The sequence below is a fragment of the Blautia sp. OM07-19 genome (assembly GCF_003481595.1).
Classification (GTDB): domain Bacteria; phylum Bacillota; class Clostridia; order Lachnospirales; family Lachnospiraceae; genus Blautia_A; species Blautia_A intestinihominis.
On record NZ_QULA01000029.1, the window covers coordinates 1 to 42,941 of the forward strand.

The following is a 42,941-nucleotide window of genomic DNA, read 5'->3' on the forward strand; positions in this document are numbered from 1 at the left end:
GAAGACACGATCACTTTTTATGTTGCGGAGTGTATGGAATTTCCTGTTATGGGTGAGTACCACGAAAATCTTACTTTGGAAGAAGCCTTACACATTTATGAAACCATTCCCGCTGAACGTATGAATGGGATAAAAGGTGTTGGATTTGAACTGCATGATGGAAGCGATTATGACGGACCGTATGATCTTATGCGACTGGGAAAAGTAGACCGGGAAGGTGTGGAGATGATTAAACACTATAAGGAAAGTCCATTAGTTCAGAAAGCAATGGATGATGTGGAAAAATATTTTGCCAGGAAGCAGGAACTTACAAAAAGAACAGAACAGGTAGTTGGAGATAAGCCTATACAGAAAGAAAATGTTTCACATCCAAAGAGCAGAAAAGAATCTGTTCTTCAGGCACTCCGGGAACGTCAGGCAAAAATAAAAGAGCAGGAACAGACTGCAACGAAAGAAAAATCCAGAACACATAAGAAGGGAGAGGTGTCATTATGATGGTAAGATTTGAGGAAGATGAATATATTGCTGTTGCGATTTTTGATGCGGGTGACAGGATTCAGACAATGAATGCTATGGATGAAATTTTTTCCTATCTGGATGAAGATATGAAGTATCTGATATTTACAACAATTCAGAAGCTGTATTATCTTAGCGATGAAGGATACAAAGAGCTGGAAAGAACCGTAGAGATTTATAAAGCAGACTTGGAGGTGGATGGAGAATGAGTAGAAGTCAGTTTGCAGTTTATCAGTTAAAAAAGAAGCCGGAATTGAGAAACCTTCTTTTCCGTACCTATGAAGAACTTGCACAGGATCAGATTCCTGTGCAGGTGAAAAATTATGAACAGGTGTATCTTGGAACAATGAAACCGGGAGAAACGCCAGAGCAGATAAAAAAGGAGCTGGAGAAGAAACAACCACATAATTATAAAGGTCATGCAATCAGTACCAGTGACGTGATGATCTTGAATGATAATGGTATCACGACTGTTTACTATGTAAATAAAGATGCTTTTATAGAGATTTCTGATTTTATGAAAGTTGCATCTTCGGAAAACGGTGGACTTACGAAGGATACGGTTGGCTATGAAATAGAGGGAAAAGACGGATCATGGGAAGTAATAGATTATCTGCTGGTAGAAGGCAAGAATTATTTCCTTATGGAACATGAGCAGTATGGGAAAGATGTTGCGTATGTAGTTTTGAACCAGGACGGCAAAGTGATTGTAGATAGCACATATAATGGATTTGATGATGCGGTAAAACAGAAAATTCTTGATTCTCTGCATCCGCCAGTGCAGGAACAGACAGAAAATAGTAAACCGAAACTGGATAACTGGCAGAAGTATCTGGAAAATGGGGAATACCTGAGAAGTGCGGAAATTACAGAGGAAGCAAATTATAATATGATTGACGGACTTAGAAATAATTCTGCACCGAAAGATAAAAAGAAGCGTCCAAAAGAATCCGTTCTTGCGAAGCTGAATGAGAAAAAGGAAGAAGTTGCCAAGCGTAGTGGACAGAAAGCAATGCAGCAGATAATGGGACAAGACGTGGAGCGTACAAAAAAATAAAAATGAGAGGCTGGTCACAGTTGTGGCTGGCTTCTTTTTTGCATAGAAAAAGACTGGCCAGTGCCGAATAATCAGTTAGGGCTAGTCTTTATAGTGTGTTGCAATATCTTCAATTTTACAATCCAGAATATTACAGAGAGTGTTGATGGTGTTCATACTGACACCTTCATTATTCTGCAAACGATGTATCAGGGACTTACTGAAATGATATTCTTTGTGAAGAGTGTATTTTGTGATACCTCTTTCCTGCATGGTAAGCCACAATTTATCATATTTAATCAACGGCTATCTCCACCTTTTTCTTGTCTTTCCCTCATTATAGGGTTAAGATAGAAAGTAACAAAGGTTCTGTTTTCGGAACCCATATCAATGAGGAGGAGATGGATTGAAAAAGCAGAGGATAAAAGGAATTGTACTGGTAGTTGTTTGTTTCATATGTGTATTGTGTATATGTAGTGGGTTTTATAGAGTGCAGTCGAAGGAACTTTCGGAAATTCCTGATGCAGTCAATAGTACGAGATTTAACACTACGGAACATTTAACAGTTGTAGCAAATCAGGAGGAAATTGCTGATAAAAAGGAACTGGCAAAACAGATTATAAAAATGTGCAGGGAAAATTCTTTTCAGTCTATAAAGTTTTCTTATGATATGGTATGCCCGACAGAATTACAGATCAATGTATATAAGACGGAAAACGACTTTAACGATAATAAGCAATTCTGTGAGATAGCGTATTTATCAGATGAAGAAAATGGGGAATATGATATTATCCACAACCCTGAAAAATTTATATTGTATGTAGATGGAGAAAAGGTAGAATAGAGAAATAGAGGTTTGCTTCCCTGGATTTAAGGAAGAACCTCTATTTTTATGAAAAAAAGTCGGTTATGATTTTTCTTGTGTATGTTCATGCTGGCGATTTTGAACTTGTGAGGTTCCAAGAATAATATCTACATTGGAACACACTGTACGGAGTTCCCGTTCATGTTCCCGTCGGGCATTAAAGTCTTCACGTTGCATCGTCTGTAATTCTGTTAAGCGATTCTTTTCCTCACGCAGCATTTTTAATGTAGGAAGTTTATTGCCCTGTGATTTTTCTTTGAGTATTCGGAGGGCAGATTCATAGAGTGTAAGTTCTGCCCGGTGATCGTCATAAAATTTTTCTTTGTGCCGACTTTTGCGGTAATCAGAATATATAGATTTATTGGCAAGATACTGTCCGGTATAATGAATCTGTTCATTGACATTCTTCAAAGTATTCTCTGTGGATTTTAGTGTATTTCTTGCATCAGTGCTTTGAGCAGAGGCATCGGAAAGAGCTGCATCTAAATCTGCCTTGGATTGAAAGCCATGTTCCTGTACATAGGCAACTGTCTGAGCCATCATTTTCAGGTTAGACAGTTTTACTTTTTGAGCATACGCCTGACTTTGCTGTGCTTTAATACAATGCTGCAAATCTGTTACCAACCGTAAATCAGATTTTATAAAGAGGAAAGTATGTGGAGCTTCTGTAGTTGTAACAGTGTAGGCAGAAACTGTTGGAGTTGAAGAATTAACAACTTGAGAAATATCAGGAACCGGATTTTCAGTAATCTGTGAGGTAGAATTTTCTTGAAATATTTGCAGAAGATGTTTTTCCTCATAAAGCGTACCAAGGCTTCTTCCAGTAATGTATTTACTGCGATTGGGATGCAGGTAGCTGTATCTGCCACGCCTGACTTTGAATGTAATATTATATTTTTCAGACAGCAATCTGGAAAAATCTTCTTGTGATATTGCCTGTGAAGCAACTGTATCAATCGCATCACGAAGATATTGCTTCTCGGTTTGAAAAGTAGTCTGCCTTGGAGTCAGCCCTTTCTTTTCAAGCTGTGCATTGTGTTTATCAAGTTTTTTTTGTCCTCTGCGTTTTGCCCAGTACTCTTTTTCAGATATTTTCCTTTCAGCAGGTGTTAGAAGGTCTACCTGGTTCAACCCATTGGCGGTACACATATCCATGACTTTTTGCTTTAAATAGATTCGGTATCTATCGGAAAGATGATGTTTATATCCAGCTTTTGAATCCCGGTCAAATTCCATATAGGGCTGAGGCTTAGTGTCATATTTGCGGATACTGTTGATTACAATATGCACATGAATATTGCCACTACCATTGTGACCGTCAGTGTGAGTACAGACAAGTGCCTGGTGTCCGGGAAAATTCTCTTTGGCATATTCTACGCCAAGTTGCTGCGCCAGTTCTCCAGTCAATCCATGTTCCTCCCGGTCTTTAGGATCGAAGCTGATGATATAGTGGTGTGACTTGATATCATTGTAAGATTGGTTCTTATGAAAATAAGCATTTGTTTCCTGACATTCCGCTGCAAAGGTAAATGGGTCGCAGTTTATTCCATCAAGATAGTATTCCTCACGAATAAGCATATGACCGTTTTCATCAAGGATAGGTTTCTGTGTATATTCGTCATGTTGAAAGATCAGATAACGTTCAGCTTCTCCATAATCTGCATTTTTACTTGCTATATGTTTCAGTATTGCCATGAAAGTCACCTGCCATTTCCATTACCTTATATTTCATTTCGTATAAATCTCGAAGTCGCTTATTTATTTCTCCTCGCATTTCCTGAGAAAGAATCCCACCCTGATTAAAATATTTTGCAATCTGATTGAGGTTGCTGCCTATCTTTCCAAACTCTGCGAGCAGTTTCTTTATTTCTGGAACATCAGCAACTATTTCAATTTTGGTCTGTACTTTTCCTTTTAAAACTTGTGTTCGCACATAAGAAGCCAATGACATATTAGCTTGTTTGGCGGCAGTTTCGATAATTGAAAATTCTGTCTCAGTGAAACGAACGGTAATACGATGGTTACGATACATTTCTTCTTTTTTAGGTCTTGTCATAACTTTAATCCTCCAGTTTTTTTTGTAAGTAAAATTCACAGTCTGCTGTGAAAGTTAAGTAATAAAAAATTATTACGCTGTGACCATGCAAATGGGAACCAATGAAACAATCATTGATTGTGCTTGAGGGTATGGGGAGCAAAATCCCCATCAAGTTGCCTGCTGTCAAAATCCGGAAACCGGGTTTCTGGCAGCCAGGGCGAAACTTGCTCTAAGAAAGAAATCCCTCTACTAATAAGGCTTTGGAAAGCCTGTTTACCAACCCTCAAAATGAAAAAAATAAAAAAACAGGAAATGCAGGTTGGTAAATAGCCTCTGCCGAGCTTTATAGGTAGAAGTAGTTTTTTACGGGAGGTGTAAAAATGGCAGAGAAAGAATTACCAACACCAGAAGAAATGCAGGAGATGGCAGAGATAGATATTAGAACGGTAGACACAAGCAGTCTGGTAGATATAGAGCAGGTGCAGATACAAACAGAACTGCCACAGGAAGAACGGATTGCAGATTATATCAGGCAGATTAAAAATCCGTATTGCTATATCTCTCATGGAGTAGCGGTAAAAATAAGTTTTACTGGAAAATGTACACTGGAAGAAAGCCTGAACAGGTGTATCTCGTTGTGAAAATGAAGAAAAACAGGATGGAAAGAAATTTAAAAAGAATGAAAAAAGGTATAGCAGTGAGCCAGAAGTTATGTTAATATGGTGTTGGGTCAAAATTTAAAAGCATTCAAGAAGCCATGAATTTCTTGGTTTACACTGCCGGACGGCATAGTAAATTAGGAGGTTGATGGCTTTATGTATTTCAATCAAAAGTCTATATTAGCAGCGGACTATCTCAGACTCTCCAGAGAAGACGGAGATAAATTGGAAAGTGATAGTATCCGCAATCAAAGAAGTCTGATTAACGATTTTGTAAAACAGCACCCAGAGATCACATTGGTCGATGAATATGTTGACGATGGTTACAGTGGAACAAATTTTGAACGTCCTGCATTTAAGCGATTGATTGAGGATGTGAAGAAAAAGAAAATCAACTGTATTATCGTCAAGGACTTATCCAGACTGGGAAGAAACTATATTGAAACAGGAAGATACCTGGAAAAGATATTCCCGTTTCTTGGAGTAAGGTTTATTGCAGTTACAGACCATTATGACAGTGCAGCAGAATCGGATGATGCAGACCAGATCATTGTTCCTTTTAAGAATCTGATAAATGATGCTTATTGCAGGGACATCTCAATTAAAATCCGAAGTCAGTTAGATGTAAAAAGAAAAAATGGACAGTTTATTGGCAGCTTTGCTGGGTATGGCTATCAGAAAGATCCAGAGAATAAAAATCATCTCATTATAGATGAATATGCAGCAGATATAGTCCGATATATTTTCAATCTGAAAATGGACGGTTACAGTTCTCAAAGGATTGCAGAGAAGCTGAATGAAATGGGAGTGCTTCCACCAATGGAATATAAACGAAGCTGTGGTATGAATTATAATAGTGGATTTCGTTCAGGAGCCAAGCCTAAATGGGCGGTCACAACTGTAAATCGCATTTTGACAAATGAGTTATATACAGGAACAATGGTTCAGGGAAAGAATCGTAAAATCAACTATAAAGTAAAAGAGTGCAGACCAGTAGCAGAAGAAAACTGGATTCGTGTAGAGAAAACGCATGAAGCGATTATTGCAGAGGAAATATTTCAGTATGTACAGTCATTGATGGAACTGGATACCCGCACAGCACCAGAGGAAGAATCCGTATATATTTTTTCGGGATTTTTGCGATGTGGAGATTGCGGGCAGAACATGGTGAAGAGAAGCACAACAAAAAATGGAAAGCGGTATTATTACTACCATTGTTCTACATATAAAAACGGAGATGGATGTAGTTCACATCTGATTAGTGAAAAGACGGTTCATAAAGTTGTTTTGGATGCTATACAAAGGCAGATTGCCTTATTGGTAAATGCGGAGAATATCATTCAGAACAGTGGAATGAAAAATTATAAAAAAACAGAACTGGATTCACTGGAAAAGCAGTTGGTGGTTCTGCATGAGGAAGTAGAGAAGTATAAAGATTTAAAAACCCGGTTGTATCAGGATATGTTAGATAACATTGTGACGAGAGAAGAATACCATGAGTATAACCGGAGATTTACAGACAAGCTACATAATGCGGAAAAGGCAGAACGTGAATTAGAGCAGAGGAAAGAAAAGGCATCTGCGGAGGGAAAACGGGAACACCCTTGGATTGAGGATTTCAAGTGCTATCAGAATATTACACAGCTTGATCGTAAAGCGGTAGTTACTCTAATTGATAAAGTCATTGTGTATGGAAAAGACCGTCTGGAAATTTGCTTTAAGTATGCAGACGAAATACAGGAAATGACAGAAGCAGCTCAGAATATTCGGGAAATGGAAGAAAGGGAAGGTAGATTTAAATGCGGTGCGTAAGTTATACAAGGACTACATCGTGCAAAAATACAAAGAAAATTCCATCAGATATTATCCAACAGCAGAATGAACATATTCAGAACTATATACAATCACATGGTTGGAAGCTGGTAGCAAAATACAGTGACCGGAAAAAGGACGAAAATGAAAATACAGCTTTTGAAGAAATGACGGCAGATGGGATTAACCGTAAATTTGATATGGTGGTAGTAGATAGTGTTGACCGTTGCGGAAAATATATTTCCTGTGCGGAAGATGTACTGGTTAAAACATTCTTTCCGGCGGGACTTCACTTTGCGATAGTACAGAGCGATTTTTGCAGTATTGGAAAAAGCAGGGAAGAAATAGACGAGTATTTCAGAAAAGAGAAAATTGCGGTACAGGTAAAGAGTATGCGTGAATATGCGATTCGTGAACAGGTAGAGGGATATTATACAGTTCACGATGAAAAATATGGATACATACTTTCAGAAGATAGAAAAGAATTAATTGTCGAGGAAGAGGCTGCGAAGATTGTACGGGAGATATTTCAAATGACATTGGCAGAAATCTCTATAAAAAAGATAGTAGCCATTCTGAATGAGCGAGGAGAAGAATCTCCAATGGTACATAATGCGAGAGTGGGGCATAAGCACTGGCCGCATTATGAAAATAGGTGGAGCGAGGGCGCTTTGCGGAGGATTTTAGAATGTACAGCATATGATGGCTATTGGCAGAAAACAATCAACGGAGAAGTTTGTACGCTTTCAATAACACCAATACTAGATGAAGGAGTTTTTGATCAGGCTAGAAGACTTATTAAAAGTCGAACAACTACAGATAATATCATAGGTGGGAAGCCGGGGCCATATGTAAGAAAAATCTATGATGAAGCAACTGGAAAGCCGTTGTACCTGAGAAATTTCCGAAGTGGTGACGTTGCTTTTGTGTTCAATCCGCAGATGGGTGAATTACCAAAGAAAAGAAAAATTTATATAGAAGAAGCTAAGGTTACAGAGGCAGTAAAAAATGCAATTTCTCTGGAAATGGATATGGCTGAAAAAATGAAAGCATATTTGCAGACAGAAAAAATGCAACAGCTATTACAGAAAGAGACTCAACAATATTCAGAAAAGGCATGGATGATATTTCAGGAAATGGAGCAGGTAGAGAAAGACCGTATTCCTTTATATGAAAAATTCCGGGACTATGAGATTGGTCAGACAGAATATCAGGAGAAAAAAGAAGAAATACAGGCGCAGTTGCAAATGTATGAAAACGATTTTGAAGGACTGATGGACAGGCTTGCAAATATGAAAAAGGCTTATAGCGAGGAAAATGAATGGATAAAAACATTTCAAAGGGAAGAGTTACCGGAGAAGTTGGAAAGTCAACATGTTAAAAAATGGGTAGATAAAATAATTGTTTCAGATTTAAGAGATGTGCATGTATACCTGACAATGCAGAACTGGAAGAATTATTTCCCAGAAGAATGGATGGAGGAATAGCAATGGCAAGGAAAAGCAGAAGAAATAAAAATGTTGAGGCTGTTAGTAATCAGATTATAGAAAACTGTGAGAATCTGATAGATACCGGAGCGTATATTCGATTATCTGTTGAAAATGGTGGAAATGAAACGGACGAAACTTTAGTTGTACAACAAATGCTGGTTGAAAAGTTCATAGAGGAGCATCCGGATTTAAAATTGGCAGGTACATATATAGACAATGGATTTAGCGGAACTAATTTTGAACGACCAGGCTTCTTGAAACTCATGGAAGATGTCCGGTCAGGAAAGATTCAGTGTATTGTTGTAAAAGACTTATCACGTTTTGGCAGGGACTATCTGGAAACAGGATATTATCTGGAAACGATTTTACCAAGGTTAAATGTAAGGTTTATCGCAATTACAGATGATTATGACAGTTCCAGAAAAGAGGACAGGGAAAACATCAGTGTTCCATTAAAAAATATGGTTAATGCCATGTATGCAAAAGATATGTCAAAAAAGATTCTGGCTGCAAAAGATGCACAGCGAAAAAAGGGAAATATTACTTTATCAAAAGTAGCATTTGGATATGTCCGTTCAGAGGATAGGCACAGACAGATTGTTGATGAAGAGGTTGCACCATTTGTAAGGATGATATTTCAGTGGTATATGATGGGAGTCAGCAAAAAGAAAATTGCAGATAGATTAAATCTCATGGGAATTGCAACACCTGGACAAAGAGAAAAAACTGGTGTATTGACTGTTCCGTTAGAACAGACAAAGTGGAGAACGGATACAGTAGATAAGATTGTGAATAACCCTACATATGTTGGAGATATTGTAACCGGAAAGTTGAAGCAGTCATTGTATAAAGGGATAAAGCAGTATAGAACTTCGCCGGAGGACTGGAATGTTCAGAGAGATATGCATACGCCGATGATCGCAAGGGATGATTATGAAGAACTGCAGGAAAGGTCAAATAAAATAAAAAAGGTCACAAGAAACTGGCATTTAAAATATATGGAGGACAGAGAAAAATACAAAGACTGTTTTCCCGGTATGGTTCGATGTGGAGATTGTGGACGTCCAATGTATTGTGTCCGCTATACCCATAATTATAAGACAATGGAGAAAGTAGGAATTTATTATACCTGTTCTGCTCAAAATTATGCGAATAATTATTGCGGTCAGAAGATAGAAGAAAATCTGCTGAAGATACTTGTGATGGATCAAATTCAGATTCTTATAAGAAGTATGTGTGACAGAAAAAAGCTGTTACAAAAATTGAAAAGTGATTCCAGTGAGAAAAATGCTTTTTATGAAGCAGCTGCAAAAGTGCGGATGTTGGAAAGAAAAATAGCGCAGGCAGAAGAAAAGAACACTGTATTGTATGAGGACTATGTAGGTGGGATTGTAGAAAAAGAGGACTTCGATATGATGAAAGAGCGTTATATCCGGGAGTTACAAAATCTGAGGGATGATTTGCAAATTGCAAAACAGAATCAAAGAATGTTGGAGAAAAAAACTGACAGATATATGAATATGGTCAGCAACTTGGAGCAGTATCTTTCTGACAGGAGCTTCAATGAAGCACTGGTACAGGAACTTGTAGAATATGTGGAGATATATAAAAACGGAAGCATTCATGTGCGCTTCAAGTGTGATGATAAATTTAAACAGATAACAGAATTGATAGAGGGTGTTAAAAGTGCGTAAGAATGGATTGTATCTGAGGTTATCTATTGCAGATGGAGATTTGGGAAAAGACAATAAGGATGAAAGTAACAGTATTGATAACCAGAGAACGCTTCTTGTAAATTTTGTTCAGGACAGGGATGACCTGTCAGATGAATATATAGAGTATGTGGATGACGGTTATTCAGGAACTAATTTTGAGCGTCCGGCGTTTAAACGCATGATAGAGGATGCGAAAACTGGGAAAATAGATACGATTATTGTAAAAGATTTTTCACGATTTGGCAGAGATTATATTGGTGTAGGAGATTACCTGGAGCAAGTACTTCCAATACTGGAAATCCGTTTTATCTCATTAAACAATAATTATGACAGCAATGATTATTTAGGAAAAACTATGGGAATGGATATGGCAATTCATAACTTGGTCAACAACCTTTATAGCAAAGACATTTCTAAAAAGCTGAAAAGTGCATTAAGAGTGAAATGGAAAAATGGTCAATGGACTGGGGGAAAACCGCCTTTTGGTTATTTACGAGATAGTAAAACAGGGGAATGGTTGATAGATCCGGTAGCAGGGAAATATGTGCGAACGATTTTTGATAAGGCAATCGAGGGGTGCAGTACTTCTCAGATTTCTTATTATATGAATGAACAGAGAATACCTACACCGGGAAGATATAATAAAGAGAATGGTCTTACGCATTATGGATATAATCAAAAAATGCCAGAGTCGGAAATTCTGTGGGATTGTGGCATGGTTCGAGCCATTCTTGGAAGATATGAATATACAGGAGCTTTAGTGCAGGGAAAACGACAAAGTATTGCGGTTGGCAGTAAAGTAACCAGAAAATCGAGGGATAAAGATGTGGTTATTACAAAAAATGTTCATCCGGCAATCGTGTCAGAGGAAGAATATGAAATAGCAAAGGCAACTATCGCATTTATGAAAAAACCAGATTACCGGGGTACAAGAAAGTTTGCATTGAAAGGAAAAGTCAGATGTGGGAATTGCAGACGATCAATGGTATTGATGGAATCCGGTGCTAATGACAGGGTATATTGTCCACATAAAAAGATGACAGGAAAATTTGCCAAGTGTTCAGACGAAATGGTTTCTGTTTCAATTATAGAAGGGCATGTATGGTATGCTTTAAAACGTGTCCTTTATGTATTGGATGCTATACAGTTGGATTTTGAGGAAAAGACAACTAATTTGGATAGTGTCAGAAGAAAAAAGATAAAACAGCTAGAGGCTGAGAGTAATGTGTTAAAAAGTGAGAGAATACGTCAGTATGAATCGTATGCGGAAGGTATTATAACGAAAGAAAAGTATATGATGAAAAAAATGCAGATTACGGATCGAATGAATGGCATACAGGCAGAGATAGAAACACTCACACGTTTATCGACGGAGGAAGAAGCATATAAAAGTAAAGTGGCATCTGCTGTTGAATTACTGGAAGGGGAAATGCAGCATGAGAAGATTACAAAAGAACTTGTAAATGCCACGATTGATACAGTTTATGTATATGATAAAAAGAGGATAGAGATAGTATTCAGTTTTGATGATGTTCTGATGAAAGCAATAGAAAAATACCAGAAAGGGGTAAAGGAAGCATGACATTTAAAAATTTTGTATGTAAAGGAATCTTAGTATTTGCAGGGTTGCTTCTGCTTGGATGGATTGGAAAATATATTTATATGGTGGATGGGGAAATTGACTGGTTCAGATTTATGCTGGTTTACGGAGTGCCAGTGGGAATCCCACATATGTTTATTATAATTCCCTGGCATTGGGATTTATCCGGTATCCTTGGAATGGCTGCTCTGTGCGTAATTGTAGGCGGGATATTTGGTTGTGTGATTGCAGCATGGCTTGGAATCCGGGCGGTATGGTATATGGTGGGATTTCCAATTAGCAAGATTGTGGCGATACATAAAAGGACTTGCTAAAAATAATAGTATGAAATATGACCACAGGTGTAAAGTGATATGCCTGTGGTTTTATTTTGCCATTTATATGATGCGGAAGATGTGATAAAATATCAATCAATAAATCAATGGGAGAAATGAGATATGTTAGATGATGAAAAATGCCTGTGTGGTTCAGGACGCTTGTATTCCATGTGTTGTAAACCGTTTAGTGGACAGGGAATAGAGAATTATAAAAAAGAAATCGACAGCAAAAATTATATTAAAGCGTATTATGTAGCTGTGGCGATGCTTTCTGATTATCTGGAAGATGTAAGAAAGCATACGAACAGAATATTGAAGGATAACCCTGTAATTGGAAGATTTGTGTTACATAAAGATGTAAATGCACTATCGGAGTTGGCAGATCGTATTTTTCACTGCATACCAAAAGGAAATACAGATAACTGGGGAGAACGATTTGAATTTATAAAAGGATTGGTGGATGCAGAGGACTGGAAGAATGAATGTGAATATTATCAGCTATTGTATTATGAACTGAATAATGATAAGGGAAAATTCTCAGAGCAGATTGAGGCTATTGTAAAAAATACAAAAGTGGATGTACATACAGACCAGAGAATGTTGGAACTGTTGCGGTCTGTCATTTTACCGTCAGGACAATTAACGGAGCTGCTTAAATTGGATGATATTTTGATTGAAAAGACGGATAGTTCCTTAATGAAATTGAAATATAAATTTGATAAGGCAATACAGCTTGCATTGGTTTCTGATAATACAAGTGCGAAAAAGATTGCAGATGAAGTGATGGCAGAACTGGAAAAAGAAGATTTATATACAGAAGATGAAGTGTATTCGCAGGATGTTATTGCAATGATGTATGAAATGTATCATAACTTTGATCCAGACGTAAAGTGGCTGGAAAAAGCATTGCATGTGCGTGAAAAAATGAACATTAAAAAGTTTACTGAAGCCGGAAAGGTAAAATATTATTCTGACATTGCCTATACATACTGGAAAATGGGAAATTATGAAGTTGCAGAACAGGATTTTTGCACAAGTCTTGAGTATGCAAAAACAGCATTTGCACAGATATATTTGTTGGATTGTTTGGTAGAACAAAAGAAAATCAAAAATCTGAAAGAGTATCTGGAGAGTGTGGAATTTGAAGATATGGGAGCCGATAGCATAGACTTTCTTATAATTGTAGGCAATGCAGCTATACAGCTTAAGGATAACGACAGTATAGAACTGATCAAGCGTTATATCGAGGAAACAAATATAGAAGTTCCATATTACAAGTTTTACTTGAAGGAATTAGAGTTAGAATTAGAAAAGAAAAGTGGTAAAATCATGCGACTGCTTAATAAGCTAAGTCCATTGAAAAAGTATCTGATCCTGCAACCACAATTAAACGGAATTGGAATTAATGTAGAAAAAATACTGGAAGATCTAAAAAAATAGACTATACATGATGAGTGAGGGAAACGTTTTGTGACGCTTCCCTCAAATTTTTTTCTATAATCATTTTCTGTAATAGTGATAAGGAATCCTCCGAAAATTATTTAGTGTCACGCAGACAGTCTTTTATGAGTTGAACAGATTTTAAGATCCATTCCATTTCTTGCGGTGTGCAATCAGATAACAGGTTTTGTATTTTCTGATAAGACGGATCTGAAAAAGTGGAATCCGGTATGTTATTAGTGGAATTACTCGCAGGAGCAGTCTTGTGAATTTCTGTATTGTCGTTAAGAAGCTGATTCTCTAATTCCTGAAGCGTTTGAGTATATTGTTCCCTTTCAGAGCCGGTCATTTTGTTTAAGAAAGAAACGTAAGTGCTGAGCTTCTGATTGATTATTGGATTTTTGAATGAAAGAGTAAGGGTGTCAGGAATGATATTTCCGTTTGTATCTTTCTGAGAATCAAAGTTTAAATCCAGTTGCTCGTTCATTTTAAATATAAGTGAGAGCAGATCGGAAACTGTATGAATATCAAAATCCATAAAAATATTGATACTAATGCCCAGGGCCTGTGATATTTTCAAGAGTTGCTCCGGCTTGGGCTTGCGTTCATCAGACTCGTATTTTTGCAAAGTGCTTATGCTTAAACCAGTAGCCTGTACAAGTTGTTCCTGAGTGAACCCATGCATAGTTCTAAAGTATTTGATTTTTTCGCCAACGGTCATTATCGCTACCTCCATAAAGGGATTATAACATATTTTTTACTGTTAAATACACAAAAATATATAAAAATGTATTGACACATACAAATGTATGGTATATATTAAAAACACATACAAAAGTAATATTTAAGTAGAACAAGACATACAAAAGTGATAGCAAGAATGAGTTAAGTGATACTTAAATAGAAGCAATTTTGGAACAAAAGTATATGTTAGTGCAACTTAAAGTACAGTTAAAAAACAGGAGGAAAAAGCGATGGCAGAAATCATTTTTGGAATTGATCATGGAAATGGAAATATGAAGGGAGAGAATGTATGCTTCCCATGTGGACTTGTCAGATATGTGTCTGAACCGGGACGCTTTATGAATGAAGATATTTTGGAGTATCAGGGAACATATTATACCCTGTCAGATACAAAAATGCCGTTTAAAGCTGATAAGACAGTAGATGATGATTACTTTATTCTCACATTATATGCTCTTGCAATGGAAGCTCGTAATAAAGGAATTACATTAACGGGAAAAGATGTAGTGCTTGGCGTGGGATTGCCACCCGCAGATTACGGTCAGCAGGCAACTTCATTTAAGAAATATTTCTTAGATCATGCAAAACATGGAATCAGTTTTAAGATGAATGGAAAATCCGTTAATTTCTATTTAAAAGATGTATTTGTCAGCCCACAGAATTTTGCAGCAGTCATGTGTTTTAAGGCAAGTCTTTTGAAGAAATATAGAACGGTAAACTGTATTGATATTGGGGATGGAACAGTTGACCTTTTGGTAATCAGAAATGGAAAACCGGATTTATCAGTTCGTGTCAGTGATCGTTCCGGTATGGCTGTTCTACGGTCTGAAATATCCAATGCGATTCAACAGAACTATGGCATTCATTTGGATTCGTCAGATGTAGAACAGGTTTTAATGCAGGAAGAAACCATATTAGATGAAAAAATCATACTGGAAATTCAGCGAATGGCAGAAAACTGGTTACAGAGAATTATCAATAAACTACATACCCATGTAACCGACTTTAGAACAAATCCGGCGGTCTTTCTTGGTGGAGGAAGTCTTTTACTCAGAAAACAGATTGAAAATTCCCTGGAATTTAAATATGTGGAATTTATTGATGACGTCCGGGCGAATGCGATTGGATATGAAAAACTGACAACAGCACGTCTGCGGAGAGGGTAGGAGGTGCTGGTCATGGGACAGATTAAGGTTGTATTGATATTTAATGAAGATGATGAACGTCAGAGAGAAGCAGGAGAATACTTAAAAACCAAGAAAAGATGCAAGACAGCACTTGTGACAGAATTGGTTCAGGCGTGGATGAAGAATGGAGAAGCAGGAACAGGAACATACACAGGAGCAGTGAGCATAGACGCTATCAAAAAACAGTTACTTCAAGACAAGGAGTTTTTGTTAGAAATAGAAAAATCAATGGGCGGAACGAGTTGTCGAGAAGTCGAGGAAACAGAGCCAGAAGATAGTGATAATCTGGATATGGACGAGGATATGATGCTTGCAGGAATGTCAATATTTGAAAACGAAATTTAAAATGTATCGAAGTACCGCTGAACATAGAATAAGTCTGTTTGGCGGTATTTTTATGCTTTTTTGTTATAGTGGGATATGATAGAATAAGTTTAAATCCTTTGTAACTAAGGGGACCTTGGAATTATAGAAAGAGGAAGTTGCATATGAGAGAAGCTGATTTTTCAGAACGTATTAAGACAATTCTTTGTGAACGTGTTGGGGGCAGATGTTCAAATCCAAATTGTAGAAGGGAAACATTAGGTCCTCATAGAGAGGGAGATAAACGATTATCAATGGGTGAAGCCGCCCACATTTTAGGAGCATCACCAAAGGGCGCAAGATATGATGCGAGAATGACAAAAGAAGAAAGAGAATCTATAAATAATGGAATATGGTTATGTAGTGCTTGTCACACATTAATTGATAAAAATCCAGACGAATATCCAGTAGAAGAATTGCTAAAGTGGAAGATGATAGCGGAATATGAACAAGAACGACGTCTGAAGGGAGAAGATATAGTTTCTTTTCAAAGCCAGCAGATGGAAAGGAAAAAGGAAGCATTAAAGCAGGTCAAGTATGCAACTGATTGCTTCCATGATTTGTTGGAATATTCATATAAATATTGGAAAATGAATTTTGCACAATCCTTTTCTAATCCGATTGATTTACAAAATGAAATAGATGATCATCATTTTATGTATGAAGAAGAATTGCTTCACATAAATAAATATCTTGAAAAAAGGGATGATCTTTATGAGGCGCTAAATCAACATTCTCTTGACTTGGGGAAACAAGTAGTAGAATTGTTGAATGAATATATAAATTTGACAACATTCCAATATTATGATGATGGTATAGGAATGGCTAATAATTATTGGTCTTCATTTTTTAATATGATTTCTAAGAATATAGATAATTTAAGAAAGATTAAAAAGGAAACAGATGATATACTATACTCTATGTATTCAGCTTAAACTGACGGAATAAACTACAATATAAAATCGTAATGGACAACATCGCAAGGAAGCAAGACCGCAAAAGTATAAAAGAAGGGTGCAGAAATAACAAAGTTTCTGCGCCCTTAAATTATTTGCCTGGTTTGTAGTTGCGTAATGCAGTTTTGGTTGATTTTATAATTTCCAGTAAAAATTCTTTTTCCTGATTGCTACAATCAGAAGTAAGCTCTTTTATATCGGCATCAAATTTTGAAACCAGTACAGGCGTATTGTCATATAAAAGTTGATCTACAGTAGTATCAAGGCTTTGAGCAATGCCGAGCAATGTTGCAAGGCTTAATTTGGTATGTCCGTTTTCGATACTGCTGACATAGGTAGGGGCAACGTCGATCATATTTGAAAGTGTTTCCTGAGTCATTTTTTTTGACAGACGTGCAGTGCGGATCCTTTTACCGATAGCAAGATAATCAATTTCTACTTCCAAACCTGTCACCTCCTAGACTTTGACTATTAGTTAAGATTTATTGCGAAACTCCACACACATTTGATATTCCTTATTGTATTCCCAAAAAAGATATATTATAATGAAACATAAGTAGAAGTTTAATGCAATTATTCACATGTAGTAGAAAAAAGAGCAAAAGACACCGGGGGCATCAAATTTGGAAAGTATAAATACGGGTGTTGAATTTTATTCAAATGTGAAAGCCTCGGAGGTGGAATGGGTATGGTACCCATATATTCCCTGTGGGAAGATTACAATGTTGCAGGGAGATCCGGGAGAGGGTAAGTCAACACTGATTATTCATGTTGCAGCGATACTAACAAAAGGCGGATATTTGCCAGATGGACAGAAGATAAAAAAGCCAGAGATGGTAATATATCAGTGTTCAGAAGATGGAAAAGGAGATACGATAAAACCAAGGCTGGAACAGGCTGGGGCTGATTGTAGTAAGGTTGCATTCATAAAGGAAGATAATGATGAATTGACACTGGAAGATGAACGTATAAGAAATGCTATTATACAGATCAGTGCGAAAATGGTTGTGCTTGATCCGATACAGGCATTTATCGGTCACAATGGCAATATGACAAATGCAGTAAAAATGCGAGAAATCTTATCAAAGTTATCCAAGGTGGCAGCAGAAACTAATTGTGCAATAGTATTAGTTGGACACATGAACAAAAGTGGTGGTGGAAACCAATTATACAGAGGATTAGGCAGTATTGACATTGCGGCAGCAGCGAGAAGCATTCTTATGGTATCCAGAGATAAAGAAGAACCTTGGAAACGGTATATGTTTCCGGTAAAATCAAGCCTTGCACCAGAAGGAGAACCGATAGGGTTTGAACTGGATAAGAAAAAAGGGTTTCGATGGATTGGAAAATGCCAGATAAATGTGGAAGAATTGCTTAATGTTGAGAAAAGCACAGGAAAGAAAGATATTGCTGTAGAATATCTGCAAAAACTGTTATCAGTAGAAGATTTAGCAAGTACCTATATTTATGAAAAAATGAAAGAGTATGGTATTGCAAAAAGAACGGTACAGGAAGCAAAGAAAATTGCTGAAATAAAAGCATATAAAAAAGGTAAAATCTGGTACTGGCATATGGAAGTGGGGGACAGCATATGAACGAACAGGAAAAACATGCTGCAAGCCAGGAAGAACGGAAAGAAAAGATTCGTGCAAGGTATAAGGGCGTGGATCGCAGCGAATTAGAGTTCATTCCTGCGAAACAGAAAGAAAAATTATTTGAAGATGCAGGCACCAAAAGGGTGTGTGCTTATTGCCGTGTGTCTACAGATGATGCCAATCAGACATCTTCATATGAACTGCAGAAAAATCATTATGAAGATATGATAAAGGAACATGCAGGGTGGACACTGGTTGGGATATATGCGGATGAGGGAATTTCCGGCACATCTTTACAGCATAGGGATGAATTTAATCGTATGATCGAGGATTGCAAAGTAGGGAAAATAGATTTAATAGTTACCAAAAGTGTATCACGATTTGCCAGAAATATCGTGGATTGTATTGCTAAAGTTCGTGAATTAGCAAATATGAAACCGCAGGTAGGCGTATTTTTTGAAACAGAACATATTTACACACTTGATAATACGAGCGAAATGATGCTTGCAGTGTTATCGGCAGCAGCACAGGAAGAATCACATACGAAAAGTGAAATTATGAATATTTCTATTGAACAACGGTTTTCAAGAGGAATATTTCTGACACCCAAACTCTTAGGTTATGATAAGGACGAGGACGGGAATTTAGTTATTAATGAGTCGGAAGCAGATACGGTTCGCTTGTGTTATTATCTGTTCCTGAGTGGCTTTCCTACTTCTGAAATTGCTGAAATTTTGATGGATTTAGGACGTAAAACTAAATTAGGAAATACAAAGTGGACAGGAAGTACAGTTGTAAATGTTCTACGCAATGAAAGGCATTGTGGGGATGTTTTATCAAGAAAAACTTTTACACCTAATTACCTGGATCATAAATCAAAGAAAAATAACCATGATCGGAACCAATATAGACAGACCGATCACCATGAAGCTATTGTGAGCCGGGAGATTTATGATGCAGCGCAAAAAATGCTGGATGCAAGCAAATATATGAAAAAAGGGTATCCATTGCCAACTTTACAGGTAGTAGATCAGGGAGCCTTAAAAGGCTTTGTACCTGTAAATCGTGCATGGAATGGATTTTCGTCAGCAGATTATAAAAAGGCATCATTAAGTGCTTATTCTGAAAACAATAATGAAATTTGTGTAGAGAAAACGGAAAACCGAGGATTTGATTTAAGCGGTTATGAAATTGTGAGGGCGCAGTTTTTTTCAACAAGATTCGATCCGGCAGTAACGATTTCTTCAGGAAAAATTGTATTTAATACAGCTTGTTTGAAAAAATTTGAAGATGTAGAGTATGTAGAATTACTTTTCAATTCTGTAGAAAAGTGCATTGCAGTTCGTCCATGCGAAAAAAGCAGCATAAATGCTATTAAATGGGGAACTATACGAGATGGACGTTGGGCGGTGCTCCCAAAAAGCTGTAAAGGATTTTCAGGGCCATTATATGAGCTTATGGGATGGAATAAAGACTGCAAGTATAAATTGCGAGGACAGTTTTGCGGTACTGCAGATGAACAGGTAATGATTTTTGAATTAGAAGAACCAGAAGTGCTTGTACAGGAAAAGGCAGAAGAACAATTTGCGGAAGAAACGGAGAAAAAGCCAGAAGAAGCTCAGAAGCCAGTAAAGAAAATACTTTATCCGGAAGCTTGGGCATATAATTTTGGAGAGTCTACAAATAGAATGGTGTTTTTACAGAGAGTGTCATATAAAGGAAACTGGGACATACTGCGTCCTGCAAGAACTGTTGAAGGGATGGAGATTATAACCAGAGAAGTTCTCAATGCTCTGCTGGAGTCAGCAGAGAAATTGATAGATAAAATGAGGTGTGCTAATTATGCATGATACAGCGGAGTATACGGATGAAAAAGAAATTATTGATCAGAAAGCAATCGAGTTGGCGGAGGATTTTAGTTATGATGGGTATCAGGTTGTCAGACGAGAACTGTTTGCTCATCTAAGGGAACCGGCTGTCGTGATTCGTAGAGATAGTGTGACATTTAATACAGCCTGCATTGCTGGTTTAGAGGATGCAGTTTACATACAGATACTTGTGAACCAGGATAGTAAGAGAATGGTTGTCCGAAAATGTGAGGAAAATGATAAAGATGCACTTCGTTGGTGTGTGGCAAAACCAGATAAGCGTAAAAGCAGAAAAATGACAAATAAAATCTTTTCTGCAATGATGTATGAAATGATGGGATGGAATCTGGATTGCCGATATAAGATTTTGGGACACAAGATTACTTTTGAAGATGAAACAATTTATGTGTTTGACTTGATGGAAACGGAGATATTTCTTGACATTAAAGGAAAAAGAGCGAAAAAAGACACAGAAAGTCAGTTTACTACTGAAAAGGCTAATAGTATAGAAGAAACAGCATCAAATTCTACAGATAATGAGCGTTCAGTGGAAGAAATAAAAAGGAAAAATCGAATACCATTTTATCCAAAGGAATGGAAAGATTCTTTTGGTTTGCCAGTGGAAGAACATAGGAAAGCACTGGAAATAAATATGCTGGATGGTTATGCAGAATTTACAACAGGAAAATAGTTAAAGGGGAAAGTCTGCCCTAAAGATGGGAGGTATCAGTGTGCAGGAACATAATATTGTGATACCGGGGATTTCTCTATGCCAAAAATGGGGGAAGATACGGATTTTTCATTCAACGATAGTGGCATTGGGTGAGCCAAAGTATATAAGATTTTTGTTTAATCCTGAAAAGCGGGGATTGGTGGTGCAGGCATGTGCCAGAAAAGATGCAGAGTGTTTTCGTGTGCCTAAATATAACCCGGAGAATTGGGAATTTAAGATCAGTAGTGTGCCAATGCTGCGAATGATATGGAAAACGTGCGAATGGGATGCGGAAAAGACGTATCGTTTGACGGGAATATGCCATTCGGAGTACAATCTGGTGGAATTTGATATGAAGCAGGCAACGATGCTGACAGTGGAAGAATTTTAAGAAAACAGCGTAAAATAGGAACTTCTGAGAGATCAGAGGTTCTTTTTTTGTGCTGTTTTTGAGGGTAATTGCATGGTATGGTGCTGAAAAAATTTCTCTGAAAAAAAGTTGTTTCTATCTTTACATCAGGAGGCGATATGAGTCTGGTAGGAACCCGCCCGCCGACAGTAGATGAGTGGGAGCAGTACGAACTTCATCATAGAAGCCGTATGTCCACCAAGCCGGGAATCACCGGTATGTGGCAGGTAAGCGGTCGAAGTGATATTACAGACTTTGAGGAAGTTGTACGTCTGGATACTGAATACATAGAAAACTGGACAATTGGTCTGGATATTAAAATTCTGATGAAAACAGTCCTTGCTGTTGTCAAGCATGAAGGGTCTGTATAACTTGACAGCGTAGATTCGACAGGTTATGATAAAATATATGTCATTGTAAATAAGATGATGCTTTGAAACCTCAGCATAATGCTTTTTCCTTACAGATTTGTGTTTTCTACAAATAAATCAGGACAACACATTGTGCAGAGGTTTTTCTGGGTATTGACAGATGAAAGTTTATGACAAACAAAAACAGAACTTAATAAAATTCAGGAGAAATAAAATGAGTGTAATAGGATTGGAAAATAAAACAATTTTAGTAACAGGTGCAGCAGGCTTTATAGGCTCAAATCTGGTTAAGAGAATATATAAAGAAGTGCCATCAGCTAAAGTCGTAGGTATTGATAACATGAATTCCTACTATGATGTGTCATTAAAGGAATTCCGACTGAAAGAGTTAGAGGAATATTCGGATTTTACATTTGTAAAGGGCAACATTGCAGATAAAGAACTGATAAACAATCTGTTTGATGAATATAAACCGGCAATTGTAGTAAATCTTGCAGCACAGGCAGGAGTGCGCTATTCTATCACAAATCCGGATGCTTATGTGGAATCCAATCTGGTTGGATTTTTTAATATTCTGGAGGCCTGCCGCCATTCTTATGATAATGGACAAAGTGGTGTAGAACATCTGGTGTATGCATCTTCTTCCAGTGTTTATGGCTCTAATAAGAAAGTTCCATACAGTACTGATGATAAGGTAGATAATCCGGTTTCTCTTTATGCGGCAACCAAAAAGTCGAATGAGTTAATGGCACATGCTTATTCCAAGCTGTACAATATCCCATCTACAGGCCTTCGTTTCTTTACAGTGTACGGTCCTGCCGGCCGTCCTGATATGGCTTACTTTGGTTTTACTAATAAACTTGTAAAGGGCGAGACTATCAAGATCTTCAATTATGGTAATTGCAAGCGTGATTTTACCTATGTGGATGATATCGTGGAAGGTGTTGTTCGCGTGATGAAGAAAGCTCCGGATAAGAAAAACGGCGAGGACGGTCTGCCGGTTCCACCGTATGCAGTGTACAACATTGGCAATCAGAATCCGGAGAATCTGCTGGATTTTGTACAGATTCTGAGTGTGGAACTGGTACGGGCGAAAGTACTGCCTGAGGATTACGACTTTGAAGCTCACAAAGAACTGGTTCCGATGCAGCCGGGTGATGTGCCGGTGACTTATGCAGATACGAGTGCTCTGGAACGTGACTTTGGGTATAAACCAAGCACCAGTTTGCGTGAAGGATTAAGAAATTTTGCTGAATGGTATGCAAAGTTTTATAATAAATAAGAATGTTTTTATGTTGGCATTTTGCTGATTATAAATAAAGAGGAGATAAACATCGTGAGAGAATTTAAGGATTTGAGAATTGCAGTTGCAGGTACAGGTTATGTTGGGCTTTCTATTGCTACATTGCTGAGTCAGCATCATCATGTTACAGCTGTAGATATTATCCCGGAGAAAGTGGAACTGATTAATAACAAAAAGTCTCCGATTCAGGATGATTACATTGAGAAATATCTGGCTGAAAAGGAACTTGACTTAACTGCAACTCTGGATGCAAAGGAGGCATACAGTGATGCTGATTTTGTAGTAATTGCTGCACCTACGAATTATGATTCCAAGAAGAACTTTTTTGACACATCTGCAGTCGAAGCTGTAATCAAATTGGTCATTGAGTATAATCCGGAAGCTATCATGGTTATCAAGAGTACGATTCCGGTTGGCTATACTGCGTCTGTACGCGAGAAGTTCCACTGTGACAATATCATCTTCAGTCCGGAATTTCTGCGTGAGAGCAAAGCTCTCTATGATAACCTGTATCCTTCTCGTATCATTGTTGGTACTGATGTGGAGAATGTCCGACTGGTAAAAGCAGCACATACTTTTGCGGAACTTCTGCAGGAGGGTGCTATCAAGGAAGATATTGATACTCTGTTTATGGGATTTACGGAAGCAGAGGCAGTTAAACTGTTTGCAAATACCTATCTTGCACTGCGTGTATCCTATTTCAATGAGCTGGACACTTATGCAGAGATGAAGGGATTGAACACACAGCAGATCATCAACGGAGTCTGCCTTGATCCTCGTATCGGTACCCATTATAACAATCCATCTTTCGGTTATGGTGGATATTGTCTGCCGAAAGATACGAAACAGCTTCTGGCAAACTATGCAGATGTGCCGGAAAATCTGATTGAGGCTATCGTTGAAAGCAATAGAACCAGAAAAGACTTTATTGCTGATCGTGTACTGGAGATTGCCGGTGCTTACGAAGCAAATGACAGCTGGGATGAGAGTAAGGAAAAAGAAGTTGTTGTTGGAGTGTATCGTCTGACAATGAAGTCCAATTCTGATAACTTCCGCCAGAGTTCTATTCAGGGTGTTATGAAACGTATTAAGGCAAAAGGTGCAACAGTGATTATTTATGAGCCGACTCTGAAAAATGGAGAAAAATTCTTTGGTTCTGTTGTTGTAAATGATCTGGATGAGTTCAAGAAGCAGAGTCAGGCTATCATTGCAAACCGTTATGACCAGTGTCTTGATGATGTAAAAGAAAAAGTCTACACAAGAGATATTTTTCAGAGAGATTAAAGGTAAAAATAATGATTATAAAAATATATCGCCTTGAAAATTGGTTATACAATCACCATTTGAAAGTATTTGCATTAATTATAAAGATGATTATTAGAGTGATGTTCAGTGCTGTTATCCCACCGTCAGTTTCAATTGGCCAAGGCACATTTATTACCTATCATGGGCTGGGAGTGGTAATACATAAAAATGCAGTAATAGGTAAGAATTGTTGTATCCGTCAGCATGTTACAATTGCTGGTGGCCGGGGGGGGATTCCTACGATAGGAGATAATGTTGAGATTAATGCTGGTGCAGTAATTGTTGGTCCAGTGCATATAGGAAATTATGTGAGAATAGGAGCGAATGCGGTTGTAATTCAAGATATTCCGGATAACTGTACCGTAGTAGGGGTTCCAGCAAAAGTAGTAAGAGTGTATAAACCGGGTGAAAATACGTTTTCAATTTAAATTTATATATTTGGAGGAAATTAAAATGAAAAGCATTATGGTAACTGGTGGCTGTGGTATGATTGGTTCTAATTTGGTAAAGCGTCTTGTGAAAGAAGGATGGGATGTCTATGTGGCTGATAATCTGTGGCGTGGTAAGATTGAGAATTTGAATGATGAGAATGGTAAGCCAGTAATTGATCTTGATACACATTTCTTTAAAAAAGATCTTTCTATATACGAAGAAGCTGAGTCTGTAGTTGGAATTACAGACTATGTAGTTCATTTGGCTGATATTGTTGCGGGTATTGATTATGTATTTAGCAATCAAGGAGAACTGTTCCGTGTAAATAATCTAATAAATTCAAATTTGTTTGCTGCGTGTCGCAAGGCTGGCAAAGAGAAAATTAAAGGATTGCTTTATGTTGGTACCGTATGCAGTTTCCCTCTTACTCGTCAGAATATGCTGAATCCAGAGCCACTCCATGAAGATGAATTGTTCCCGGCAATGCCAGAATCTGCATATGGTTGGAGTAAATTGATGGGACAGTTAGAAATTGGTTACTTGGAAAAAGAAACAGGTATTCCTTGCTGCACCTTAATGTTCCATAATGTATACGGAACGCCGACCGATTTCGGTGAGCGTAGTCAGGTTATTCCGGCATTAATTCGTAAGGCGGTTAACTATCCGAAAGAAGAATTTGTTGTTTGGGGCTCTGGCGAACAGGGACGTGCATTTATTCACGTTAATGATATCGTGAATGCACTTGTTCTAGCTTTGGATAAAGGTTGGGGACATGGCTGGATTCAGATAGGACCTTCTTATTGTACCAGCATAAAAGAGATTGCGTATAAAGTTGCTGAAATTAGCGGAAAAGGAATTGAGCCAAGGTTTGATACTACAAAACCGGAAGGTGATAAGGCTCGTTGTGCTGATTATACGAAAGCAAAAGAAATTCTTGGATGGGAGCCATCTGTTTCCTTGGAAGAAGGTTTGAGAGAATCCTATCACTGGATTGAAAAACAAATTAAGGGCTAATAAGTAGATACACTTAGACTTCAGCTTTTAATGACTGGAGTCTAAGTCTGTTTATTTTGGAAGAATATGAGGGTTGATGATGAGGACAGATAAGATATATCAGCGCAAAAGAGATTTTGATGTGTGCGGAATTGTAGGAGTTTGTGCAACAACGAAAAAAGAATTTGTAAAAGAAGTGTTTTCAATGCCTACGACACCAGTGAGTGCTACAGTAGATCTCGTGGGTGTTCCTGCAATTATTTCTGCGAAGGAGAACCCGAAAATAGCGGAGATGTACAATAGATCTACTATGGCCGCAATAGATGGTATGCCAATTGTGAAAATCGGAAGACGAAAGGGATTTTCTTGTGAGCGTTGTGCAGCTCCGGATATTATGGGTGATGTATTTAAAGAAAGTGTAAAGCAGGGAAAAAGCCACTATTTCTATGGCGGAAAGGATAATGAAGTTCTTAAGAAGTTGAGAACTAATTTGGAAAAAGATTATCCAGGAATTCAGATTGTCGGAATGTATTCTCCACCGTTTAGAGCGTTGACTGAGGAAGAAGACAAGAAAATTTGTGATGAAATTAATGCATTGAAGCCAGATTTTCTTTGGGTTGGAATTGGGGCACCGAAACAAGAGATGTGGATGTGGCAGCACCAAGAAAAAATAAATAATACAGTGATGTTTGGGGTTGGAGCAGGATTTAATTTCTTTGCTGGAACATTGGATAAAGCACCGGAATGGATGGAAAAAGCAAGCTTAGAATGGTTATTTAGACTTTCTAAGGAGCCAAAAAGATTATGGAGAAGATACATATTGGGTGGATTTAAATATTTGTATTATACAGCAGAATATAAATTAAAGAAAAAAAATGAGGACTGTCATGAAAGAAAAAATAAGCACTCCAAAAGTTCTAATGGTAGGTCCGGGGCGAAATGTAATGGGTGGAATTTCTACAGTAGTAAACTCTTATTACGAATTAGGATTAGATAAAAAAATAGGACTTCGTTATATTTCATCTATGGAGGATGGAAGCAAAATAAAAAAATTAGCGATTGCCTTTAGTTCATATATAGAATTTTCAAGACACATCAAAGAATGTGATATTGTTCACGTTCATATGGCGGCTCAGGCGAGTTTTACAAGAAAAAGTATTTTTATAAAAAAAGCAAAGAAAGCAGGAAAAAAAATAATCATTCATCAGCATTCAGCTGATTTTGATGATTTTTATTTTAAACAATGTGATGCAAAAAAACGGAAACAAATTAAGAAAATTTTTGCAATGGCAGATATTATTATTGTACTCTCAGAAGAATGGGCTAAGTTTTTTGGCGAAAATATTTGTGATTTAGAAAAAATAGTCATCTTATATAATGGCGTAATTATTCCAAAGTATTGTAAAAAAGATTATACAGATACAAATGTTCTTTTTTTAGGACGCTTGGGAGAAAGAAAGGGTTCGTATGATCTCTTAAAAGCAATACCTGACATACTGAAAGTGATACCGGACGCACATTTCTATTTGGGCGGTGATGGTGATATTGTCAAAAGTCAAAAACTAATTGATGAAAATGGTATACAAAATCACGTTAAATTGCTTGGATGGGTAAGAAATGAAGAAAAGGAAATATATTTAAAAAAATGTAGTATATTTATTCTTCCATCTTATCACGAGGGAATGCCAATGGCATTATTGGAAGCAATGAGTTATGGATTGGCTGCAATCTCCACTAATGCTGGTGGAATTTCAAGAATTATTGATAATGGTTGTAATGGTTTTCGAATTGAGGCGGGAGATATAGAAGCAATAAAAAGCAAGTTAAAGTGTTTGTTGTGCGATCCCCAATTAAAGAAGAAACTGGGGATAAATGGATATAATACTGTGAAAAATGGTTTTAATGTAGAAAAAAACATAAAAAAATTAGAACAAATATATAGTGAGTTGATTAATAAAAATGGAGTGACGAGATGAAAAAAATACTGTTTGTGATGTTTTCTTTGAATAGTGGAGGTGCTGAACGTGCACTTATAAATCTATTGAGTATAATTGATAAAGATAGATATGAAATAGATTTACTTCTTTTTTCAAAGGAGGGTGCATTTTTGAAATTAGTTCCTGAATATGTGAATATAATTGAAACACCAACAGTATTACAGTATTTCTACGAATCACACCATTGCTTTTCAGCTAATAGAATACTGGCGTATGGTTACAAATGTATGGCTACACTTTTATCCTATGCTAGGGACAGAAGAGTTTATTACATGAAAGACTATAGATGGTTGACTTTTTACAATCGTTTTATTCCAAAACTCCAATCTCAATATGATGTGGCTGTTTCTTTCATATCATCTGAAACTATGTTCTATATTCAAGATAAGGTTGAGGCCAAAAAGAAAATAGTTTTTGTTCATAATGATTATAAAGGAATGGAATATCCTGAAATCTATGAAAAGAAATATTTTGTTGAAATGGATGTGATTGTAACGATATCAGATACTTGTGCTGATATACTTTGCCAAGTATTTCCTGAATGCTGTAATAAAATATGCTCAATTCCGAATTTAGTATCATCTGATGCAATAAGACAGTATGCTATATTAGAAGAACCAGAAGAATTTGTTCATGAGTCTTGTATAAAATTGTTATCAGTAGGGAGATTAACAGAACAGAAAGGGTTTGATATGGCCATTGAAGCTGCATCTTTACTTAAAAAGCATAATAGAAATTTCAAGTGGATTATTATTGGAAATGGTGAAAAGGAAGAAGATCTGAAGAAATTAGCTTTGAAGAAAAATGTAGAGGATTGTATGTTATTTATCGGATTAAAAGATAATCCGTATATTTATATGAAGTGTGCAGATATTATTGTGCAAACATCAAGGTGGGAGGGAAAATCAGTAGTATTAGATGAAGCAAAAATAATAGGAACGCCAATTGTAACAACAGATTATCCGACAGCCAAGGATCAAATAAAAGATGGTAAAGAGGGAATTCTTGTTGAAATGACGCCGAATGGAATTGCAAGTGGAATAGAAAGACTTATAGACAATGTTGCACTGAAAGAGAATATTCATAAATATTTAATATCACATGAATATGGGAATTCAAAAGAAATAGGTAGATATTATTCAATGTTTGATAATTAAATGGAGAAAGGACATGCAAAAAATAAAAAAAATTACATTTGTCGCTCCTAAAATAGCTTGGGGTGGGGCAGAAAGAGTTGTTTCTGTTTTGAGCAGTTCATTAGCAGATTTGGGATATTGTGTGGATTTGGTGCTGTATGAAAGAGAAACAAATGAATATCCGATATCAAAAAAAGTAAACATCATTTTGTTACCCAAAAATGAAAAGAATCAAAATAAACTAATATATTTAGGAAAGAAACTGTTAGCATTTAGAAAAATAATAAAAGATGGTAAGCCAGACATCTTAATTCCATTTCTTCCATATCAAGTTGAGCATACTTATATTGCTTCACGAGGATTACATATACCAATGGTTGTTACGGTGCGTAATAATCCGATGTTTGATACAGATAGTGAAAAGCAGCGGAAGCATCGAGACTGGATTGCTAAACGCGTGGAAGGCGTTTTTCTCCAAACAGAAGCTCAAAAAGATTATTTTCCAGAATCTATAAAAAATAAGTGTTTTATTGTACCTAATCCTATAAATCAGAGCATCATTGAAACAGATTGCATGGTTGAAAATAATATAAAACGATTGATTTCGGTAGGAAGGCTTGAAGAGCAAAAAAATTTTTCACTACTGATAGATGCTTTTGCGGAAATAAAGAGAATTTACAAAGATGTAACTCTGGATATTTATGGTGAGGGGAATTTTAGAGGACAATTACAACAAAAAATTAATATGATGGGATTACATGATTCAGTTCAACTTTGTGGAAGGACAAATGACATTGCAGTTACCTTGAGTAAATATGACTTGTTTATTATGTCATCAAATTATGAGGGAATGCCGAATGCCTTGATGGAAGCAATGGGCGTTGGGTTGCCGTGTATTTCAACAGATTGTCCAACGGGACCAAAAGAATTGCTTGGAGCCAATGAAAGAGGAATCTTAGTGAAGCCTGGGGACAAAGAAGATTTAGCTGTAGCAATTAAGTACTCTTTGGAAAATGTAGAAGAAATGAAACAAAAAGCAGATTTAGCGAAGTCTTATATTGTAAAAAGATTTTCCCCAAGTAAAATATCGGAAATGCTTGTGAGTGAATTAGAAAAAATAATTTTTTGAAGGTGATGAAGGATAGATAAGAAAATTGATTCTGGGTTTGAAGTTATGCGATGAATTGATATATGAAAAAATAGGGGATTTTGCTAAAGTAGTTAATAAGAGGAGAAAAAAAGATAAATGGAAGAAAAAAACTTAAAAAAACGATTTGTTTCAAATGCTAGTTGGCAGATGGCTCAACAGATATATTCTATGATCTTGTCCCTGATTATAGGATCAATTTCAGCTAGATATTTAGGCCCTAATAATTATGGACTCCTTAATTATGGAGAATCTCTTATATCCCTTATGGCTACTTTAACAGGTTTAGGATTAGATGAAGTTATTATGAATGAACTTGTTATGAAAAAAGATAAGACAGGTACTTTGCTTGGAACTGCATTGGTTATGAGATTATTGGCATCTATTGTTGGGGTATTTGCAGTGGCAGCAATAATCATAACATTAGAGCCTGGTAATAAACTTTTGTGGGTTATTACAATATTGCAAACATTTCAGTTATTTGGTAATCTCTATTATGTTTTTAATTACTGGTTTCAAGTGGAATTAAAATCAAAGTATGTTTCCATAGCATATATTATTGGACTTACAGTTTCTGGTGTTTGGCGTGTTGTTATTTTAATGAAGAATGCCTCTGTTGAATTTTTTGCTATGACTGCAAGTATTCAAGGTATTGTGGTTTTGCTTATTGTTGCTGCGTGTTTTTTTTCGATATCTCATGAAAAGTTACATTTTGAAAAAAATGTTGCAAAACAATTAATTCGAAAAAGCTATCATTTTATAATTTCAGGTATAGCAATTATGATATATATGCAAATGGACAAAGTTATGATTGGTAAAATGCTTGGTGAAGAACAATTGGGATATTATAGTGCAGCGAGCAAAGTGGCTAATTTATGGATATTTGTGCCAAGAGCGTTGATTAATTCTGCCCGTCCGTTAATTATTGAAGGAAAAAAAATAGATGAAGAGAAGAATTCTAATAGTGAGTATAAGAACAGATTAGTTAAATCTGTTTTTGGTATAAGTATGTTAGGTTTATTTGTCGGATTGTGCTTTACATTTTTGGGATGGATTCCTGTCAGAGTTCTTTACGGTACTGCATATAGCAGTGCAGTTCCAGTGTTGGCAATTTTGATTTGGTCAACAAGTCTTTCACAGTTGGGAACAATTAATGGTATCTGGATAGTAACAGAAGGATATAACAGATTGTTAAAATATACAGTTTGGATGGGAGCTTTTGTGAATTTGGCATTAAATTATATTTTAATAAGAATTTATGGAATTACTGGAGCGGCTATTGCAACATTCATGGCACAATTTACAGTTCAATTTATTGGACCGGCTTGTATTCCAAGTCTTAGAAAGTATTTTGAAGTATACACGTCAGCCTTTAGGGAAATCTTTAATATAAAATATTACATTAATGCGGTAAGAAAAAAGTTTCAATTGGGAGAAAAAAATGATTAGTATTGTTACACCTACATATAATTCTGAACAGTATTTAGAGGACTGTATTCAATCTATTATGAAACAGCGATATAAAGATTACGAACATATAGTTGTTGATGGGGGTTCATCTGATGGCACGATAGATATTTTAAAAAAGTACGAAAATCAGTATCCACTAAGGTGGATATCAGAAAAAGATAGAGGTATGTATGATGCAATCCGAAAGGGTTTCAAAATGGCGAGAGGAGATATTTTTTGCTGGCTAAATTCGGATGATATGTTTATGCCATGGACTCTCCAAGTTGTTGGAAAAGTAATGAAGAATTCTAGAGTGCAATGGATAACAGGACTTCCGAGTCACTTTAATGAAGATGGCATAAATTATATGCCTATTTTGTCTAATCCGATATTTGATTCATGGTTTATCAAGCATGGATGGATGGAAGGGAGAAAGTTATGGGCAATTCAACAGGAATCCTGTTTTTGGACGAAAGATTTATATGAAAAAGTTGGTGGCATAGATAAGAACTGTCGCTTGGCGGGAGATTTTCATTTATGGGTGAAATTTGCACATTGTACAGATTTGTATACAGTAAATAGTGTTTTGGCTGGCTTTAGAATACATGAGGGACAATTATCAGGAGATAGAAATGCTTATTATGCCGAGATAGGAAGTTTAAATAGTATTCAAAATTTTGCCTCTAAACATGGATATTATAAAAAAGCCTATAATCTTTATCTGAAAATAAAGAAAAATTCTAGTAAGCGATGCTCACTATGGATTCAAGTAAATAAGTAGTTTCTGGAGGTATAAGCGAGATGAAAGCCTTAATAATTACATCAAACAGATACCCACGAAGTGGTGCTGCGTCAAATTACATCCAATATTTTGCGTCTATGCTGAAGCTTGGTGGATGCGATGTTACTGTTGCTGGGGTTAGGAATGAGAGCGTATTATGCGGTAATAAAAGGGATGATAACGATATCATAGTTATAGATGTAATCCCGCAAGGAAATGACTTTATAAAAAGAGTCTTAAATAAGTGTTTTTATAAAATGATGTTGGACAGAATAATTAGATATTTGAATATTGGTAAAGAGGATCTAGTGATAGATTATTCATATGATTATCGTATCTATGAAACAATATTAAAATTGAGAAAAAAAAAGAATTTTTTAGTTGCCTGTTGCCCTACAGAGTGGTTCCCTAAAGACAAGTATGAGATGGATTTTGAAAAGTATACATATCTCAATGAAGTTTTGCGTCCTAAGTGTGATTTGATTTTTCCAATTAGTGATAAAATTGAGGAACATTTTAAAGAGAAGGGATGTGTAACATTTAAATTGCCAATTATGTGCGATTCTGAAGAATATTCTTATATTCCTAAGAAAAAAGAAAGATATAAGATTGTTCTTCCGGCAAACGGAAAAATGAAAGATGCATTAAAAGAAATGCTAATAGCAATATCTGAAATATTATCAGATGATTTAGAGGCTTTTGAATTTCACATAACGGGGGTTACAAGAGAGCAAATAGTGGAAATAATAGGCGATGAAATATTCAATAAAATTTCGAAGTCATTCGTAATACATTCTTGGATGAAGTATGAAGAACTTGTAAAACTATACCAAAATATGCATTATCTTTTTTTAGCTAGAGAAGATAATCAGATGACACAATCCAATTTCCCGAGTAAAATTCCTGAATGTATGTGTTACGGAATTGTTCCGATAATGTCGAATGTAGGAGATGCTCCTAAATATTATTTGAAAAATCAGGTGAATAGTATTGTATTTGATGGATGTACGGTATCTTCATGCAAGCAGGCTATTTATAGTGCTTTATCAGTAGAATGGAGCAAATATAAACTATTGTCAGAATCAGCTAGAAGAACAGCCGAAAAACAGTTTGATTATCGTCAATGGAGTGAAAAAGTTTCTGGTATGATAATGAAAGTAAGAGGTTGTAAAAATGAACATTAAAATATCAACAATAAGAGAGGGATGTCAATATCTTTTACTATATTTGTTATTATTATGCCAGGATGCGGGATTGTATCGTAATAATAGCACTATAATAAGAAATATTATTTTCTTTGTTTGTATTATATTTTTGATGATATGGAAAGCCAAGATGAAAAAAAAGGAAATTGTCTATTTTTCTCTTGTCGCATTAATCATGGTTGCACTGAGATTTTATCATCATGATGCTCAATTTATAGATGAATTAATGAAAGTGCTCGAACATCTGCTAGTAGCCTATACCATATTTAAAATCGATTCAAATAAATGTGCAACACGTTTTGTTAGAATTGTAACTTTTTTTTCAATGATAAGTTTAATTGCGTATGCTATTGCAAATTTTGTACCAGAAATATATGATTTGCCCATTTTTACAAGTTACAAAGTGGCTTGGGCTGGAAGTGATTTCATATTTAAAGGAGTTCTGTTTTATGTATATAGAGCCTTCGAACCATTTAGAAATAATGGAATATTTACAGAACCGGGTGTTTATCAGATTGTATTAAGTGCTGCAATATTTGTATTGCTTTTTAATGGTAAATCACTTGATATTAGTAAAAAGAAAAAAGTAAAATATTTGACTATTTTATGTATTACGATGATAACGACAACATCAACAACAGGTTATATTTCACTAGTTGCTTTAATACTTTTGGGAGCAATGCAGCGAAAAACTGTATTTCCAGAAAATCGTATTGCGAGAAGAATACTTATTGTGGGTATCTTTATAATTCTTATTGATTATTGTGTCCAGGGAACTGATAGTTTTATCAGTGTTTATTTGTTTGATAAGTTAAATTCCCTAACATTGGATGGCTCGCAGATAACAGGTCAAAGTATGTGGACTAGTTCAGGAAATGCAAGGATGGCGGTATACTATCAAATGATTAAGGTTATTACTTCGAAGCCTCTAGGATGTGGTTTTACTAATTTTTATAATTTACTTGATGTATTGTATGGTGGGAATGCTGCCGGTGCAAGATTATTAATTTATTTTGCTGCAATGGGTGTGATACCGATGTTGTTAATTCTTTTTCCTATATTTAACATTATGTGGAAAAATAAGACATCAGTCTACCAATTCATTGCGTATATTTTTATTTTCATTAATACTGGAATTGCTCAATCTAAAGGAATATATGCGGCATTAGCAATATTACCATTAATAGCGGTTGCTGAGAAAATGAAAAGTGGGACGAAGGGGACGCCTAGAAGGGAACACAGATTAATGAGTGGAGATCTCATCCAGTAAGATGTAACTGCATCATTGGGGTAGCGAGTTTTGGGGATACAGAGGTGACGATGTGTTTTAAGTGCAAACAGTTAGGAAATAGGGCTGAAAGTGATTGAGATCCGAACTCTACATAATTCGTAGGTCAATGTTTTATTTCGGACGGAAGACAATATGTCTGTTTTTGCTTGGGCTAGGAAACATATGCCACGGCGGAGTCGGAGTGCTAGCTATGTTTTACAATGTCTGTGTGTTACCTAGGGAGAACCTATACTCTCCTATGTTAGCAGGTATGATGTATGTGTGAAGAGAAAACCAAATGGAGTATAGGTAGTAGGTAAATTCTTAAACGGTTCTTTCCAATGTTTATTGATATTAAAGTAAACTTATCCTTGAAAACGTTCCTCGGTCTTGGCTAATCTAACAATCTAGTAGAGGTTATATTATTTTAACACTGTTATTTCAACAAAGTCTGGAAAGAACCGTTCTACCGTTTACAAATTTTCAATAAAAAGCACTTGATTGTATGAGGAGGTTGAGATGCTTTATTTCCAATTTAATACTGATAATTTTATAGCTTTAAAGAAAAGGCAAACTGAAGATAATCAATCAAGTTCAGAAATTGCATAGAGAACTTGGCTTGAACGGAATTGGAAATGCTCCTGCTTGTCATGAGGCTTTGGATATCCCAATTTCATCATTTAGTGTAAATGATGAAATTGTTGGAAATTGTGATGGAGTATTGAAATATGTTTTTTCAGAATATGCAAAATTGCCCATCGAAGAATTGAAAAATAAGTCACTACAAGATTTAGGCATATCGATAGAATTTTGCAAAAGGCTTGGAAACGATGATAATAACGCATGCATTAAGCATTATATGCAGCAAAATAATTTGTCTTATATTATAGAAGATGTTCTATGGAAAGAAATGACCGATGAACAAAAAATAGTAAAATTTTCTATGTACTTTGAGAAGATTTCATCAGAGGGCAAAGAGTTGCTTATTATAGACCCGTATTTCTTTAAGGACGATAGCGATGAGTATTGTAATATACTGACATCAGTAATTAAAAATTCTAAAGCACAGTCGGTTATTATCGTGACCGAACGAAAAAATTATAAGCAATTAAGCTATGATAAAATTTTTAGTAATTTCAATGTATCGGTAACAGTTGAATACAATAGAGATTTTCATGATAGATTTTGGATCGCTGATCGAAAAAAAGGGTTTTACACGGGAACATCGTTTAATGGTATCGGAAAAAGAATTTCTTTAATTAATTTATCATCTACGAATGATGTGACAGAGATTATAGAAGAACTGCACCAAAGATTTATAATAGAGTGATGGTTTGCGGAATGATATTCAGATATAATAGTAGATAAAACTTTAAAGCCTAAACAAGGTAGAAACAATATGAGAGCAGATAATATAAAGAATATAATCAGCAATATAAATGAATTGCCATATAAAGCGATCTTGTTTGATGGTGTATGGGGAATTGGGAAATCTTATGCGATAAATGAAGCTCTGGAAGATAACCCCAATGTTTGTAAAATATCAATGTTTGGTTTAAAAGATCCGAGACAAATATATCATGAAGTTTTATTTCTATTGATCTTAAAAAATAATACCGCCGGGAAAATAGCTGAAACTGCCAATAATATTTTTTCAGGAATCTCAAAGCTCTGTAGCAAGTTTGGAAAGGCGAAGGATGCATTGCAGAGTATCTATAATGAAAGAGATGTATTTTTCTTATTAGCGAGAGAGTTTACTTCGGTTCATATTATTGTTATAGATGATCTGGAAAGAACAAGTGCTGGTATAAATCTGGAGGAAGTTTTTGGAATTGTAGAAGAACTGAAAAAATGTTCGTATGTAAAGGTTATTTTGGTTGCAAATACGAAAGAACTGCAGGATAAAAAGGCAATATTCGATAAATATAACGAAAAAGTAATTGAACGGATATATCATATCACAGAGCGGTCGGAAATGGTTGCCTGGAGTAAATTGAATATTCATGCCGGCTTTATTGAAAAATTTTTGAGTATTCATAAAGTTAAAAATCTGAGAACGCTCGAAAAGGCTCAGAGATTTTTTGAGGATGTAAGATTATACTGTAAAGACGATGAGCCGTTTTTGGATGAAGTACGGTTAATATGTTTTGCTGTTGTTGTGGAGAGTACGGATAAGTTGTATTACAAAGAGGCAGATTCGAATGCTACAGATTCCATGCGAAAAACAGTGAGCGATATTGGGAATATGCTTGAACATAGACTGGAAAGATATCTTTTTGGAATAAAATGTAGGAATAACCTGGCGAAAATAGTATTGAGTTATTATGAAGATGGAGTAATCAATAAAGAGCAGTTAAATGTAGAATATGAGATGTTTCTGAAATCGGGAGATAAAGCCAATTACTATAAGTCAGATGAGGAAATAAAGAGATTACTACCTGATTTGAGAAAAGATATGACAGAGAGTAGTACTATTACAGAATTAAATCAATTTGCAGATTCCTACATTATCTGGAGTGATATTCTGGAAGAAAATAACGAAAGTGTTTTACTGGAATACAGAAATATCTTAAATAAAATGCTGAAAGAAGCAGTCCGGGACGGAAAGAAAGCAGACGTAAGTTACTTGTATGAGTTATCTCATATGTCCTCAGATAAAACGAAAAAGATATATCAAGAAGAAATTGAAAGTATGAAAAAATTTCTGATTGAGACATATGTGGAATATTTGCAGAATACAACGCATGGAAAAAAGGCGTATGAGTATTCGAGAAAACTTCGGAATTATTATGGGGATTCTTCTTATCATGATGTTATTGTATCAGAAAGCAAAAAGCTGTATAATGAGAATTCTTTCCCGATAAGTGAAGTAGATGAGGAGCAATATTTCACCTGTCGCAATATAATGGATATATTGTACCGTTCAGACGGAGAAAAATTTTTACAGTATTGTGATGCTCTAAAAGAGAAATGTGACAATATGTCTAAACACAGAATAGAGACTTTGTTAGGACAGCTTGTTAAAAAATAACTTTGATAAAGATTAATTAAGCGAAGGAGAGAGAATACACATGAGAAATTTATATTCACTTTTTTTATCTCAGGCATATCAGGATTGCTGGGACGATTATAATCGTTCTCTGAGGCTCAGAAACTTTCCGAAATGGGACTATGTGATTCTGACTGCATCTAATGAGCAGCAGGCAGAGGGATTTCGGAAGCAGATCGAGGAGCGTAAGGATTTTCTGCCAAAGGAGACAACCTTTGTTGCGATTCCGGATCGTGATGGAAAGCGTGTGGGATCTGGCGGAGCAACGCTGGAGGTATTGAAATATCTGCATGAGCAGGAAGAGACGTTTGATAATCTTTGTGTACTGGTCATCCATTCTGGTGGGGACAGCAAGCGAGTGCCGCAGTATTCTGCACTGGGTAAGCTTTTTTCACCGGTGCCGCATGCCCTGCCGAACGGACGTAATTCTACATTGTTTGATGAATTTATGATCTGCATGAGTTCTGTACCGTCACGTATCCGTGAGGGTATGGTGTTATTATCTGGAGATGTTTTACTTCTATTTAATCCGCTTCAGATTGATTATAATAATGTCGGAGCTGCTGCGATTTCTTTCAAGGAGCATGTGGAGACCGGCAAAAACCACGGAGTTTATTTGAATGGTGAGAATGGAAATGTAAAGTGCTGTCTGCAGAAAAAATCAGTAGAAGTACTGCGAGAAGTCGGGGCTGTGAATGAGTCTGACTGTGTGGATATTGATACAGGTGCGCTTATTTTCAGCACAGAGATGATGAAGTCATTATATTCTCTGATCGCAACGGAGGAAGACTATGACAGACATGTAAATGAGAAGACAAGGCTTTCTCTGTATGCGGACTTTCTGTATCCGCTGGCAGAAGATTCTACTCTGGAAGCTTTTTATCAGGAGAAACCGGAGGGAGAATTTTGTCAGAAGTTAACGGAGGCAAGGGAGCGTGTATGGAAGGTATTGCGTCCATACAGAATGAAGCTGCTTCGTCTGGCACCGGCGAAATTTATCCATTTTGGTACGACCCGAGAGATTCTGGAACTGATGAGCGGCGGTGTGGACGAGTACCGTGAGCTTGGCTGGAGTCGTCTGATCGGAAGTAGTATTAAAGACAGTGACACTGCGGGATATAACAGTGTTCTGAGCAGCAGAGCGGATATCAGCAAAGACTGTTATCTGGAAGTTTCTTATGTGCATGGAGAGGCAAAAGTAGGAGAGCACTGTGTATTATCTTATATTGATATTCACGATGAAGTGATACCGGACAATGTTGTCATGCATGGTCTGAAACAGCGTGATGGAAAGTTTATTGTCCGTATCTTTGGCGTAAACGACAATCCGAAGGAAAACAGGCTGTTTGACATGGATCTGGAGCAGATTGAAAAAGACCTGGACGTGAAGCTGTGGCTGGATGATTCTCATACATTATGGTCTGCTGCCCTGTATCCGGAGGCAGACACGATTGAAGAGGCGGTAAGTGCGGCATTAAATCTGTATGCGGTTGTGCATGGAGAAGAGCAGGCAGACCTTTCTGCATGGAAAGCTGCACCAAAGAAATCTCTCTGTTCCGGATTTAATGATGCAGATCCGGATGCGATCATTGCATGGAACAGGAGAATGGCAGATCTGGTGACAATGGATGAGATTGCAAAAGCGATCAGAAACAAAATACCGGCGGCAAAGCTGAGAAAGATGAAATCTCTGACAAAGATCCAGAAGGAATGGCTGGAGCGGAGAATCAAAAAGGCTGATTTCAGTGAAAAGATGCGTCTTCATTATTATCTCGGAGTGATCCTGGACGATGAAGATGAAGTTCAGGAGTGTTTCCGCACGATTCAGTCAGAAGTCCTGGCTTCTACGATCAAAAACCTGTCTTACAACGAGAATGCCAGAATTGTTACAGAGAAGCACACAGTAAAACTTCCGCTTCGTGTCAACTGGGGAGGCGGCTGGAGTGACACACCTCCGTATTGTAATGAGAATGGTGGAACTGTATTAAATGTAGCGATTCTTCTGAATGGGCAGAAGCCGGTAGAAGTCACACTGGAAAAAATTTCAGAAAAGAAGATTGTTTTTGACAGCCGTGATATGGATGTCCATGGAGAATTTGATACCATCGAACCACTTCAGGCAACAGGTGATCCGTTTGATCCGTTTGCGCTGCAGAAAGCGTGTCTTCTCGCCTGCGGGATCATTCCGAAAGAAGGAAGCAGTCTGGAAGAGATTCTGGATCGACTTGGCGGTGGATTTGAAATGCATTCCGAAGTAACGAATGTTCCAAAAGGCTCGGGTCTTGGTACTTCATCGATTCTTTCCGCAGCCTGTGTAAAGGCAGTATTTGAGTTTATGGGAATCGCTTACACAGAAGAAGATCTTTATGCACATGTACTTGCAATGGAACAGATCATGTCCACCGGCGGTGGCTGGCAGGATCAGGTCGGAGGGATCACTCCGGGACTGAAATATATCACTTCCATGCCGGGAATTGACCAGAAGCTCAAAGTAACTCACGTGGAGATTCCGGAAGCTGCAAAGCAGGAGTTAAGTGACAGATTTGTTCTAATCTATACAGGTCAGAGAAGACTTGCCCGTAACCTGCTCCGTGATGTTGTCGGACGCTATGTCGGAAACGAGCCGGAGAGCCTTTTTGCCCTGGAAGAGATCCAGAAGACAGCAGCGCTGATGCGTTTTGAACTGGAACGTGGCAATGTAGACGGCTTCGCCAGCCTTTTGGATTACCACTGGGAACTGAGCAAAAAAGTCGATGCCGGAAGCAGCAATACACTGATCGAGCAGATTTTCAGCAGTATCGAAGAACTGATCGTCGGAAAACTCGTCTGCGGTGCCGGCGGCGGTGGCTTCCTTCAGGTCATTCTGAAAAAAGGCGTCACCAGACAGCAGGTAGAAGAACGCCTGAACGAGGTGTTCATGGACAGCCTGGTTGGAGTAGCGGACTGCAGGCTTGTGTGGGAATGAGATTTTAATGAATCAAATTTCTTTTGAGAAAGTAATGAGCCTTTTTGGCTGGAAGTGAGGTGGATGATGAGCAATCAATATTCGATGAAGATATATCCGGCTGGCAGAGGACGTGAGGTTTATAGAAATATTGAAATCTGTGGCAGCAGCACATTAAATCAGTTATGTCAGGTTATCCTGGAGTCTTTTGATTTCATAGATGAGCATCTGTATGAGTTTTGCATGGATAACCGAATGTATAGTGAACATGCATATCAGTCAGATCCGGAAGGAGATGAACCCTCCGCAGATATAACTCTTGACGAAGTCGGACTTTGCAAAGGGCAGAAATTTGCACTTCATTATGATTTTGGAGATGACTGGATGTTTACAATTACGGTATCAAAGATCAGTGAAGTTCAGGAGGATTTTGAGCCTCGCGTAATTAAGTCAAAAGGAACTATTCAACAGTACCCGGATTGGGATGAAGAGGACTTTGACGAAGAATAATGCAGTATTTGTGCAGGGATACCGACGAGAATTCCTGATTTTCAAGGGAAATTAAAAATTAAGCAGGATTTTTACCAGAGCTGGTATTCAGCGAAGCTAAGAACTAAGCAGGATTTTCCAAGAACTGGCGCTCAATTGAAAATAGCGCCAGTTCTGAATAAACTATGATTGGATTAACACGAAATGGGAAGAGCAAAGAAGAATCCGGAATACGATCCGGAGAAAGCAATGGAGCAGTTAACGAACTGCATTGTCGATGCCTACGGAACTGGGACAGATAACAATTCATTAAGGAAGATTTCAGAGCAGTTCGGAATTACCCTGATGAAGACACGCAAAATATTGATTACGGCAGGAGTCTACCATACCGAGATCAGTGATCAGATCAATTCGCTGTGGGAAGACAACTGGAGCATTTCGGATATCATGAAGGAGACCGGTCTGAGCAGATCTTCGGTACATTCTTATTTACCATATACGAAGGTCATATATAATGCAGAGGAACTGAGTCTATATGCTTGGCGATGCAGAACATACCGTAAAAGAAAACTGGCAGTCCAGAAGCTGAAGTCTTGCATGGGAGAATCGATAGAGATACTGGAAGAAACATTATGGAATACGATAAAGGTATTTAGCGGATATTTTTTCGAAACGGCAGATGGGGAAAGATTCTGTTACAGTGTAAGTGGAGATGAGATGCTGATTGCACAGAGTGAGGAATTAATAAGCAAGGCCAGTGTGAACCTTGCCTTGGAAGAAATATTGGAATTGAATGGAAAAGTGAGTAGTCTTAAAAAGCTGAAAGTGCCTGGGGCTGGCTATTTGTATCCTGTTTTTTTGCGATTTGGATTGATTAGAAGGGAAGCGGATGGATAGCTGCCAGTATGAGCTGGATGGTCGCATGATCCTGGAGAGCAATCATCCGATGCATAACGGGCTCACTGTTAAAAAATCTGCTGTTTGGAGCGTTGCTACCAGTAGTAATAGAAACCATCCAATTCGTCTTTAGATGGAAACGTATGATTGAAGAATGAGATATAACAAAGTTGGTATGTTAAAAGAACGAAAGGGTATTTTCGTTATACAGAATCATAGATAGTGGTTCATGTATGGTATAATGGAGTTGTTGAAATTTATCAGTATATCTATGAGATTTTTTGTTGAATATGAACTGAAAAGCATAGGAGATATGAGAGGTTGAAAAACCTTGAATTTTCAATAAAAAATACTCGATTATATGAGGAGGATTTATGGATAGTTATTCTAATGATGATAAAAATATAAGAATTAATAGATTTATAACAGCTGAATTTTTACCTGCTGTTAAAAAATATAAAATGGCAAGAAAGCTTTTGGAAAATTGGACAATAGAAACAGATGCTACGATTTACCAATTTTGTGCAGAGTGTTCCGATAAACTTTATGAGGCTGTAGAGCATTTTTTACGAGAAGCTATTGCTACGGATACAAATAATATCATAAGCCTGATTGGTTTGTGTGATAAAGTAAAAGATGATAGTAGGTTTTATGATATTGAGCTTTCGGTATTTGTTACTAAGAAAGAACCTAGAAATGCCTCAACTCATCATGGAAGATTACAAGAATTGGGGGATTACCAAAGAGTTATTGATAATTTAACCTATTGTGCTACTTCAAATAAATTATATAAAAACCTGTAAATGCGCAAAGAATCCCTGTAATTATTGGAAAACTAAAATTTTTAGAAT

Annotated in this window: 41 protein-coding genes and 2 pseudogenes; 38 read left to right on the forward strand and 5 right to left on the reverse strand. The window is 36.8% G+C overall.

Annotation, left to right across the window (positions count from 1 at the left end; translation table 11 throughout):
- The 3 genes and pseudogenes from DXC01_RS15675 to DXC01_RS15685 form a co-directional block, all read left to right on the forward strand.
- Positions 1 to 495: pseudogene (locus DXC01_RS15675) on the forward strand (DUF3849 domain-containing protein); the annotation flags it as partial.
- A complete protein-coding gene (locus DXC01_RS15680; RefSeq protein WP_029730849.1) occupies positions 492 to 725 on the forward strand; it encodes a transposon-transfer assisting family protein in 234 nt (77 codons plus the stop codon). The pseudogene DXC01_RS15675 and the gene DXC01_RS15680, both read left to right, overlap by 4 nt.
- Positions 722 to 1,573 (forward strand): YodL domain-containing protein, encoded by an 852-nt coding sequence (locus DXC01_RS15685; RefSeq protein WP_117650084.1) that lies wholly within the window; start codon positions 722 to 724, stop codon positions 1,571 to 1,573. The genes DXC01_RS15680 and DXC01_RS15685 overlap by 4 nt, the downstream gene beginning before the upstream one ends.
- Before the next feature lie 81 nt (positions 1,574 to 1,654).
- Here the strand turns inward: DXC01_RS15685 and DXC01_RS15690 are convergent, their stop codons facing one another.
- Positions 1,655 to 1,855, reverse strand: coding sequence for a helix-turn-helix domain-containing protein (locus DXC01_RS15690; RefSeq protein ID WP_029730851.1), 201 nt, complete (start codon positions 1,853 to 1,855; stop codon positions 1,655 to 1,657).
- Between the two features lie 103 nt (positions 1,856 to 1,958).
- Between DXC01_RS15690 and DXC01_RS15695 the strand changes: the two genes are divergently transcribed.
- Positions 1,959 to 2,396 (forward strand): hypothetical protein, encoded by a 438-nt coding sequence (locus DXC01_RS15695; protein WP_055282517.1) that lies wholly within the window; start codon positions 1,959 to 1,961, stop codon positions 2,394 to 2,396.
- A 63-nt stretch (positions 2,397 to 2,459) separates the two neighbouring features.
- Here DXC01_RS15695 and DXC01_RS15700 read toward each other — a convergent pair whose 3' ends face one another.
- Positions 2,460 to 4,112: a relaxase/mobilization nuclease domain-containing protein gene (locus DXC01_RS15700; RefSeq protein ID WP_118699270.1), complete on the reverse strand. Its 1,653-nt coding sequence runs from the start codon at positions 4,110 to 4,112 to the stop codon at positions 2,460 to 2,462.
- Positions 4,084 to 4,473 (reverse strand): plasmid mobilization protein, encoded by a 390-nt coding sequence (locus DXC01_RS15705; protein WP_055282513.1) that lies wholly within the window; start codon positions 4,471 to 4,473, stop codon positions 4,084 to 4,086. The genes DXC01_RS15700 and DXC01_RS15705 overlap by 29 nt, the downstream gene beginning before the upstream one ends.
- 362 nt (positions 4,474 to 4,835) lie before the next feature.
- Between DXC01_RS15705 and DXC01_RS15710 the strand changes: the two genes are divergently transcribed.
- The 7 genes from DXC01_RS15710 (at position 4,836) to DXC01_RS15740 (ending at position 13,488) form a co-directional block, all read left to right on the forward strand.
- On the forward strand, positions 4,836 to 5,096 hold the full coding sequence (locus tag DXC01_RS15710; RefSeq protein WP_055282511.1) for a DUF6870 family protein: 261 nt from the start codon (positions 4,836 to 4,838) through the stop codon (positions 5,094 to 5,096).
- 174 nt (positions 5,097 to 5,270) lie between these two features.
- On the forward strand, positions 5,271 to 6,926 hold the full coding sequence (locus DXC01_RS15715) for a recombinase family protein (protein WP_055282509.1): 1,656 nt from the start codon (positions 5,271 to 5,273) through the stop codon (positions 6,924 to 6,926).
- Complete coding sequence (locus tag DXC01_RS15720) at positions 6,914 to 8,413, forward strand: recombinase family protein (protein WP_055282507.1); 1,500 nt, start codon at positions 6,914 to 6,916, stop codon at positions 8,411 to 8,413. Before DXC01_RS15715 ends, DXC01_RS15720 begins: the two co-directional genes overlap by 13 nt.
- 2 nt (positions 8,414 to 8,415) lie before the next feature.
- Entirely contained in the window at positions 8,416 to 10,110 is a 1,695-nt protein-coding gene (locus DXC01_RS15725) for a recombinase family protein (protein WP_158583639.1), read from the forward strand.
- The gene (locus tag DXC01_RS15730; protein WP_158583640.1) at positions 10,103 to 11,713 is read left to right on the forward strand and encodes a recombinase family protein; all 1,611 of its coding nucleotides are present in this window, start codon (positions 10,103 to 10,105) and stop codon (positions 11,711 to 11,713) included. Before DXC01_RS15725 ends, DXC01_RS15730 begins: the two co-directional genes overlap by 8 nt.
- Positions 11,710 to 12,045 carry a DUF6050 family protein gene (locus tag DXC01_RS15735; protein WP_021860386.1) on the forward strand — a complete coding sequence of 112 codons (336 nt, stop codon included), beginning with the start codon at positions 11,710 to 11,712 and terminating at the stop codon, positions 12,043 to 12,045. Before DXC01_RS15730 ends, DXC01_RS15735 begins: the two co-directional genes overlap by 4 nt.
- A 123-nt stretch (positions 12,046 to 12,168) precedes the next feature.
- Complete coding sequence (locus DXC01_RS15740; RefSeq protein WP_021860387.1) at positions 12,169 to 13,488, forward strand: hypothetical protein; 1,320 nt, start codon at positions 12,169 to 12,171, stop codon at positions 13,486 to 13,488.
- Between the two features lie 97 nt (positions 13,489 to 13,585).
- Here the strand turns inward: DXC01_RS15740 and DXC01_RS15745 are convergent, their stop codons facing one another.
- Entirely contained in the window at positions 13,586 to 14,209 is a 624-nt protein-coding gene (locus DXC01_RS15745) for a helix-turn-helix domain-containing protein (RefSeq protein ID WP_021860388.1), read from the reverse strand.
- Between the two features lie 253 nt (positions 14,210 to 14,462).
- Between DXC01_RS15745 and DXC01_RS15750 the strand changes: the two genes are divergently transcribed.
- From DXC01_RS15750 to DXC01_RS15760, 3 genes are all read left to right on the forward strand, one after another.
- Positions 14,463 to 15,398, forward strand: a complete 936-nt coding sequence (locus DXC01_RS15750; RefSeq protein ID WP_118699272.1) for a ParM/StbA family protein — start codon at positions 14,463 to 14,465, stop codon at positions 15,396 to 15,398.
- A 12-nt stretch (positions 15,399 to 15,410) separates the two neighbouring features.
- A complete protein-coding gene (locus DXC01_RS15755) occupies positions 15,411 to 15,764 on the forward strand; it encodes a hypothetical protein (RefSeq protein ID WP_021860390.1) in 354 nt (117 codons plus the stop codon).
- Positions 15,765 to 15,907: 143 nt separating this feature from the next.
- A complete protein-coding gene (locus DXC01_RS15760; RefSeq protein ID WP_118031531.1) occupies positions 15,908 to 16,717 on the forward strand; it encodes an HNH endonuclease in 810 nt (269 codons plus the stop codon).
- A 112-nt stretch (positions 16,718 to 16,829) separates the two neighbouring features.
- Here the strand turns inward: DXC01_RS15760 and DXC01_RS15765 are convergent, their stop codons facing one another.
- Entirely contained in the window at positions 16,830 to 17,183 is a 354-nt protein-coding gene (locus DXC01_RS15765; protein ID WP_021860392.1) for a helix-turn-helix domain-containing protein, read from the reverse strand.
- A 178-nt stretch (positions 17,184 to 17,361) separates the two neighbouring features.
- Between DXC01_RS15765 and DXC01_RS15770 the strand changes: the two genes are divergently transcribed.
- The 24 genes and pseudogenes from DXC01_RS15770 to DXC01_RS15880 all read left to right on the forward strand — a co-directional run bounded on the left by DXC01_RS15770 (position 17,362) and on the right by DXC01_RS15880 (position 42,893).
- Positions 17,362 to 18,333, forward strand: coding sequence for an AAA family ATPase (locus DXC01_RS15770; RefSeq protein ID WP_021860393.1), 972 nt, complete (start codon positions 17,362 to 17,364; stop codon positions 18,331 to 18,333).
- Positions 18,330 to 20,183, forward strand: coding sequence for a recombinase family protein (locus DXC01_RS15775; protein WP_021860394.1), 1,854 nt, complete (start codon positions 18,330 to 18,332; stop codon positions 20,181 to 20,183). The genes DXC01_RS15770 and DXC01_RS15775 overlap by 4 nt, the downstream gene beginning before the upstream one ends.
- On the forward strand, positions 20,176 to 20,892 hold the full coding sequence (locus DXC01_RS15780) for a hypothetical protein (RefSeq protein WP_021860395.1): 717 nt from the start codon (positions 20,176 to 20,178) through the stop codon (positions 20,890 to 20,892). Before DXC01_RS15775 ends, DXC01_RS15780 begins: the two co-directional genes overlap by 8 nt.
- A 40-nt stretch (positions 20,893 to 20,932) precedes the next feature.
- Complete coding sequence (locus DXC01_RS15785) at positions 20,933 to 21,304, forward strand: hypothetical protein (protein ID WP_117650070.1); 372 nt, start codon at positions 20,933 to 20,935, stop codon at positions 21,302 to 21,304.
- Positions 21,305 to 21,435: 131 nt separating this feature from the next.
- Positions 21,436 to 21,693 (forward strand): annotated as a pseudogene (locus tag DXC01_RS15790) (sugar transferase); the annotation flags it as partial.
- A gap of 214 nt (positions 21,694 to 21,907) precedes the next feature.
- Positions 21,908 to 22,975 (forward strand): NAD-dependent epimerase/dehydratase family protein, encoded by a 1,068-nt coding sequence (locus DXC01_RS15795; protein WP_118699274.1) that lies wholly within the window; start codon positions 21,908 to 21,910, stop codon positions 22,973 to 22,975.
- A gap of 54 nt (positions 22,976 to 23,029) precedes the next feature.
- A complete protein-coding gene (locus tag DXC01_RS15800) occupies positions 23,030 to 24,280 on the forward strand; it encodes a nucleotide sugar dehydrogenase (RefSeq protein WP_334295381.1) in 1,251 nt (416 codons plus the stop codon).
- 11 nt (positions 24,281 to 24,291) lie between these two features.
- Entirely contained in the window at positions 24,292 to 24,729 is a 438-nt protein-coding gene (locus tag DXC01_RS15805) for a serine O-acetyltransferase (protein WP_118699275.1), read from the forward strand.
- Positions 24,730 to 24,754: 25 nt separating this feature from the next.
- Positions 24,755 to 25,747, forward strand: a complete 993-nt coding sequence (locus tag DXC01_RS15810) for an NAD-dependent epimerase/dehydratase family protein (RefSeq protein ID WP_118699276.1) — start codon at positions 24,755 to 24,757, stop codon at positions 25,745 to 25,747.
- A 76-nt stretch (positions 25,748 to 25,823) separates the two neighbouring features.
- Positions 25,824 to 26,723 (forward strand): WecB/TagA/CpsF family glycosyltransferase, encoded by a 900-nt coding sequence (locus DXC01_RS15815; protein WP_199705028.1) that lies wholly within the window; start codon positions 25,824 to 25,826, stop codon positions 26,721 to 26,723.
- Positions 26,614 to 27,702, forward strand: a complete 1,089-nt coding sequence (locus tag DXC01_RS15820; RefSeq protein WP_055059389.1) for a glycosyltransferase family 4 protein — start codon at positions 26,614 to 26,616, stop codon at positions 27,700 to 27,702. The genes DXC01_RS15815 and DXC01_RS15820 overlap by 110 nt, the downstream gene beginning before the upstream one ends.
- The gene (locus DXC01_RS15825) at positions 27,699 to 28,880 is read left to right on the forward strand and encodes a glycosyltransferase (RefSeq protein WP_118699278.1); all 1,182 of its coding nucleotides are present in this window, start codon (positions 27,699 to 27,701) and stop codon (positions 28,878 to 28,880) included. Before DXC01_RS15820 ends, DXC01_RS15825 begins: the two co-directional genes overlap by 4 nt.
- Positions 28,881 to 28,893: 13 nt before the next feature.
- Positions 28,894 to 29,988: a glycosyltransferase gene (locus DXC01_RS15830; protein WP_118699279.1), complete on the forward strand. Its 1,095-nt coding sequence runs from the start codon at positions 28,894 to 28,896 to the stop codon at positions 29,986 to 29,988.
- Positions 29,989 to 30,105: 117 nt separating this feature from the next.
- Positions 30,106 to 31,455 carry a flippase gene (locus tag DXC01_RS15835; protein ID WP_118699280.1) on the forward strand — a complete coding sequence of 450 codons (1,350 nt, stop codon included), beginning with the start codon at positions 30,106 to 30,108 and terminating at the stop codon, positions 31,453 to 31,455.
- A complete protein-coding gene (locus DXC01_RS15840) occupies positions 31,448 to 32,236 on the forward strand; it encodes a glycosyltransferase family 2 protein (RefSeq protein WP_055059385.1) in 789 nt (262 codons plus the stop codon). The genes DXC01_RS15835 and DXC01_RS15840 overlap by 8 nt, the downstream gene beginning before the upstream one ends.
- A 20-nt stretch (positions 32,237 to 32,256) precedes the next feature.
- Positions 32,257 to 33,420, forward strand: coding sequence for a hypothetical protein (locus DXC01_RS15845; RefSeq protein WP_118699281.1), 1,164 nt, complete (start codon positions 32,257 to 32,259; stop codon positions 33,418 to 33,420).
- Positions 33,410 to 34,711 (forward strand): hypothetical protein, encoded by a 1,302-nt coding sequence (locus tag DXC01_RS15850; protein WP_118699282.1) that lies wholly within the window; start codon positions 33,410 to 33,412, stop codon positions 34,709 to 34,711. The genes DXC01_RS15845 and DXC01_RS15850 overlap by 11 nt, the downstream gene beginning before the upstream one ends.
- Positions 34,712 to 35,330: 619 nt before the next feature.
- On the forward strand, positions 35,331 to 36,041 hold the full coding sequence (locus DXC01_RS15855) for a hypothetical protein (protein WP_118699283.1): 711 nt from the start codon (positions 35,331 to 35,333) through the stop codon (positions 36,039 to 36,041).
- Between the two features lie 69 nt (positions 36,042 to 36,110).
- Entirely contained in the window at positions 36,111 to 37,742 is a 1,632-nt protein-coding gene (locus DXC01_RS15860; protein WP_118699284.1) for a P-loop NTPase fold protein, read from the forward strand.
- 40 nt (positions 37,743 to 37,782) lie between these two features.
- Entirely contained in the window at positions 37,783 to 40,725 is a 2,943-nt protein-coding gene (locus tag DXC01_RS15865; protein ID WP_118699285.1) for a fucose pyrophosphorylase domain-containing protein, read from the forward strand.
- Positions 40,726 to 40,788: 63 nt separating this feature from the next.
- Positions 40,789 to 41,214 (forward strand): plasmid pRiA4b ORF-3 family protein, encoded by a 426-nt coding sequence (locus tag DXC01_RS15870; protein ID WP_243111636.1) that lies wholly within the window; start codon positions 40,789 to 40,791, stop codon positions 41,212 to 41,214.
- Positions 41,215 to 41,397: 183 nt separating this feature from the next.
- Complete coding sequence (locus tag DXC01_RS15875) at positions 41,398 to 42,090, forward strand: hypothetical protein (protein WP_118699286.1); 693 nt, start codon at positions 41,398 to 41,400, stop codon at positions 42,088 to 42,090.
- Positions 42,083 to 42,223: a hypothetical protein gene (locus DXC01_RS20160; RefSeq protein ID WP_158583641.1), complete on the forward strand. Its 141-nt coding sequence runs from the start codon at positions 42,083 to 42,085 to the stop codon at positions 42,221 to 42,223. Before DXC01_RS15875 ends, DXC01_RS20160 begins: the two co-directional genes overlap by 8 nt.
- 241 nt (positions 42,224 to 42,464) lie before the next feature.
- Positions 42,465 to 42,893 carry a hypothetical protein gene (locus tag DXC01_RS15880; RefSeq protein WP_118699287.1) on the forward strand — a complete coding sequence of 143 codons (429 nt, stop codon included), beginning with the start codon at positions 42,465 to 42,467 and terminating at the stop codon, positions 42,891 to 42,893.
- Positions 42,894 to 42,941: the final 48 nt, after the last annotated feature.

Coding starts and splice junctions, on each gene's coding strand:
- DXC01_RS15775 (WP_021860394.1), top strand. CDS start 18,330: ATGAACGAACAGGAAAAACATGCTGCAAGCCAGGAAGAACGGAAAGAA.
- DXC01_RS15865 (WP_118699285.1), top strand. CDS start 37,783: ATGAGAAATTTATATTCACTTTTTTTATCTCAGGCATATCAGGATTGC.
- DXC01_RS15840 (WP_055059385.1), top strand. CDS start 31,448: ATGATTAGTATTGTTACACCTACATATAATTCTGAACAGTATTTAGAG.
- DXC01_RS15700 (WP_118699270.1), bottom strand. CDS start 4,112: ATGGCAATACTGAAACATATAGCAAGTAAAAATGCAGATTATGGAGAA.
- DXC01_RS15780 (WP_021860395.1), top strand. CDS start 20,176: ATGCATGATACAGCGGAGTATACGGATGAAAAAGAAATTATTGATCAG.
- DXC01_RS15820 (WP_055059389.1), top strand. CDS start 26,614: ATGAAAGAAAAAATAAGCACTCCAAAAGTTCTAATGGTAGGTCCGGGG.
- DXC01_RS15740 (WP_021860387.1), top strand. CDS start 12,169: ATGTTAGATGATGAAAAATGCCTGTGTGGTTCAGGACGCTTGTATTCC.
- DXC01_RS15825 (WP_118699278.1), top strand. CDS start 27,699: ATGAAAAAAATACTGTTTGTGATGTTTTCTTTGAATAGTGGAGGTGCT.
- DXC01_RS15850 (WP_118699282.1), top strand. CDS start 33,410: ATGAACATTAAAATATCAACAATAAGAGAGGGATGTCAATATCTTTTA.
- DXC01_RS15870 (WP_243111636.1), top strand. CDS start 40,789: ATGATGAGCAATCAATATTCGATGAAGATATATCCGGCTGGCAGAGGA.
- DXC01_RS15795 (WP_118699274.1), top strand. CDS start 21,908: ATGAGTGTAATAGGATTGGAAAATAAAACAATTTTAGTAACAGGTGCA.
- DXC01_RS15725 (WP_158583639.1), top strand. CDS start 8,416: ATGGCAAGGAAAAGCAGAAGAAATAAAAATGTTGAGGCTGTTAGTAAT.
- DXC01_RS15880 (WP_118699287.1), top strand. CDS start 42,465: ATGGATAGTTATTCTAATGATGATAAAAATATAAGAATTAATAGATTT.
- DXC01_RS15835 (WP_118699280.1), top strand. CDS start 30,106: ATGGAAGAAAAAAACTTAAAAAAACGATTTGTTTCAAATGCTAGTTGG.
- DXC01_RS15715 (WP_055282509.1), top strand. CDS start 5,271: ATGTATTTCAATCAAAAGTCTATATTAGCAGCGGACTATCTCAGACTC.
- DXC01_RS15845 (WP_118699281.1), top strand. CDS start 32,257: ATGAAAGCCTTAATAATTACATCAAACAGATACCCACGAAGTGGTGCT.
- DXC01_RS15860 (WP_118699284.1), top strand. CDS start 36,111: ATGAGAGCAGATAATATAAAGAATATAATCAGCAATATAAATGAATTG.
- DXC01_RS15805 (WP_118699275.1), top strand. CDS start 24,292: ATGATTATAAAAATATATCGCCTTGAAAATTGGTTATACAATCACCAT.
- DXC01_RS15830 (WP_118699279.1), top strand. CDS start 28,894: ATGCAAAAAATAAAAAAAATTACATTTGTCGCTCCTAAAATAGCTTGG.
- DXC01_RS20160 (WP_158583641.1), top strand. CDS start 42,083: ATGGATAGCTGCCAGTATGAGCTGGATGGTCGCATGATCCTGGAGAGC.
- DXC01_RS15745 (WP_021860388.1), bottom strand. CDS start 14,209: ATGACCGTTGGCGAAAAAATCAAATACTTTAGAACTATGCATGGGTTC.
- DXC01_RS15685 (WP_117650084.1), top strand. CDS start 722: ATGAGTAGAAGTCAGTTTGCAGTTTATCAGTTAAAAAAGAAGCCGGAA.
- DXC01_RS15755 (WP_021860390.1), top strand. CDS start 15,411: ATGGGACAGATTAAGGTTGTATTGATATTTAATGAAGATGATGAACGT.
- DXC01_RS15815 (WP_199705028.1), top strand. CDS start 25,824: ATGATGAGGACAGATAAGATATATCAGCGCAAAAGAGATTTTGATGTG.
- DXC01_RS15710 (WP_055282511.1), top strand. CDS start 4,836: ATGGCAGAGAAAGAATTACCAACACCAGAAGAAATGCAGGAGATGGCA.
- DXC01_RS15875 (WP_118699286.1), top strand. CDS start 41,398: ATGGGAAGAGCAAAGAAGAATCCGGAATACGATCCGGAGAAAGCAATG.
- DXC01_RS15760 (WP_118031531.1), top strand. CDS start 15,908: ATGAGAGAAGCTGATTTTTCAGAACGTATTAAGACAATTCTTTGTGAA.
- DXC01_RS15680 (WP_029730849.1), top strand. CDS start 492: ATGATGGTAAGATTTGAGGAAGATGAATATATTGCTGTTGCGATTTTT.
- DXC01_RS15750 (WP_118699272.1), top strand. CDS start 14,463: ATGGCAGAAATCATTTTTGGAATTGATCATGGAAATGGAAATATGAAG.
- DXC01_RS15735 (WP_021860386.1), top strand. CDS start 11,710: ATGACATTTAAAAATTTTGTATGTAAAGGAATCTTAGTATTTGCAGGG.
- DXC01_RS15720 (WP_055282507.1), top strand. CDS start 6,914: ATGCGGTGCGTAAGTTATACAAGGACTACATCGTGCAAAAATACAAAG.
- DXC01_RS15810 (WP_118699276.1), top strand. CDS start 24,755: ATGAAAAGCATTATGGTAACTGGTGGCTGTGGTATGATTGGTTCTAAT.
- DXC01_RS15705 (WP_055282513.1), bottom strand. CDS start 4,473: ATGACAAGACCTAAAAAAGAAGAAATGTATCGTAACCATCGTATTACC.